Genomic DNA, 57,671 nt, shown 5'->3' with positions numbered 1-57,671 from the left:
GAACGAGCCGGTGTCCCTGGAGGCGCTGGTGGAGGATGCCCTGCGCATCAACTCGGCTGCGCTCCTGCGCCATCAGGTGAAGGAGGAGCGGCACCTCACCGCGCTGCCGCCGGTGCTCACCGACAGGCACAAGGTGCTGATGATCCTCGTCAACCTGATCAGCAACGCCAAGTACGCCATGGATGAGACGCCCGTGGAGCAGCGGCTCCTGCGGGTGACGCTGGAGCGCGTGGGCACCGACCGCGTGCGCATCGGCATCCGAGACCAGGGCCTGGGCATTGCCCCGGAGATGCGCACGCGCATCTTCCAGTACGGCTTCACCACCCGCGAGGGTGGGCACGGCTTCGGCCTGCACTCCAGTGCACTGGCGGCCCAGGAGCTGGACGGCTCTCTGACGGCCCACAGTGACGGGCCTGGACAGGGGGCCACGTTCACCCTGGAGTTGCCCTTCCACCCGGCCGTGGCGAAGGAGTAAGGGGTTGGCTCCCCGGAGCCCGAAACCATGAAACAGCACGCCCCGTCCGCCGAGCGCAACCGCGAGCCCCTCCTCCCTGTCCTCCGTGAGCTGCTGCCCTCGCGGGGCACCGTGCTCGAGGTGGCCAGCGGCACCGGCCAGCACGCCGTCTTCTTCGCTCGCGCCTTTCCGGGGTGCGTGTGGCAGCCCACCGACGCAGACCCCACCGCGCGGGCGAGCATCGAGGCCTGGTGTCAGGAAGAGGGCCTGCCCAATGTGCGTCCTCCGCTCGCGCTGGATGCCAGTGCTTCCACCTGGCCGGTGGAGTCCGCGGACGCCGTCGTGTGCATCAACATGGTCCACATCTCCCCCTGGGAGGCGTGTCAGGGATTGATGCGCGGCGCCGCGCGGGTGCTGCCCCCGGGAGGGCCGCTCATCCTCTATGGGGCGTACTTCATCGAGGGCCGGCCCACCGCGCCGAGCAACCTCGCCTTTGATGCCTCGCTGCGCGAGCGGAACCCGGCCTGGGGTGTGCGCGAGCTGGGCGCCGTCACCGCGGAAGCGCGGACCCATGGGCTGGAGCTCGACCGGGTCATCGACATGCCCAGCAACAACTTCACCGTGGTGTTCCGCCAGCGCGGCGGGTGAGGCTCACGGTCGCGCCCACCATGAGCCTGCAGAACAACTCATGCTCCTCGCCCACCAACCAGGTCAAACGATTCGTATGGCCTGCTTCGCCACGATTCTGAAGACGAAGCGATCGAGTGCCGTTTCTGGGACGGCGCGGCTTGGCGTCCCGCTTCCTCCGAACCCAGCTGATCGTGCGCACTGAAGGTGCTGGGCGCCTGAAGAGCCTTCGCCCAGGCCCTCCGCTCAGGTGAAGGGCTGGCAAGGTGTCCGAGCTGGGGATGCCTTCGAGCTACACTCCAGGCCCATGCCCTCAAGCTACTCCCGTGTCCTCATGAGCATCAGCGCGGCCGTGCTCGCCGCCGTCGGACTGGCCGGCTCGTTCCTTCCGCGAGAGTCCCTGCGGTGGCTCGGCTCGCCACCATCCGTGCCGCTCGAGCTCATGCTCCAGGTGCTCGGGGCCCTCTCGCTCGGCTTCGCCATGCTCGACTGGATGGCGCGCCACACGGTCATCGGCGGCATCTACGGCCGCCCCGTGGTCGTGGGCAACCTGCTGCACTTCGCCAGCGGAGCCCTCGCTCTCGCCAAGGGCCTCCTGCGCGTCCCCGAGGCCCGCCTGCTCTGGCCCCTGGCGCTGGTCTACGCCGCACTCGCGCTGGGCTTCGCGGTCGCCATGTTCCGCCACCCGGCCCGCCGGACGGCTCCCCCGAGCGGGGGCGGAGCCGAAGCCGCGAGAGGCGAGCCCGCCGCCTGAGGCTGCCGCGAGGGTCGCGCCTCCTCGTTGGGAGTAGGCTCGGCTCAGAGCGGCGGGTAACTTCTAGTGGAAGCGGCGGGAATCGAAGCCGCGCCAGGCGGTGCGAAACTCCCAGCAGAATCGCGCCCTTACCTCGTAACCGCCCGGAATGCTTGGGAGTCGATATCCCGCCGCGTCCCCTCCTGTCCCGCCTCGTTCCGGTCCATTCCGCACGCTCCTGCGACATACGTGCAACATGGCGGGGGCTGCCCACCTCCCGCCGTTAGGCCCTCCAGGGCAGTGTGGCTCACCGTTGCTGGGGCCGTCCTTGAACGTGCAGCTCGCTCCCGCTGGCGGAGTCCTGTGCCGGGGCTGCTGCGGCAAGGGGCATCGGCTCTATCGGCTACGAGGGCTCAACCGGAACGAGTCTAGGAGCTTGTCGGAGAATCGGCCAGGAGTGCGGAGGCGCGTAGCAGGCGCCATATGGCGCGCCAGCAAAGAGGGCAGACCGAGTGGGTGCCTGTCTGCGTTGGCGTGCGGGGTGCGGAGTCCCGCCGCCCGTCAGGCGGGCTGCGCTACCAGGGCAGGCAGTTCCAAGCCCTGACGCCACAGCTTCTTGAGGTTGTGCACTGCACACGCCAGGGAGAATTCTCCGCGTACCTTGGGCAGGCCCCGCAGCGAGAAGCGCGGCAGCGTCCCGTTCTTCACCTGGCCAATCACGGGCTCGGCCGTCACCTTGCGTCTGGCATAGGCCGCTCGGCCTCGCTTCGTCAGCAGCTTACGCTTCATCCGCTCCTTGAAGCTCAGGCCCTTTGGCGGGCGCCCGCGCGGCGCCCTCGTGGCCTCCTCTCCGTGCTTGGAGCGACCCGTGGCGATAAAGCACTCCACGCCCTTGGCCTCCACCTTCTCAATGTCCTCCTGGCACAGGTAGCCCGCGTCCGCGCTCATCTGCTCGGGCAGCAGTCCCGTGTTGGCCTGCACCTGCTCCACCATCGGCTCGAGCTGACGTGCATCACTGGCGCTCTGCCCCACCTCCTGCGCCACTATCAGTTGCGTGTCCGCATCCACTGCCACCTGCGCGTTGTAGGACTGCTGGAAGCCGCCATCGCGCGCCTAGGACCACCCAGGTCCTATCTCGAATTGAGGACCTCATGCGTTTCCGAGCCTGCCTTGTACTTCTGCTGTTGGCCTCAGCCTGCGCGAGCGCGCCCGCCCCGCAGTCGATGCCACGGCCCCATGCCTTCGCGTCGGCTCCCACCTCGGGCCCGCGCATCCGGTTCGTTTCCGCGCCGATGGAGCCGACACCGGAACGGTCGTGGATTGGAAAGCCGGACCTGGACAAGGCCAGGGCACTGCTATCTCGGGCACGCCAAGACATCGAGCCGCGTCAGTGGAAACAGTTGGACCGCAAGCTCACCGCAGCGGAACGGGCCTTTGAGCGCTTCTCGCGCGCCGCGAAAGCGAGCGGGCACGCCGCCAAGGTGGTGAGGGGGGCGGAGGGCGTCGCGCAGGCGGGCCGCGCCAGGACGTTGGCTGAATTCCTCCCCCGGGTGGGCCCGTTGCTCGTGGGCCTCGTCCTGCTCTACCCCTCCAGCACCGCCGGGTCGGACATCGACCGTCGCCCGGAGTGGGTCGACGCTCAGCGGGAGTACGAGGCGCGACTGCTGGACGTAGCGGAGGAGTCACGGCGGCTCATGGAGGAGTTTGAGCGTCAGGAAGCAGAGGAGGTCGTGCCGGACTTTGATTCGGATCCGGTTGCGGCGGTCAAGGTTCCCACCTCTTGGCGGACTGAGACCAATCCGGCGACGGGCAAGCCCTACACCAGTGTGGAGGAGTATGACCGGATTCCGCGTTACCCGAACCAGACCTGCAAGAACAGCCTGCTCGACAAGCTTGAAGCGGAGAAGGATCAGCTCACCAACGAAATCCCTCGCTACAATCCGAAGGTGCCCAACACGAAGAACAAAAAGAAGCTGGACAAGGTGCCGTGCTCCAGGATCCGGCTGCGTCTTGACGCCGTGAAGAAAGTTTTGGAGAAGCGGTGGGAGATTCAGAAAAAATGCTTTGGAGGCAAGCCCGATCCGGGCCACAACACAGCGATGACCCAACTCGAAGATGGCCTTGCGGATATCAAGGCTCTTGAAGCGAAGAATTGCGCCCCGGGTCATCCAATGTCGGAATTGTAAGTCATGTCGAAAGAACTCTTCACAGCGATCGAGCAGCACGATACGTCCCGGGTCAAGGCGCTGCTGGCTGCGGGGGCCGATCCGAACGAGCCGCAGCCGGAGCCGCCGGGGTTGCGTCCGCTGCAAGTGGCCATTTACGAACTCTCCGATGGGGGCGAACTCGACGTGCTCCTGGCGCTCCTTGAGCACGGCGCGGACGTCAACGCGTGGGATGCCGAGCGGGACAGGACCCCCTTGTTGGTAGCGGCCTGTGAAGACGAATTGGCGGCAGTCGAAGCGCTCGTGAAGGAGGGGGCCGATCCCAACGTGTGCAGCCGCGACGGCATCACGCCGCTGCGGACGTCTGCGGAGGTTGGCAATCTGGACATGGCCTCGCTCCTCCTGGGCGCGGGGGCGACTCGGACGATCAACGACTGGGGAGGGCTGACCGGATACACCGCGCTCGGGCACGCGGCACGCCGGCTGGACCTTCCGATGATCAAGCTGCTTCTCGACGCGGGCGCCGATCCGAAGGCCCCGGACGAGGACGGTCGACCCGCCCACTACCGTCTGCCGCCACGCGCTGAATCCGATTCCCAGACGTGGGACGCCGCGTTCGAGTTGCTCGGAGGAGCGAAGGACCGCATGCCGTTGTAGAACGGAGGTCGTGCGCCTCGGGCTCACGGGCACGCCGCTCGACCTGGACAACCCGGCCTGAGCCTGCCCCGATTTTGTGAACACACCTCATAAGTCGGCTACACGGGAGGTAGTGTTCATGGAGAGAAGCAAGAGGCGGAGTTTCACCCCGGAGTTCAGGGCCGAGGCGGTCCGGCTGGTGCGCGAGGGCAGCAAGAGCCTGCCCCAGGTGGCCAAGGACTTGGACTTGACCGAGTCGGCCCTGCGCAACTGGGTGCGCGAGGCTGACGGAGGCAAGGGCAAGGAGTCGGCAGACGCGCTCACCACGGTCGAGCGGGAGGAGTTGGTACGGCTGCGCAAGGAGGTACGCCATCTGGAGATGGAGCGCGACTTCCTAAAAAAAGCGGCGGCCTTCTTCGCGAAGGAGACCTCGAGGTGAGGTTTGAGTGCTGCGGTGCGCAGAGGGCCTGTTTCCCCATCGACTTCATGTGCCAGCAGTTGGGCGTGTCTCGCTCGGGCTACTACGCCTGGAAGCAGCGCCCGGAGTCCGAGCGGGACAAGGCGGACCGGGCCCTGGCCGAAGAGGTGGTGACAGTGCACCAGGAGAGCCGCGGCAGGTACGGCAGCCCGCGTGTGCATGCCGAGCTGTGCGCCCGGGGCCGCCGGGTGAGTCGCAAGCGCGTGGCCCGCCTCATGGGCCAACAGGGCCTGGCTGCTCGCAAGAAGCGCCGCTTCGTGCAGACGACGGATTCACGCCACGCTCAGCCCGTGGCTCCCAACCTCCTCGAGCGCGACTTCTCCCCCGGTCAGCCCAACAGCTCCTGGGCCACGGACATTACCTACGTCTGGACGAGGCAGGGCTGGTTGTACCTGGCCGTCGTCATGGACCTCTTCTCGCGCATGATTGTCGGCTGGGCGATGAGCGAGCACATCGACCGGCACCTGGTGCTCAACGCGCTCGACATGGCCCTCAAGGGCCGACAGCCAGCGCGGGGACTGTTGCACCACTCGGACCGGGGCAGTCAGTACGCCAGCGAGGACTACCAGAAGGCACTGGCCGCTCGGGGCATCCAATGCAGCATGTCGCGCAAGGGCAACTGCTGGGACAACGCCGTGGCCGAGAGCTTCTTCAGCAGCCTGAAGATGGAGCTCGTCCACGACGCCGACTTCGCCACGCACGAGCAGGCTTGCACGGCGCTCTTCGAGTACATCGAGGTCTTCTACAACCGCCAGCGGCGGCACTCGTCGCTGGGCTACGTCAGTCCGGTGGATTTTGAGCTTGCGGCCTTACCGCAGAAGTTGGCAGCATAACCCTACTGTCCACGTAACCGGGGCAAGCCCAGTAACGCTCTCACCCGCCGCGCACGCCTCCGAGCCCCTCCCGGACGAAATCGATCCCGGCGAGGACGCCTCCCGCGAGCAGCACCAACCCCATGCTCCGCACCACCCAGGTCAACACGTGACGTGGGAAGCGGCTCTCGTAGCGCCGGAGCAGTCCCACGAACACCATCTGCCAGCAGGCCACGCCCGCGCCAGCGGCGGCACTGAACGGCAGCGCGAGCAGCCCGGAGAAGGCCACGAGCTGCCGCGAGTAGAGGAACGCCACCGCTGTCGTCCAGGTCGCCAGCAGGGTGGGATTGAGCGCGGTGAGGGTGAAGCCGAGCAGCAGGCCCCTGCCGTGCCGCTCCCGGCCGGGCTGCTCCGACTCCCTGGGCCTCCACCGGGCGAAGTGCACCCCGAGCACCGTCAACACCAGCGCGCTCAAGGCGTGCGACACGGGGAGGATGACGGGGTGCTTCGCCAGGAAGGTCGAGAACCCCCAGAAGGCCACCGCCGCGTAGAGCGCCACCGCGAGCGCGGCCCCCAGGCCGATGCGAAGGGCCTCACCGTGGTGCTTGCGCACACTCGTGGAGAACACCAGCAACGCGATCGGGCCCGCCAGCGGCATGGAGCCGATGAACCCGAACACGAACGCCACGAGAGCGGTGAGGAGTATGTCCATCCCGCCGCTTCAGTATCATGCGGAGCCTCGGGAACCCGAATGACCTCGCCGCTGCTTCCCGCCATCCACCACGTCGCGCTGAGCTGCTCGGGCGTGTCTCGCCCGCGAATACCCTCACTGCGTAGAGGGTGGCCCGTTCCGCCCGTATAGCGGGGCGTCGTCCTCGGCCCGGGCGTGCTCCAGCGGGAGGCTGAAGGAGAACGTCGAGCCCTGGGGCGGGTGACTCTCCAGCCAGATGTGGCCGCCGTGCGCCTCGACGATCTGCCGGCTCAGGTGCAGCCCCAGCTCCACCACCCCCGTGTAACCCGGCGCGCCCGGAGGCAACGGCTCGTAGAAGGGCTCGAAGACGTGGAGCTGGCGCTCTGGCGGAATCCCCGGCCCCAGGTCATGCACCGAGACCACGGCCTCGCCATCCCTGAGCCACACCCGCAGCTCCACGGGCGCGCCCGGGGGTGAGTAGCGCAGGGCGTTCTCCACCAGGTGGGCCACCACCTCGCCCACGAGCGGGCGCTCGGCGTAGATGAAGAGTGGGCCGGACCCCTCGAAGCGCAGCGGGTTCTCCGTGGTGCGCGCGAGCTTCTCCACCTGCTCGCTCACCAGGGTGTGGAGATCGAAGCGCTGGCGCTCCAGCTTCACGGGGCCGGGGACCATCCGCACGGACGCGAACAGGTGCTCCACCAGCCGGGCGATCCTCCGCGTGTTGCGGGCGATGGTGCTGAGCCCCTTGTGCTGGCGCGGCGTGGGCTTCTCCAGGGTGAGCAGCAGCTCGGCCCAGGTCTGGATGGTGGTCACCGGCGTCTTCAGCTCGTGGGCCGCCGCGGACATGAACTCCTCGCGCAGCCGCAGCGCCGTGCGCACCTGCTGGAAGAGGCGGGCCTTCTCGATGGCCACCGCGAACAGCCGGCCCACCATGGCGTGGAACTCCAGCTCTCGCGAGGAGACGGGACGGGGCGCGCGCGTGAAGTAGGCCATCACCCCCACCAGGCGCTCGCGTGAGTGCAGGGGCACCGCCACCTGGCCGCGGAACTCTCCTTCCCACAGGAGCGGCTCGGTGCCCGGGGCCACCTTGGCCTTCCGCACGTCCTCGATGACCTGGATGCGCTCCTCCCGGGCGGCGCGCGCGGAGAGCACGGGCGTGTCGAACGCGAGGTGGCGCAGGCCCTCCTCCTCCTCCTCCGTCAGCCCGTGGGAGGCGAGCAGGGTGAGCTTCTCGTACTCCGGCTCCGCCAGCCAGAGCGCGATGCTGTCGGCGCCCACGGTCTTCAGGCCCTGCTCGATGACCACGCGGGCGATGTGCTCCAGCTCCATCTCGGTGACGAGCGCCTGGCCGATGCGCGCCAGCGCCAGCTCCCGTTGGAGCAGCCGCGCCAGCTCCTCCTCCTCCCGCCGCCGCCGGGTGATGTCGCGGACCACCACCTCTCCGAGGATGATCCGCCCGGACGCATTCCGCACCGGAGTGCCGTGGACGCTGAAGAGGCGCTCCTGGCCATTGCGGCCGCGCAGCCGCAGCTCCACGTCGGTGAAGGTCTCTCCGGCCAGGGCGCGGCGCATGGGCTGCTCCTCGGGCGCCATCGGGCGTCCATCCGCGTGCCGCAGATCGTAGCGGTGGAGGTGCTCGAACACCGGCCCGCCCAGCTCCGAGCGGTCCTTGAAGCCGAGCAGCCGCAGCCCCGCGGGGTTGGCATCGGCGAGCCGGCCATCCGGGCTGGCCAGGAGGATGGCATCCGGCACGCTGGCGATGATGGCCGCGAGGTGTTGCGCCTGGTGCTCGGCCTGGGCGCGCAGGGCATCCACCTCGGCCTGGCGCTGGGAGATCTGCGCCGCCATCTCGTTGAAGGCGTCGCCGAGCTCCTCCAACTCATCCCCGGTGGCGATGTGGACGCGCCGCTCCATCTCTCCGCGCCCCAGCGCCTGGGCGGCGGACTGGAGCTGGCGCACCGGGCGGGCGTAATAGCGGGCCAGCAGGATGGCCAGCAGGGTGTTGAGCAGCAGGATGCCCGCGACGGCCGCGAACCGGGCGCGCATCCGCTCGTAGAGCGGCGCCATGGCGATCTGCCGCGGCACCGTCACGCCCACCGCCCAGGAGTAGTGGGGGACGGGGACGAAGGCGCCCAGGCGCTCGTCGCCCAGGAGCGGGTGGGTGAAATGGGCGAGCCGCGAGGGCGTCCCGGTCAGCGCCGCCCGGAGGGGCTCGAAGTGCGCGAAGGCGTTGCTCTGCTCGAACGAGAGCTCGGGATTGCCGGTGTGGAAGGCCAGCCGTCCGTTGCGGTCGGCCATCAGCAGGGCCTGTCCCGGCTGTAGCCGCGAGCCGACGTAACGTTGCTCCAGCAGGTCCGTCCGCATGACCACGTTGAAGACCCCGATGAGCCGGCCATCGCGGCCGTGCACGGGCATGCTGACGAGCAGTCCGGTGCGGATGGGCCGGCGCAGCTCGAGGACATCGGAGATGACGGGGGCGTCGGTGGCCAGCACCTGCTGGAAGTAGGGCCGGTCGCCAATGAAGACGCGGGGCTCGTCCGGGGTGGTGGGGTTGCTCCAGCCACGGTTGAGGCCGGTGGTGTCGAAGACGGCCACCGAGTCGTACAGGGGGCTGCGCTCGACCAACGACTTGAGGTGGGAATCCAATACCTGGGGATCCAGGGTCTGTAACAGCGGATCCCTGGACACGGCCCAGGCGAAGCCGAGGGCGGTATCGAACGTCTCGGATACCTGCATGGCGACGGCCTGGGCCGTGAGGAATTGGGTGTCGAGGATGTTCTCGCGTGTCCTGCGCAGCTCCGACAGGAAGTCCACGCAGAGCATGCCCAGCACCGGCAGCAGGACGACGATGAAGGCAAGCAGCAGCTTGGCGTGGAGGTGCAGGCGAGGCATGTGCGCTCAAGTGCGCCGGCTCATGCGAGGGGCTCGTGAAGTCCCCTCGAGGTGTGTCTCCACGCGCCCTCTGTCGATTCCCAAGAAGATGGGGTGTGTCGCCCCGGAGAGCAAGGGGCACCTCTGCCCGCGGGGCGGTGTACCGGGCCGGTGTAAGAGACACAGCCGGCCCGGAATGGCTCAATCCCCGGAGACGGTGGTTGTCTCGGTCGGGGTGCCAGCGAGCTCCTGTGGCGAGAAGAGGATGGGCCGCCACTGCTTCTGGGAGAAGAGCTGGAGCTGGTCGTTGAAGTGGGACGAGGTGGGGTCCTCGGACTCGCCGTAGGTGAGCAGGGCCCGGGCCTCCACGCCGCTGTCGGTGTAGCGCATGGCCATGAGGAAGCTCGTCCCGTAGTTGACGACGTAGCCGTCGGGAGTGAGGCCCGTCTGGGAATCGAGGATGGGGCCGCGCGGCGTCGACTCGTCCAGCGTGGACTTCAGGATGCGGTAGCTGACGACGTTCATCGTGCCATCCACGGCGAGGCCCCCGTGGAGGGGCGTGCGCGTGCCACCTCGCGGAGAGAACTGCGTCTGGCCCAGCGGCGCATCCACCGCGATGTTGGCATCTCCCAGGCGCAGCACGGCCTCGGCCAGATTGTTCAGGAGCGGGTCCGCCCCCGACGCGGGAGCCGGCACGAGCGTGTTCGGCGTCTCCTTGGGCTGCGAGGGCGAGAAGGCCGTGGCGAAGAGGGTGCCCGCGTTCTGAAGGGCCGGGGCGCCATAGACGCCCATCAGCTCGCGCCAGAGGGGAGCGCCCACGCTGCCCGCGTCATAGCGGCCATCCCACGCCGCCAGCACGGCACAGGCCTGGGTGAGGTCCACGGCGCGGCTCCGGGCGCTGCCCGTGGGGTTGGCCTGGCAGCGCTGCACCACCTGCGCGCGCAGCAGCTCGGCCATGACGCTCCGGTTGCTGAACACGGTGTCCTGCAGCTCCTCGAGGGTGAAGCGGCCGTCGGGGCCGGAGGCGCCGCCCTCGCGCACCTCGGTGAGCGCGACGAGGTTCATGCGGGTGCGGGGCGTCTGGGGCACGCGCTCGAAGCCGTGCAGGGGCGAGAAACCTTCCAGGGGCTCGGCGGGGTTGGCCAGCCAATAGCTGTCATTGGAATTGAAGACGAAGTCGCGGCGCGAGCGCTGCGGCATCTTCGCGAAGGGAACGAGCCCCGGGCTGCGCGCTCCGGGCTCCTCCCCCCACTCGTCGACGGCGCTGCTCCCGTCGAGCAGCACGAAGCCCAGGGCCCGCAGCGCGGCCTGCGGCGTGCCGGGCGTGGAGGCCGCCTGCTGCCACTTCGAGAGTGCCTCGGCACTGAGGTTGGGCGTGGACGAGGCATCGGCGTACCAGACATTCCCGTCGCGATCCGTGGCCATGGTGTTCACCCACGGAATGCCTTGCACGTTGGCGAAGACTTCCTGGAACTGCTGGAGGCTGGTGGCCCGTCCCATGCCCAGGAATTGGGTGAGGAAGGCGGTGTTGTCGAGGTTGGCGTCCCGATAGCTGACGGCGATGGAGTTGGTCCACCCCAGGCCGGGCAGGGCCAGCAGGGGGCCATGGTGGGTGCTGTAGAGCGTGCGGGAGACGTCCTTGAGCGAGCCATCGGGCTGCATGACCTGGACGGTGAAGGTCCGGGCCGTCATCTGCCGCTCCTGGCCCTCGTAGAGATAGCGGGTGGGATTGCCGGGGACGAGCTTCAGCAGATAGGCGGTGAAGCGCGAGCCGGACGAGAAGGTATGCGTCCAGGCCACGTCCTTGTTGAAGCCGATGAGGACACCGGGCACGCCGAGCAGGGAGACGCCGTAGACGTCGAGCTTGCCGGGCACGGTGAGATGGCTCTCCCACAGCCGCAGCTCGCCCTCCCAGGGGAAGTGCGGGTTGGCGAGCACCATGCCGTGTCCGTTGGCCGAGCGCTCGGCGCCCAGGGCCCAGCCGTTGCTGGCGAGGCTGGCCTCACGCGGCGGCAGCGGGGGCGGCACGGATTGCACGCCCTGCGCGGGCGGCTGCGCCGCGGCGATGGCGTTGGTGAGTTGGTAGCCACTGGCCGTCAGCGTGATGTTGATGATGTAGGCCAGCAGCTCTTCCGCGGCGATGGGGCGCAGCCAGGGCTTTCCGGCGCAGGGCAGGCGCGTGGCCCCGGGGCTCTCCAGGAAGTGGTTGTAGCCGTCGGTGAAGCCCTGGAGGAACTGGCGCGAGTCCGCGGGTTGCGCCTCGAGGCCGGCCCGGCCGCGCTCGAGCAGGTCCAGGGAGTGGTAGGCGAAGTCGCTGGAGACGTTGGCGTCCCCGGCACCCGCTCCGAAGAAGCGGGCGCGCTCGCCGCGGACCTTGATGATCTGATCCGCCAGGGTGCAGGCATGGTCCTGGGCAAAGGCATGGCCCTGTCCGAAGCCGGCGCTGCCCAGGTCGGGGGCGGAGATATGGGGAATGCCGTACGCGGTGCGGCGGATGGCGGCCCGGTAGCGTGGCGCGGAGGATGGTGATTCCTGGCAGCCAGTGAGAGCCACCAGCGCCAGGGTCAGGAAGAGGGTGGGACAGAGAGGCGGACGCATGAACGAGCCGGTCCGCACGGAACGATCCGAAGCAGGGGAGATGTGCATGAGAATGGGTCGGGGAATACGGCCCGGCCTATAGCATTCCCTGGCTCGGGCGGAGCCAGAACCGTTCTACTTCGGGAAGAGCGCCAGATACGGCTGTGCTTCCTCGAACACCCGGGCGAAGGACGGGCGCCGGAGCAGGCGGTCCAGGTACGCCGCCGCGTCCTTGTGCGTGTCCCCGAAAGGCAGGACCCGGTTCGCGTAGTACAGCGCCGGAGCGGCGGCGCAGTCCGCCATGGTGAAGGACTCACCCATCGTCCAGGTCTTCGTCCTCATCTCCTGGTCGATGAGGTCGTACGCGGTCCGCAACTGCGCCTGGGCCTGTTCCACTCCAAGCGGGTCATTTCTTCCCGACGGACGTAGCGCGTCGGTGACGATCTTCTGCATGGGCGTGTGCACGTGCAGGTCATAGAAGCGGTCGCGCAGGCGCATCTGCCATGCCAGGTCCGGATCCTCGGGCACGAGCCGTGTCTTGCCCGGGTAGTGCAAGGCCAGGTACTCGATGATGATGCTCGACTCGGGGATGGTGTGATGGTTCGCGGTGTCGCGCAGTACGGGGAACTTGCCGATGGGCCAGACCTTCTTGAAGGCCGCGCTGGACGCCTCGTTGGAGAGGTCGACGAGTTGCGGTTCGAAGGGCGTTTCGTTCTCGTAGAGGGCGATGAGGACCTTCCAGCAGAAGGACGAGAGGGGATGGAAGTAGAGCTCCAGGGACATGTGCGAGGACTCGCTTTCGTTCAGCCTTCGCCGCTGGACAAGCAGGAGCGATAGCCATTGACGCGGTACGGGACCTCGAGCTCGCGGCAGACGTCCGCGATGAGGTCGGGGGTGAAGAAGTAGTTCTGGACGCGCGACACTCTGGAATCGCCGGTCTCGATGCGATTGATGGCGCGGACCGCTTCCCCGTCCGAGTGTGCATACCAGAGAAGAAGGAGCGGCTCGCCACGGAGGACCCGCCGCTCGCAGCGGGGCGGTGTGGGCAGGACGCCCTGTATGAAGCGCGCTTCCATGCCGCCGCGCGTATCGGCTTGGGCCATCCTCTCGCTTCCGTACATCATGCCGTGGAACACGTTGCTCCGGGCCGCGTCGTGGACGTACTCCGTGGTGATCCCGACGACCTCAATGGACGCGTTGTCGAGGAGCAATGCGGTGAGGCGCTCGAGGTCGCGAGCGTTGAAGGCATCGCGGAACGCATCGAGCACCCCCGCCGCTGGCGTGCGCCGCTCGGTCTGCTCGGGCTCGGGTTCGAGCATCCTGGCGCGTCCGCGGTGGAGCGCGGCCTTGATTGCTCCCACGCTGGTCGAAAGCGCTTCGGCGACTTCCTCGAGCGTCAATTCGAAGACGTCCTTCAGCACGACCGCCGCGCGCTCCTGGGGCGACAACCGGACGAGTAGCGTGCCCGCGGCCTCGCGAGCGGCGCGAGGCTCCTGGGCCGAGGCGGTCTCCGGCACGGCGCCTGGCTCCTCACGCAGCCGCCGCGTCCGGTCGAGCCAGGAGTTCGACGCGACGCGCAACAGCCATGCTCGGGGGTTGGGCGGAGCGCTCCCCGTGCGGCCGAGCGTGACGAAGGCCCGTGCCAGGGTGTCCTGGACGAGTTCCTCCGCGTCCCAGGGGCTGCGGGTCAGGTAGCGGCAATAGCGGTAGAGCTCGGGACGCAGGGGCTCGTAGGTGTCGAGGAAGTGACTCCACGATGTCCGGACGGTCTGCGCGAGCTCGGTCGAGGGAGGGCGGTTCTGGGTGCTCATAATGGAGAAACGACGGCGGGCCGCCGAAGGATACGGGCCCGTTCATTTTTTTTGCGGCCCGGCTCGCGGTGGCAGTCCGGGAGCGAGCGCGGAAGGTGGGGCCTCCAAGGTAGGGGGCATGAGCACGCTCAGGACTGGTTCGCGCTCTGGTGCGCGGCCCTGGGCTCCGAGGTTCCCTGACGGAGATGTTCCCGACAACGAAGACAACAACGTCTGTCTTTGTGATGGGAGCGGCGGGACTTCCGCACCGCCGCCCCCGGGACCTACGGCCCTACGCGCGGTTGAGGATGGACTCGACCGCGGCCTGGGCGATGGGGTGGTAGCGCTCGGCGTAGCGGTTGAAGAGGCTTCGCGCGAGCACCTTGCCCTCCGGCGTCGCCGCCAGCGCCCCGTAGAGCGGCTTGAGGTACTTCATGCGCCCCACCTCGCCCAGGAAGGCCTCGGTGCGGCCCAGCGCCGGCTCCCAGCCCGCCCGCAGCGCCGCCGACAGCCACGACACCAACACCTCCGAGTTGTGGCTCTTGGTCAGGTGGAAGCTCTCGTCCAGCATCCGGAACGTGTCGCGCGACGTCCCCTGCTTCAGCCCCTCGATGTAGAGCTGCCACTCGGCCGGGGTCCAATCCTTCACGTCCCCGGCCGTGGGCACCTTGCCCTTCATGCGCGCCATCTGCTCCAGCCGCGCCGAGCGCGGCACCGGCGCTCCCTGCGGAATGCCCGGCTTGCCCAGGTACGCCTCCGCGTCCACCTTCGTCAGCGCTCCCGGCAGGTGCTTGTCCACGAAGGCCGTGAACTGCTCCGTCGTCAGCGCCTGGAAGCGGTGCGACTCGATGTAGCGCTTGAGGAAGACATCGAAGGCCGAGCGGCCCACCGCGTCCTCCAGCGCGCGCAGGAAGAGGTAGCCCTTCTCGTACGGCACCTGGGAGAAGGCCTCGTCCGGATCCACTCCCGTCAGCTGCGTGCGCAGGTGGGTGAGCTGGGGATGGCTCTTGAAGTGCTGCACGGCGTCCTCGAGCGCGCGCCGCCCCAGCGCCGAGTGCAGCGTGGCCACCTCCGTGCCGTAGAGCACCTCGAGGATGCGCCGCTCGGCGAACACGGTGAAGCCCTCGTTCAGCCAGAAGTGCTCGGCCGACGCGTTCGTCACCAGGTTGCCCGTCCACGAGTGCGCCAGCTCGTGCGCCACCACGCTCACCAGGCTCTTGTCCCCGGCCAGCAGCGACGGCGTGAGGAACGTGAGCCGCGGGTTCTCCATGCCTCCGTACGGGAACGAGGGCGGCATCGTCAGCAGGTCGAACCGCTCCCAGTCATACGCGCCGAAGAGCTCCTCCGCCGCGCGCAGCATGGCGTCCACGTCCTCGAACTCCTCGGCGGCGGCCTCCAGCACCTCGGGCTCGGCCCACACGCGCGAGCGCGGCCCCAGCTCCTTGGCCGCCAGCCGCCCCACCGCGAAGGCCAGCAGGTAGGGCGGAATCGGCTGCGGCATCTCGTAGCGCTCAATCGCCTCCACGCCCTGCTCCTCGCGGCCGGTGAAGCCCGCGGCCATCACCGCCTTGAGCTCCTTGGGCACGGTGAGCTCCGCCTTGTAGCGGATGCGGATTCGCGGCGTGTCCTGGAGCGGTACCACCGATCGTGCGTGGATGGCCTGGCACTGGCTGAAGAGGTACGGGTACTGCCCACCCGCCGTCTGCGCCGGCGTCAGCCACTGGAGGGCGCTCGCCTGGGGGGACGTCCGGTAGCGGACGGTGAGCTGCTTCGTGCCCGGGCGCAGCTCCACCCGCAGGCGCGCGCCGAGGATGGGCTCGGGCGGGGACACGAGGAAGGGCAGGGGCTTGCCCTCGGCGTCCACCACCGAGCGGATTTCCAAGTCCCGCGTGTCGAGGTCCAGGGGTCCGGCGCTGGCCTCCTTGAGCGCGAGTGTCGCCTCGGCGTGCAGTCGGCGCGTGCGGAAGTCCACACGTGCCTTCCAGGTGAGGGTCTCGGTTTCGGGTTGGGTGTCGTCGTTGTACGAGTGGGGATCCAGTCGGGCCATGGGGGCACGCACCTTAGCCCTTCACCGGTGGACGGGGGCCCGCAAGAGCCGGTTGACTTTTGAATCAACCGGCGCAATGTCTGGTGCCATCCTTTTTCAGATCGGGAGCCTCTTTCGATGACGACGCGGATCCGCAAAGTGGCAGTTCTGGGCGCCGGCGTGATGGGCAGCGGTATCGCCGCGCACCTCGCCAACTCGGGCGTGCGTGCGCTCCTCCTGGACATCGTGCCGCCCAAGGCGGCGTCCGGCGAGGACACGGCCTCCAAGGCCTTCCGCAACAAGTTCGCCCTCGGGGCGCTGGCCAACATGCGCAAGCAGAAGCCCAGCCCCATCGTGTCCGAGCAGGTGTTCACCGGCATCGAGGTGGGCAACTTCGAGGACGACCTGGGCCGGCTGGCCGAGTGCGACTGGGTGATTGAAGTGGTGAAGGAGGACATGGGCGTCAAGCAGGCCCTGTTCGCCAAGGTGGAGCAGCACGCGCGCAAGGACGCCATCGTCAGCTCCAACACCTCGGGCCTGTCCATCAAGGGCATGCTGGAGGGCCGCGGCGCCGAGTTCCGCAAGCACTTCCTCGTCACGCACTTCTTCAACCCCGTGCGCTACATGAAGCTCTTGGAGCTGGTGGCCGGCCCGGAGACGGACCCCGAGGTGGTGAAGAGCGTCCACCGCTTTGGCGAGGAGGTGCTCGGCAAGGGCATCGTCTACGGCAAGGACACCACCAACTTCATCGCCAACCGCGTGGGCACCTACGGGATGATGCGCACCATCTCGGAGATGCAGAAGGCGGAGCTGTCCATCGAGGAGGTGGACAAGATCTTCGGCCCCGCCATGGGCCGCCCCAAGTCCGCCGTGTTCCGCACCGCGGACATCGTCGGCCTGGACACGTTCTCCCACGTGGCCAGGAACTGCTACGACACGCTCACCCAGGACGAGGAGCGTGAAGTCTTCGCCGCCCCCGAGTTCCTCCAGAAGATGGTGGCCAAGGGGATGCTGGGCGACAAGACCGGCGGCGGCTTCTACAAGAAGGACAAGAGCGCCGGGGGCAAGGACATCCTCGCGCTGGACTTGAAGACGCTCGAGTACCGGCCGCAGGCCAAGGTGCGCTACGAGTCGCTGGGCGCCGCCAGGGAAGTGGAGGACGTGCGCGAGCGCGTCGTCACGGTGATGAACGGCCAGGACAAGGCCGCGAAGTTCGCCGAGGGGATTACGCTCGACGTGCTCGCCTACGCCAGCCGCCGGATTCCGGAGATCGCCGACGACGTGGTGAACGTGGACCGCGCCATGCGCTGGGGCTTCGCCTGGGACCTGGGGCCCTTCGAGACCTGGGATGCCTACGGCGTGAAGAAGGGCGTGGAGCGGATGAAGGAGCTGGGCCTCAAGCCCGCCGCCTGGGTGGAGCAGATGCTCGCCGCCGGCCGCACGTCCTTCTACGGCGTGGAGAACGGCAAGGACACCTACTGGGACATCCCCAGCAAGTCCGTGAAGGTGGTGCCGGAGAACGCCCGCACCTCGCGCGTGGAGTACCTCAAGCGCGGCAACAAGAAGATCACCGGCAATGACAGCGCCACGCTCTGGGACATGGGCGATGGGGTGACGCTGCTGGAGTTCCACTCGAAGATGAACTCCATCGACGACAACATCATCGCCATGATGAACACGGCCCTGGACGAGACGGAGAAGAACTTCCGCGGCCTGGTCATCGGCAACGATGGGGCGAACTTCTCGGCGGGCGCCAACATCATGGCGCTGCTGTGGGGCGCGAAGAACGGCGAGTTCGACACCATCCGCAAGATGGCCTCGGGCTTCCAGGCGGCCAACCAGCGCATGCGCTACAGCCCGGTGCCGGTGGTGACGGCGCCCTTCAACCTCACGCTGGGCGGCGGCGCCGAGACGGCCATGGGCGGCAACGCCATCCAGGCCTCGGCCGAGCTGTACATGGGCCTGGTCGAGGTGGGCGTGGGCCTCATCCCCGGCGGCGGCGGCACCATGCAGCTGTTGCGCAACGTGTACGGCGCGTACTCGGCGGACAAGGACTTCGACGCGTTCCCCTTCATCAAGAAGGTGTTCCTGTCGATTGGCACCGCGAAGGTGGCCACCAGCGCCGAGGAGGCGCGCGAGCTGGGCTTCCTCAACGCCAACGACGGCATCAGCGCCAACCGCGACTTCCTGCTGTCGGACGCCAAGCAGCGGGTGCTGGGCATGGCCAACGCGGGCTTCCGCGCGCCGCGCCCCACGCGCTTCCGCCTGCCCGGGCCCAGCGGCTTCGCCACCATCGACATGATGCTCTACGACATGGAGCTCAACGGACAGGTGTCCGCGCACGACCGGAAGATCGCCCAGAAGCTGGCGCGCGTGCTCACCGGCGGCGACACCAGCCCCTCCGTGCTCCTCCCCGAGGAGCGGCTGCTGGAGCTGGAGCTGGAGGCGTTCCTCAGCCTGTGCGGCGAGGAGAAGACCCAGGACCGGCTCATGCACATGCTCGAGAAGGGCAAGCCCCTGCGCAACTGAGGCGGCGGCGTTACGGTTTGTTCCCAAGACATCCAGTGATTCGAGATTTTGAAGCCCGGGGTTGCTCCCCGGGCGAGGAGACAGACAGATGCCCGGTCGAGTCGTGATTGCCAGCGCGGTGCGCACCCCGTTCACCCGCGCGCACAAGGGAGAGTTCAAGGACACCCGGCCCGACACGCTCGCGGCCCTCGCCATCAAGGAGGCCGTCGCGCGCGTCCCCGGCCTGAAGCCCGACGAGGTCGAGGACGTGATTCTCGGCTGCGCCATGCCGGAGGCGGAGCAGGGGATGAACGTCGCGCGCAACGCCGCCCTGCTGGCGGGGCTGCCGGACACCGTGCCGGGGATGACCATCAACCGCTTCTGCTCGTCGGGCACGCAGTCCATCGCCCAGGCGGCGCAGGCCATCAAGGCGGGGATGATCCAGGTCGCCGTGGCCGGTGGCACCGAGTCCATGACCATGGTCCCCATGGGTGGCAACAAGGTGAGCGCCAACCCGGAGATCATGGAGAAGTTCCCCGAGGTGTACACCTCCATGGGCGCCACCGCGGAGAACATCGCCTCGCGCTACAGCGTGTCGCGCGAGGACGCGGACAAGTTCGCCTACGAGAGCCAGCGCCGCGCCGCCACCGCGCGCGAGCAGGGGAAGTTCAAGGACGAGATCTTCCCGGTGACCACCACCGTCTATGACGAGGAGGGCAAGGCGCAGCAGGTGACGGTGTCCGTGGACACCATCCTGCGTCCGGACACCACGCTGGAGGGCCTGGCCAAGCTGCGTCCGGCCTTCAACCAGAAGGGCGTGGTGACGGCGGGTAACGCCTCGCCGCTGACGGATGGCGCGGCGGCCGCGGTGGTGATGAGCGAGGAGAAGGCCCAGCAGCTGGGCGTGAAGCCGCTCGGCTACTTCCTGGACTACCAGGTGGCCGGCGTGCCTCCGGAGATCATGGGCGTGGGCCCGGTGCCGGCGGTGAAGAAGCTGCTGGCGAAGAACAACCTCAAGGTCGAGGACATCGACGTCTTCGAGCTCAACGAGGCCTTCGCGGCGCAGGCGCTGCACTGCATCCGCGAGCTGGGCATCCCGATGGACAAGGTGAACCCGAACGGCGGCGCCATCGCCCTGGGCCACCCGCTGGGCGTGTCCGGTGCGCGACTGGTGGGCACCCTCCTGCGCGAGCTGAAGCGCCGCAACGGCCGCTACGGCGTGGTGACGATGTGCATCGGCGGTGGCATGGGCGCCGCGGCGCTCATCGAGCTGGCGAAGTAGTCATCAGAGAGCCGGGGTGAGGGTACTTCCCGCCCCGGGTTCTTCACTTCACGCGGCCCCTCCTGGCACTCCGGGAGGGGCCGTTGCGTTGTCGGCCTCCGTCTCCGTGTACGAGCCCCGGCGGCGGGCCTGGCCGCCCTCGGGGATCAAGTCACAACGCGGGTTGCGGTCTTCGGCTCAACACTGCTGTAGTCGGGTGACATGAAGAAGCCCCTTCCTTCCTCCGGGAACCCCCAGGGTCTGAGCCGCCGGACCTTCCTCGGTGGCGCGGCTGCCGCCAGCACGCTCGTGGCCCTGGATGTCCAGGCCGAATCCGCTCCGGCCAACACGGCCCGCGCTTCCGCTCCCGCGCCGCACGGCAAGCCCTTCGAGCTCGAGGAGACCACCGTCGCCGAGCTTCAGGCCGCCATGACGTCGGGGAAGGCCACTGCGCACGGTCTCGCCGGGCTCTACCTCGCGCGCATCCAGGAGCTGGATCGCGCTGGCAGCACCGCGCTCAACTCGGTCATCGAGCTCAACCCGGATGCGCTCGCCATCGCCACGGCGCTCGATGAGGAGCGCAAGGCGAAGGGGCCTCGGGGCCCGCTGCACGGCATCCCCGTCCTCATCAAGGACAACATCGCCACCGCGGACAAGATGCAGACCACCGCGGGCTCGCTCGCGCTCGTTGGCTCCGTGCCCTCGCGCGATGCCTTCGTGGTGGAGCGCCTGCGCGCCGCGGGGGCCGTCATCCTCGGCAAGACGAACCTCAGCGAGTGGGCCAACTTCCGCTCGACGCACTCCTCCAGCGGCTGGAGCGGGCGGGGCGGCCAGTGCCGTAATCCCTACGCGCTCGACCGGACGCCGTCGGGCTCGAGCTCGGGCTCCGGCGCGGCCACCGCCGCCAACTTCTGCGCGGTGTCCGTCGGCACCGAGACCGATGGCTCCATCGTCTCGCCCTCGGCGGCCAACTCGCTCGTCGGGCTCAAGCCCACCGTCGGGCTCGTGAGCCGCTCGGGCATCATCCCCATCTCGGCCACGCAGGACACCGCGGGCCCCATGGCGCGCACCGTGGCGGATGCCGCCGTGCTCCTCGGCGTCCTGGCCGGCGTTGATCCGGGCGACGCCGTCACCGCCACCAGCCAGGGCCATGCCCAGGCGGACTACACGCGCTTCCTGGACCCCAACGGGCTCAAGGGCGCGCGCATCGGCGTGCCGCGCGAGCGGTTCTTCGGCTACCACCCGGCCACCGACGCGCTCATCGAGAAGGCGCTCGTGCTCATGAAGGAGCAGGGCGCCATCATCGTGGACTCCGCCCCCATCCCCACGGCCGCGAAGATGGACGAGCCGGAGACAGAGGTGCTGCTCTACGAGTTCAAGGCGGGCGTCGAAGCGTATCTCGCCGCGCTCGGGGCTCGCACGCGCCTGCGGACGCTCGCGGACCTCATCCGCTTCAACGAGGAGAACCGCGGCACCGAGCTCCCCTGGTTCGGCCAGGAGCTCTTCCTCCAGGCGCAGGAGAAGGGCCCCCTCACCGACAAGAAGTACCGCAAGGCGCTCGAGGCCTGCCGCAAGCTGTCGCGCGAGCAGGGCATCGACGCGGTGATGGCGAAGCACAAGCTCGACGCGCTCGTGGCCCCGACGCAGGCGCCTCCGGGCCTCATCGACCTGGTGAATGGCGACCACTGGCTGGGCAGCAGTTCCTCGCCCGCCGCCGTCGCGGGATACCCCAGCATCACCGTCCCCGCGGGGTATGTGGCCGGTCTGCCGGTGGGGATGTCCTTCATCGGGCGCGCGTGGAGCGAGCCGACGCTCCTCCGTCTCGCGTTCGCCTACGAGCAGGCATCCAAGCATCGCCGCGCGCCGGGCTTCGCTCCGACGGCGGATTTGCGTCCAGCCACCACGTAGTCCTGGCAGTGCCGTCATGAAACTCCTCCTCGTCAGTCCGCAACCCGGTTGTCCCGTGAGCCAGCAGCTCACGGAGTGGGGACACGAGGTGCTCCAGGCCGGGGGCGTCGAGCAGGCGGGGGGGCTGCTCCGAGGGGTGGAGGGGGTCCTGGTGGTGGGCGCCGGGCGTGAGGTGGCCCGGGACATGGCCCGGCTGAGCACCTCGGAGACGCGGCCCCGGCCCTTCCTCCTGGCGCTCGTTCCTTCTTCGGCGGAACAGGTGTCCCTGGAGGCGCTGCTGGCCGCGGCGGTGGATGACTTCCTGGTCATGCCCTGTGAGCCGGCCCAGCTCCAGCTGCGGCTCGAGTGGCTCTCCCGGCGCAGGCAGGCCGGAATGCAGGCCACGCGCGAGGCCTCCCCCTCATCCAATGCGCTCGAGCGGCTGTCGGCCATCATCCAGACGCAGAGCGACATCGCGAGCGCCGGGCTCGAGCTCGAGAAGGTGATGCAGCTGATCGCCGAGCGCGCGCTGCACCTGTGTGGCGCGTCCGGCGCGTCGATCGCCCTGGCCCAGGGGGATGAGCTCGTCTACCACACGACCCTCGGCAAAGCGGCCATCCATCAGGGCTTCCGGCTGCCGCTCTCGCAGAGCCTCACGGGGATGAGCATCCTGCGCGGCGAGGTGCTCCACACCCGGGACACCGAGAATGATCCGCGGGTGAACGTGTCGGCCACGCGCGCCACCAACGTGCGCGCGATGATCATCGTCCCGTTGCAGCGGGTCGGCGCCACGGTGGGGGCCATCAACGTCACCTACGAGGAGCCCAACGCCTACGCCGACCTGGACGTGCGGACGCTCGAGATGATGGGCCGGTTGCTCGGCGCGGCGATGAGCAACGCCGCCGAGTTCGAGTCCAAGAGCAACCTGGTCTCCGAGCTCGCCATGGCGCTCACCGCGCTCCAGGAGACGCAGCAGCGGTTCCGCTCGTTCATGAACAACGGGCCGGTGCTGGCCTTCATGAAGGAGGAGTCGGGCCGGCGGGTGTGGGTGAACGAGCCCTACGCCCGCTTCTTCCATCGCGATGTGGACTCGCTGGTGGGGATCTCGGACGCCGAGCTGTTGCCCCCCGAGGTGGCGGAGCGGGTGCGGCAGGAGGACCTGGCCGTGCTGTCCTCCGGGGTGTCCAGCCTCTCCGAGCAGATTGTGCCCTCGCCGGATGGAACGACGCATTACTGGCTCAACCACAGGTTCGTCGTGAGCGATGAGAATGGCCGGCGGTTGCTCGGCGCGGTGGTGCTCGACATCACCGCGCGCAAGCACGCCGAGGGCTCCCTGCGCCGCTCCGAGGAGAGCTTCCGCGCCCTCATCGAGGGGCTGCCGGAGGCCATCTTCGTGCACCACGAGGATTGCCTGCTCTACGTCAACCCGGCGGGGCTCGTCTTCCTGGATCAGCCCTCGGCGGAGGGGCTCGCCGGCAAATCCCTGCTCGAGCTCATCCATCCGGAGGACCACCGCGCCGCCGCCAGCGTGCTCGAGGGCTCGGCCGCGAGCGTCCGCACCGGAGTGCGCGAGGTGCGCTTCCTGCGCGCGGGCGGCCAGGTCCGCACGGCCGAGCTCAGCGCCATACCGCTGCTCTTCAACGGGGAGCAGGCCACGGTGGTGAGCGCTCGGGACATCACCGAGCGCAAGCAGATGCAGGCGCGGCTGCTACTCGCCGACCGGTTGTCGAGCGTGGGCACGCTGGCGGCCGGCGTGGCCCATGAAATCAACAACCCGCTCGCCTTCGTGCTCTCCAACCTGGGCTTCCTGGAGGAGGAGTGCCAGCTGCTGGCGAAGGACCTCCCGAGGGAGCGGCTGCACGAGGTGGAGGACGTGCTGCGCGAGACCCGCCAGGGAGCCGAGCGGGTGCGGGCCATCGTGAGGGATTTGCGGACGCTCTCGCGGGACGAGGGCGAGCACCTGTCCGAGGTGGACGTGGGCGGGGTGGTGGAGTCGAGCCTGGGACTGGTGCGCAACGAGCTGCGTCACCGGGCGCGGCTGGTGAAGGAGCTGGAGCCGGTGCCGCGGGTGCGCGCGAGCGAGGGACGGTTGGGGCAGGTGCTGCTCAACCTGCTCATCAACGCGGTCCAGGCGCTTCCCTCCGGAGCACCTGGCCGCAACGAGGTGCGCGTGCGGGTGTGCTCCATCGCCGAGCGGGTCATCATCGAGGTGCAGGACACGGGGTGCGGCATCGCCCCGGACATCCGCGATCACATCTTCGACCCGTTCTTCACCACCAAGCCGGTGGGGATGGGGACGGGGCTGGGCCTGTCCATCTGCCATGGCATCGTGACGGGCCTGGGCGGAGAGCTGACCGTGGAGAGCGAATTGGGCCAGGGCTCCACCTTCCGCATCTCGCTGCCCGCCGCCGAGGCGCAGAAGGACTGATTGCCTCGCAGCTCGCGCGCGAGGGCATCACCGCCAACGTCATCTGCCCGGCCCTGGTGGAGACCGGTGGGCGTCTCGGCTCCTGGACTCCGTGCTCGGCCTGGGATGCCCGCCGGTGTCTCGTGTCCGTGCAAGGGCTCGGAATGATGGAGCGCCTCGTTGGCCCGTGACTTGCGTTGGGTTCGGCTCCGCCGCGCGCGCCTTCGTGTGGGCTCTCTCCGAGCCACCCGCGCCGGCCAGGAGAGATGCACATGACCAGCGTAGGCCGGAGTCGCAACGACGATACCCTCGTGCTCGGGATGAACCCGCACACCCAGCTCGAGGCCGATGCCATCCAGCGAGCCAACCCGACCGCCCGGGTGACCACCATCCAGGACAGCTTCCAGAATGATCAGGTGCGGGCCCCGGGTCTGGACGGCAAGCAGCACGTCCACGACCTCCGCACGGATGCGGGCATCCGGACCTTCGTGGGCACCCTGGGGTTGCCGCTCGCTCAGGGTCAGCAGGTGGCGGTGGCCATCGCCAGTGCCGGTGATGATGCACGTGACGAGCTCGCGCAGCTGGCGCAGGTGTGGGCCCGGGCGGAGAAGGGCGGTGTCATTCCCTCGCGCCTCGTGCTCTCCGGGCACAGTGGTGGCTTCAGTTTGTGGGGCGACGAAGGACCCTTCAGGAACGGCTCGCTCACCCGTGACAGCCTTGCCCGGCTCGCAGTGGCCATGCCCAGGGCGGCGGCCCGGGTCGAGGACCTGTGCATCGCCGCCTGCAACAATGGTTTCGAGACCACCGTGGATGCGTGGCGCGCGCTCTTCCCCAACCTCGAGACGATGTGGGCCTACAAGGGCAGCGCTCCTGGCTCCGCTTCGGGCGCAACGGCCCATCTGTCCCGGTGGGAGAAGGCAACGCGCGGCGAGGTGGAGGCTCTCCGGCCAGACCTGGCCCGGGGACTGCGTAAGGGCGAGAACCTCGCGGTGTGGTCGCGTAGGGAGGGCTACCAGACGGCCACGGTGAACGAGAGCGTCTCCAACCTGCGTGCCCGTCAGGCCGCCGGTCATGCGGCGTTCGAGCGCTACTTCCGAGGAGACGAGCAGGTGCGTGATACCCAGCACGGCCCGCTGCGCGAGCACTACAACACCGTGCAGGCACTGCTGGGCCGGCCGGAGGTTCCCGCCTCCGAGCGAGCCGGGCTCGAGCAGGCGCGAGACCAGACCCTCCGATTGTTGTTCTACGAGAACGTCGCCACCCGGTTCCAGCAAGCGCACGGGAGCAGCATCCAGCGAGGCTTCGCGGCGCTGGGCCAGCGGGCTCCGGACTTCTCGCGTGTCAGTCGCTCGGAGGCGCTGGCGCTCATCCAATCGTTCGAGACCGAGCTCGCCCGCCGGCATCCCCGTCCCGTGGAGGCTCAGCGGCTGTTGCCCCTGCTCACCGAGGGACTGCGGGATCTCCAGCGCTCGCGCATCCCGGAGAACTGGCTATGAGAACGAGCCGCTATCTTGGGTGGGTCATGGGGTTGCTGCTGTGGGGAGCAGACGAGTCGGCTCGCGCCTCGTCTGACGCGGGAGTACTGCCTTCGGCCCCGGAGGCGGGCGTGTCCGTCTCCCCGGAGTTGCTTGCACGCTGTGAGGCGGACTTCGAGCGTGTGGTCCGCGAGGAGGGGTCTTCCCCTGTGGCCCGCAAGCAGACCCGGGCGCTGCTCTCCGGTCTCTCCACCGCCTGCGTGGAGGTGCTTCCCGCCACTCTTCGAGAGGGCGCGGCGGAGGCCGCGGCACTGCGGGGAGCTGAGCGCTCTCGACGTCTCATCGAGGCGGCCCGTTCATTCTTGCCGGAGGGCTGTCTGACGCCGTCCGGTACGAGTGCCAATGCCGTGGAGTCGCGCTGCCCTCCGCAGGAAGATTTCCTCACGCCTTCAGCGCAAAGAGACCTCGACACGGGGAGCTACGTGTTCGCGCTCGCAGTGAGGGGGCAACTGCGTATGCGGGGGGCGTACGGTAATCGGGCGCAGCGCTGGGTCGACGAGTTCATCCTCCGGACCATGATTGAGAACGAGGAGCGTCGAGAGCGGGGCGCTCACTGAGCGGGGTGGGGGAGCCCGGAGGGCGAGGGGGATTGCTCCGGATCCTCCACGGGCACTCCCGCCATCTTCAGCACCCGCAGCGCGTTCGTGGTGTCCACCACCCCCTGCCGCAGCCGGTAGTCGAACACCATCTTTCCGTTCTCCAGGTGGTCACGGAAGTGCATGTTCACCACCTTCCCGCCGTACTCCTCCGCCAGGCTCGCCAGTGAGAGGTCGTGCGTCGTCACCCCTCCGCACGCTCCCGTCGCCAGCAGCAGGCGCAGCACCTCGCGCGAGGCGATCTGCCGCTCCCGCGTGTTCGTCCCGAGCAGGATTTCGTCCAGCAGGAACATCGCCTGCCCCTTCGCCGCCGCCGCCGCGTCCAGCACCGCCTTGATGCGCTGCACCTCCGCGTAGAAGTACGACACGCCCCGCTCCAGCGAGTCCTTCACCCGCATGCTCGTCAGCACCTGCATGGGCGTGAGCGAGAACGACTGCGCGCACACCGGCGCTCCCGCCAGGGCCAGCACCGCGTTGAGTCCCAGCGAGCGCAGCAGCGTCGTCTTCCCCGACATGTTCGAGCCCGTGAGCAGCAGGGCGCTCCCCGGCCCGGGCAGCTCCACGTCGTTGAGCACCGGCTCGTCCAGCAGCGGGTGTCCCAGCCCTGTCGCCTTCACCCTCGGCCCGTGCTCCTCCAGCGTGGGCCAGGTGAAGCCCGGCCGGTCGTACGCCAGCCCCGCAAGGCACGTGAGCGCCTCCAGCTCCGCCAGCGCGTCGAACCAGCCACGCACCTGCGCGCCGTGCCGCTCCCTCCATCCCTCGAGCGCGAACAGCGCGTGCACGTCCCACAGCGTGAGCAGGTGCACGATGGGGTGGAACTGGTGCCGTTTGAATTCCACGAATGAATAGAGCCGACTGAAGCCCTTGAGGTGCGCCGACACCGGCGCCTCCCCCTCGCGCTGCAGGCCCGAGCACACCCGCCGCAGCTCCGGGTGCTCGAAGCGCTCCCGCTCCACCCGCTCGAAGACGGGGGCGTAGCGCACGAAGCCGCGCTCGCCCGCGCTCATCCGCTCCTCCATCGCCCTCAGCGGCCGCTTCGTCGCCACCACCACCGCCAGCTGCGCCAGCACCCCGCCGTACCACAGCGTCCCGGGCACCACCTCGAAGCTCCCCAGCACGAGCAGCGTCAGCGTCACCAGGGGCAGCCCCACCGCCAGGGGCCTCGCCCACCGGATGCTCGAGAGGGAGGGCCCGCTCTCCGCCCACTGGATGAAGAGGCCCGGGTCCGCCTTCTCCTTCGCCACCGTGCGCGCCTCCACGCACACGTCCTGGCGGAAGTCCACCCGCGGCGCCAGCTCGCGCGCCGCTCCCTGCCTCGTGCGCACCTGCTCCGCCCGCGCCAGCGAGGACAGCCACCCCGCGAGCCGCTCCTCGCCCGCCCGGGTCGCCGTTTCGTTCATCAGCTGGAAGACGCTGCCCTGCCCGAAGACGTCCAGGTCCGTCGCGTACAGGTGCGAGCCCGTCAGGAAGCGCTCCCCCCGCTCGGCGAAGTCGTGCCAGCCCCGCGTCAGCCGCGCCAGCCCCCGCTCGTTGAGCTGCACGTACAGCCGCTGCCGCTCCTCGCGCAGGAACACCTGGTGGTGCAGCACCGCCAGCACCCCGTACACGACGAGCGCCGCCCCGGCCGCCCACCACCACACCTTCGGCAGCCGGTTGAACAGAACGAGCAGGGCCGCCGCGAGGCCCGCGATGAACACCACGGCGCGCAGGTTGGCGTAATGGGCACTCACCCCATCCAACCGCTTCAGCTCCGCCTCGGCGGAGGCGCGGCGCTCGGTGTACGTGCGGTGGGGCGTGGAGGACTCGGCGGGCGGAGTATTCACGGGCGCGCGCATGCTGGGTCGCCCGGGCGGACAGGGCAAGCCTGGAGACGCACGCGGTGCCCGGAAAATGGCGAACCCCGGTGCCAGACCCGTGGGGACGGATGGCAACCGGGGCTCTCGCATGTCGTGCCCGCTAACCGGGACACGCGGGGGCGGCACTTCCTGTTGTGCTCACCTCGGCGACGCGGTGACGGGCCACCCCCACCCCCGGTCCCTCTCCCGATGGAGAGGAAGGGCGCCCGCTCGACACCCGTGTCACTTCTCCTTGGAGGCGATCTTCCGCAGCGCCTTCTGGTCGCGGATGCAGAGGATGCGGCCCACGTTGCCCAGCACGCCGTCGCGCTTCATCTCGTTGATGAGCGTGGAGACGAAGGAGCGCGAGGCGCCCACCAGGTCCGCCAGATCCTGCTGCGTAATGCCGCGCAGGTCGGTCTCACCGCCGTGCGGGCAGCGCTCGCCGTGGGCCTCGGCCAGGGTGAGCAGGGTGTCGGCCAGACGGGCCGGCACTTCCTTGAAGGTCAGGCCCAGCACGCGCTTGCGCAGGGCACGCACGCGCTCGGCGTAGGCGCGGACCACGTCCACCGCCAGGGCGGGACGGGCCTCGAGCTGGGCGCGGAAGTCGCGGCCCTCGATGCTCCACACCTCGGCCTCACCGGAGGCGATGGCCATCTCCTCCACCGGGGTGCCCTCGGGACGGAAGAGCTCACCGAAGAGGTCGCCCGGGCGGAGGATGCTCACCACCGAGCGCGAGCTGTTCTTGCCCAGCCGCATCAGGCGCACGCGGCCGCTCTTGAGCAGGTACACGCGGTCCGTGGTGTCGCCGGGGCGGTAGATGACCGAGTTGTGCGGGAAGGACTCGACCTTGAAGTAGCCCTTGAAGTCGATGGCCTCCTGGCCAGGGATCAGCTTGTTCGCCGTCACCAACATGCCGGAGGACGTGGTCTGGATGGGGGCAACGACGTTGGAGCCGATAGGACCGAGGGGGCGATTGAAACCGTGCATGGCGGGCACTCCTGCAGGCGGTTGAAAGTTGGGTTGCTGTGCTGCGGACGGAACAGTCCCTTTCCAAGCTTTGTGCCAACGCCAACGCTTTTACCGAGTCGTGAAAAACCCTGGAATGACGGCTACTTGGCGCTACAGCCCGCCTTTCTCACCTTCCAAATGTCCGAAACCTGAAACAGAACGTTCAAACAGTCTGATCAACGTGAACGTTTCGTTCAATTCGTGCGGGGAGTTGTCGGACGGGTGACAGTGTCGGGAAGGCGGCCTTTGCCGCCTAGGCCTGCGAATCCTGTCGGACGCCGTACTTCTGAAGCTTGCGCTCCAGGGTGGGGCGACTGATGCCGAGGATCTGGCACGTCTTGCCCTTGTGCCCCTTGGTGACGGTCAGCGTCAGTTCGATGAGCATCCGCTCCGCCTCCTCCAGGGTGGGGATGCGGCTGGGGTCGTCGATGGGCGCCACCATGAAGTTGGGCAGGGTGGGGCCGGTGGGGTGGCCGTTGGGGCCGGCGGGGTGGCCGTTGGCGCCGGGCTCGGGCAGGAGGGGCTCCAGGGCGGGGAGGTTCTCCGAGAGCAGCACCTCGCCCGGGGCGAGCACCACCGCGCGGGTGAGCACGTTCTCCAGCTCGCGCACGTTGCCCCGCCAGGGCAGGCGCGTGAGGTGGGCCAGCACCTCGGGGGGCACCCGGGTGACGCGCTTGTGCACCTTCTCGTTGATGCGCTCGAGCAGGTGGTGCACCAGCAGGGGGATGTCCTCGCGCCGCTCGCGCAGCGGGGGAATCTGCAGCGTAATCACCTTGAGGCGCTGGTAGAGGTCCTCGCGGAAGCGCCCCGAGGTCACCTCGTCGGACAGGTGCCGGTGGGTGGCGGCGATGACGCGGGCGCGCAGCTTTATCCGCTTGACGCCGCCCACGCGCTCGAACTCGCGCTCCTGCAGCACGCGCAGCAGCTTGGACTGGAGCATCAGCGACATGTCGCCGATCTCGTCCAGGAAGATGGTGCCGTCCTCGGCGACCTCGAACTTGCCGGGCTTGACGGCGTTGGCGCCGGTGAAGGCGCCCTTCTCGTGGCCGAACAGCTCGCTCTCCAGCAGCGTGTCGACAATGGCCGAGCAGTTGATGCCGATGAAGGGCTTGGGCTCGTCGTAGGAGTAGTTGTGGATGACGCGGGCGATGAGCTCCTTGCCCGTGCCGCTCTCGCCGTTGATGAGGACGGTGGCGCGGCTGCCGGCCACCTTGCCAATCTCCTTGACGAGCTGCTGGATGAGCGGGCTGTTGCCCACGATGTCACCCAGGCGCGCCGCGGTCGTCTCCACGTTCACCGTGGCCGCCCGGCGGGAGAGCTGCCGGTACTCCAGGGCGCGCGCCACCACGATGTCCAGGGCCGCCAGGTCCGGGAAGGGCTTGTGGATGTAGTCGAAAGCCCCGGCCTTCATGGCCCGGATGGTGGTCTCCATGTCGTGGAAGGCCGTCACGAGGATGATGCGCGCGTCCCCGCACAGGCTCTTCATCTCCTCGATGATGTCCAGGCCCGTGCGGTCCGGCAGCTTCATGTCGAGGATGACGACGCTCGGCATGGCCTCCTGGGCGAGCCGCAGCGCCTGGGCCGCGCTGGTCGCCGTCACCACCTGGTAGCGCGGAGAGCCGTCGTGCTCGATGTCCTCGAAGTGCATCCTCAAGGACTCGAGCAGCGAGAGGTCGTCGTCGACGATGAGAAGCGTCTCCATGTTCCTCAGGTGGCAAACGTGAGCGTGAACACCGCGCCCGTCCCGGGGCCGGTCTCGGCGGAGACCTCACCCCCCTGGTGCACCAGCACGCGGCGCAGGGCCGCCAACGTCAGCCCCGCCCCTCGCGCCAGCCGGCACTCGAAGGGCTCGAAGAGCGAGCCGCGCTCCTCTTCCGACAGGTCTTCCGCCGGATCCTTCCACCGCATCAGCACCCGGCCCTGGGGGCCCGTGAGGATGGACACCTCCACGTTGCCTCCCTCCCCGAGCCCCATGGCCACGTTGAGCAGCGCCTGGGCCAGCACCGGCCGCAGCCTCCCCGCGTCCACCTTCACCCGGGGCACGTCCGGCGCCTCGTCCACGCGCACCTCCACGCGGCGCTCGGCCAGCTCCGGCGCCACCATGGCCATGGCCTCCTGCAACAGCGTGCGCGGCGGGTGCTGCTCCAGGTTGGGCGTGCTGTCCCGGCCGTACTCGGACACCATCCACAGCATCCGCTCCAGGGTGCGGATTTCGCGGTTGGCGATGGTCAGCCGGCGCTGGTCCCTCTCGGACAGGCCCGTGTTCCGGGCCAGCGTCTGCACCGCCATCTTCACCGAGCTCAGCGGGTTGCGCAGCTCGTGGCTCAGCTGCGAGGCGAGCCCCGAGAGCTGCACCGGCGGCGCTCCCTCCAGGAAGGCGCGCAGCTCCACCACCGAGGCGCAGGCCTCGCCCCCCTCCAGGCCGAGCGTCAGCCGCAGCGGCACGGGGTCCGCCCCGCCCAGCGCCGCATAGAAGAAGTCCACCGCGCGGGCGTCGCGGCGGGCCAGCGCGTCCAGCTCGCGCACCTTGTCGGCGGTGGTCCCCAACACCACGTGCAGGGGCCGATCCATCACTTCCGAGGCGGGACGGTGCAGCACGGTCTCGCAATCCCCCTCGACGCGAGTCACGCGCAGGCTGGGAGACCATGAAATCTGGGCGGCTTGCAGCAGGTGGAGGTTCATGGGCAGGTGCGAAACATAACGAGTCACCATCCCTCCTGTCCCCCTACATGGCGAGGAGGTTCTCCTTTAGAATCCGATACTTGGCGCCCTGGCCACCCGTGCAGTGGCCCCGCCGGGCGCCCGAGTGTCCGCTTGCTGACGGTTGGGGTCCCACGGAAACCCGCCAGCCGTCCCGTCCGGGAAAGCCCGGATAGGTGCGATCATCCTCCCGATGACGGATGGAGGACGAGGGGGAGCCCCTGTAGGTTGCGCATCGTCGGTGGTGGCCACCCCACCTTCCGCCACCCCCCACGTCCCAGGAGCTTTCACATGACCGCCAACAAGAAGAACCTGAAGAAGCTGGCCCGCCGTCGTGGTCAGGGCATGACCGAGTACATCATCATCGTCGCCCTGATCGCCATCGCGGCCATCGGCGTCATCACCCTGTTCGGCAACAACATCCGCAAGCTCTTCGGCGCCTCCGCCGAGGCCCTGGCCGGCAACGAGGACGTGTCCAACACGGGCCAGACCGCCAGCCGCCAGCTGCAGCGCAAGTCGCTGAAGACCTTCGGCGAGAACTCGGCCGACTGAAGCAGCGCGCCGCTCACGCGGTGGTTGTTCCCGAGGGGCGGTCTCCGGAAAGGGGCCGCCCTTCGTGCTTGCGGGGCCGGAGCGCCAGGGCCAGGGCGCCGAGTGCCAGCCCCGAGACGAGCGCCCCCAGCCGGAAGCTCAGCGGGCGGTAGTCGAAGCGCACCGCGTGCGCCCCCGGAGGCACCCGCACCGCGCGCATGACGGCGTTGGCCCGCCGCACCGGGACAGGCTCCCCGTCCAGCGTGGCCTCCCAGCCGGGGTAGTACGCGTCACTCAGCACCAGGTAGCCCGGGCCGCACGCCTCCAGCGTTACTTCCACCCAGGACAGGCCCGCCCTCGTCACCCGTGCCGTCGAGCCCTCGCAGCCGGGGCCCTCCAGGGGCTCCCCCTCGGCGAGCAGGGCGGCGTGGCGCAGCGGTTGAGTGGCGTCTACGAAGGCCGCCTGGGCCTCCGCGTCGCTGGCGTCGCGCGCGGTGTGCACCACGAAGGCCCTCGGCACGGCGGTGTCCGAGCGGTAGAGCGTGGGCAGCCCCGGCAGGGCGAGCACCGGCACCAGGTCCGCGAAGGGAGGCGGGCCCCGGCGCACGTAGTAGCCCACCCCCGCCAGGTCGAAGGCCGCGCGCGCTCCGGACTCGTAGAGGGACTCGATGCGCAGGGGCTCCGGCGCGCCGTAGCCCTCGAAGACGCGCAGCCGCTCCTCGACGAAGCGGTTGGGCACCAGGGCGTCCCGGCTGAGCGCGATGTACGTGCCGCCCTCTCCCGGCAGCGGCGCGGCGGTGGCGCTGACGGTGGTGGGGACCTCGGAGAGCTCGTCCGAGGAGAGATCCACGCTGACACGGCCCGCGTACCCGGGAGGAAGGGCGGCGGCGAGCCGGGACGGACGGCGGAGCGACTCGAGCGGCGCGCTGCCCGTGCCCCCCTGCATCAGGTGGAAGGCGGCGAGCTCCACCAGGGCCACCCCCGCCAAGGCACGGCGCACCCGGAAGGCCCGGCCCGGCCCGGCGGCGGGAAGGAAGAAGGCCAGGGCGCCCGCGCCGAGCGCCAGCACCACCCAGGGCAGTCCCGCCTCCACGCCGGAGCGGAAGAGGGGAAGCCGGGCGAGGGGCGGGCCCAGCAGCAGCGCGGCGAAGAGGGCGGCCACGACTCCGGCCACGTGCTTCAGCGAGCGCCGTCCCCTCCGGGCCCGGCGGGAGAAGGCGTCGAGCCCGAAGGCCGCGAGCACCGCCACGCAGAAGGCCGCGCCGACGAAGTACTTCACCGGGTAGCGGAAGAGGTGGAAGGGCGGGAGGTGGAGGAGCAGGGCCGCCGGGGGGAAGTGTGCGCCGAGGGCGAGCAGGGTGAGTCCGAGCGCCCCCCACGCGAAGGGCCGCGTCCGCCGCGAGCGCCCGAGTCCTCCCGCGAGCGCCAGGGCGCAGACGAGCGTGCCCAGGAAGAGAACGAGGATGAAGAACTGGTCGTCACCCGCCCAGTAGCGCGAGCGCGGGTGCTCGGCGAAGGGCCACGCCACCGAGAGGAGCTGCGGCCAGGACAGGGACCACTCCAACTGGTCCACCCGCCCCGCGCCCCGGGTGGAGTTGTGGGCGAACTCGAGCGCGGGCAGGGCCACCAGCGCCCCGAGCGCGAAGCCCCAGGCGAGCCCCGCTCCAGTGGCCATGAGCGTGCGCACCTCGCGACGGGCGGCGAGCGCCACGGCGAGGGCGAGCGGGGCCTGCCACAGCCACGTCTCCGGAGAGCCCGCGAGGAAGGCGAGGCCCGCGACGAGGGCCACCTGCGCGGTGCGGCGAGGCGAGGGCCGGAGCGCGGCGCGGCGCGAGGCGAGCAGGAGCAAGCCCGTCCAGGCGGCGGCGCTGGCCACGTTCTGCTGGGCCGACAGCACGGCGAAGGGCGCCGAGAGCGCGAAGGCGGCGGAGCCCAGTACGGCCGCGGGGCGCGAGGCGCGCAGGTGGCGCAGCAGGAGGAAGGTGCCCGCCGCGGCGATGACGACGTGCAGCAGGTGCTGGAGCGTGAGGCCGAGCTCTGGCCCCGCGAGCAGCACGGTGAGGAGCCTCGGTGGGTAGAAGACCTGGGAGTACAGCGTGGCGGCGAACGGCTGGCCGAGCCTCGGGTACGGATTCCACAGGGGCAGCTCCCCGGCCCGCAGCGACTCGAGGAGGAAGGCGGAGTCGGGGATGAAGATGCGGAAGGCGTCCCGTCCGGCCATCACCCGGCCCTGGAGGACGCTCCGGTACACGAGCGCCAGGCCCGCGAGCAGCCCCAGCCAGGGCCCGAGCCGCCTGCGCACCGCCTCGCGCATCAGCTCGCGAAGCCCAGCCGGCGCAGCATCACCCGGCGGATGCTCGGAAGGCGGAAGCGGTAGATGAGCGCGTCCGAGAAGTAGTGCGCGAGCACCACGGCGAGGCTCAGCGTGGTGAGCCCGCGCAGCACCACGTGCGACTTGAGGTCCGTGGCCGCGGCGCTCACCGTGCCGTGCGCGGGCCCGGCGATGACCAGGTGCACCACGCCGAGCGCCAGCAGCGGCAGCATGGACAGCACCATCAGCGGCCACACCCAGGCGCGGCCCACGCGCGACGGCGAGTCTCCCTCGCGCGGCTCCAGCATCCGGGCCGAGAGCAGGTAGTACTCGAGGCCGTGCAGGCCGGGCAGCATCACGTTGCCCCAGGCCGGAGCCACCAGGGTGAGCCCCGTGGCCACGGCGACGGTGAGCAGGTAGAGCACCTTGGGCCCACTGGCTGACCCCGAGCGCAGCAGGGTGCGGAACAGCAGCCCGAAGTAGCCGAGCCACACCGTGAGCAGCACCGCCAGCGCGCCATGGGGCAGGGGCGTGCCCTGGTGGATGTCGAGGTACGGCGTGTCACCGGGGAGCGAGGACTCGGCGACGAAGAAGAGGCGCACCAGCACCAGCGTCAGCATCAGCGGGACGAACGCCAACTGGAGCCGGCGCTCGAGCGGGGTGGGGGCCGCGAGCCCCGCCTGGAAGCCGCGCAGGGTGTGCAGCGCCCAGAAGCCCTTGCACTGCGAGAGGATGTGGTGCAGCCCGAAGACGTTGAAGAGGACGCCCACCACGTAGCCGTAACCCGTGGCGTCCACGTAGTAGAGGGAGAAGAGCAGCGCTCCCACCGCGAGCATCCCGAGGCTCCCGAGCAGCACCTGCCTCGGCTGGCGGGGCTCGGCGGTGAGCACGTCCCGGTGCACCGCGAAGAGCAGGAAGGTGAGCACCACGTGGGTGCCATTGCCCAGCAGGTACTGGGCCGTCCAGATGGCCATCCGGTTCACGGTGCCGGACGCCGCTGGCGCCAGCAGCGCGCCCGTCGTCCACGCGAGCACCGTGAAGACCAGGGGCACCATCAGGAGGAGCGCATCCTGACTGGGTGAGAAGAGCCACAGTCCTCGGAAGGAGAGGCTGCCGGCCGGATCGGCGGACGGCGGGGTCAACGCGGCGGTGGGACTCGACGGCGTCATCGGCCGGACAGTGTAGCAGATACAGCTATGAAACTGTTTTCAAGGTATTCCGGAATAGCTTGATCTTCCGGGTCTGGGTGAGGTCAACCGCTCTGGTCTCCTTGCGGACTCCGACATGAAGAACACATTGGTGAAGCTCACCGTCCTGACGGCGATGTTGCTGGGGCTTCCCCTGCTGGGGGCCTCGCTCGTGGGACACCCCCTGTCGCGGTACTTCGAGTTCCCTCCCCGGACCCACTTCGTCCAGCACGCCGGCTTCTCCTGGACCGCCTTCTTCCTGATCTCCGCCTTCACGCTGGGGTGGGTCGTCCCCCTGCTGGTCCAGGCGGTGCGCCAGTGGCGCCGGATGCAGGTGCGCGAGCCGCTGCCGTCCGCGTTCCCCTGGTGGGGCTGGGCGGGCGTGGTGCTTGGCGCCGGAGCCTGGGTGCTGGCGTGGACCCGCCAGCCCTGGTTCGAGTCCCTCCAGGCGCACACGTTCTCGCCCCTGTGGTTCGCCTATATCGCCGTCGTCAACGCGCTCACGTATCGGCGCACCGGCCACTGCATGCTGCTGGAGCGGCCACGCTTCTTCCTGCTGCTGTTCCCGGTGAGCGCCGCCTTCTGGTGGTTCTTCGAGTACCTCAACCGGTTCTCGCAGAACTGGTACTACGTGGGCCCGCACCTCACGGCCGGGGAGTACTTCTGGGCCGCGACGCTGGCGTTCTCCACCGTGCTGCCCGCCGTGCTCGGCACCCAGGAGTGGCTGAGGAGCTTCTCGCGCCTGGAGGGCGTCTTCGCCCGGTACCGTCTCGTCCGCTTCGGACGTCCACGCCTCACCGCGGCCCTCGTGCTGTCCACCTCGGGCCTGGGCCTGGCGCTCATCGGCCTGTGGCCAGACCAGCTCTTCCCGCTGCTGTGGGTCTCTCCCGTGCTGATCCTGGTGTCGCTGCAGGAACTGCTCGGGGAGCGGCACGCGCTGTCCGAGGTCGCCGTGGGAGACTGGAGGCTCGTCGTCACCGCCGCGCTGGCCTCACTCGTGTGCGGCTTCTTCTGGGAGCTGTGGAACTTCCACAGCATGAACAAGTGGATCTACTCGGTGCCCTACGTGCACCGGTTCCTCGTCTTCGAGATGCCCCTGCTGGGTTTCGCCGGCTACCTGCCGTTCGGGCTCGAGTGCGCGGCCCTCGGGTGCTCCGTCGCACGAGTTGTGGTGGAGCGCGAGCCCCAACCCGCGTCCGTGGGCGCGACGGCCGGGTGAAGGCCCGAGGGCCCTCAGTTGTTCGAATAGAAGAGGCCCACCTTGCCGGGCAGCCGCCGGAACTCCAGCGTCGGCATGTCGTCGCTGTTCTGGAAGTCGGGGGCCTTAGCGTTCAACTCCGCGAGCCTCTTGTCTCCCAGCGCCACCAGCTTCTCGAAGCCGGCGAGCCCTTCCTTCAATCCAATCGGATCGAACAGCGCGCGTCCCTCGTCGTACTGCCGCAGGAACACCTCGCGCTGGTGCGGCTGCAAGTCCTCCACCGAGGCGATGAGCGTCAGCCCGTTCCCATACGCCGGAATCGCCTTCACGTGCGGAAACACCTCGTGGATGCCGTGGTACAGCGACGCGATGTCCGGCCCGAAGATGTGCTGCGCCAGCACTCCGCCCGGCCGCAGGCGCGCTCGCGCCAGCTCGTAGAACTCGCGGCTGAACAGGCTCGAGGAGCCCGGCAGGTACGGGTCCGAGACGTTGATGGAGATGACGTCGTAGCGCTCGGACGTGGTGGCCAGGAAGTGCCGCCCGTCCGTGACGTGCACCTGGATGCGCGGGTTGTCGAAATAGCGGTGGTTGCCCGGGCTGAACAGGTCCGCGTGCTCGACGAGCGCCGGGACGATCTCCACCGCCTCGATGGAGCGCACCTCGGCGACTCGCGAGAACGCTCCCGCGGTGATGCCGTAGCCGGAGCCGATGTTGAGCACCTTCTCCATCTTCGGTGCGTAGAGCAGCGGGAAGTACGCCTGCGACTCCTGCACGTACTGCGTGATGGGGTCCCCATACAGGTACACGAGGTCCGTGCGGTTGTTGAGCACCCGCAGCCGGCCCTCGTCCATGCGCACCACGCTGAAGATGCCGTGCGCGTCCTCGCTGCGCACCACCGCTCGCTCGGCGTCCACCACCGGAGGCACATCGGCGCTGCGCGGGAGGATGATGGTCAGGAAGCCCAGCAGCGCCACCCCGCCCAGCGCGTGGTCCGACAGACGGAAGTGCGGGCGGAACGCGTACGCCAGCCCTCCCAGCGACACCACGAGCAGCGCCGAGTTGAACGCGATGAGCCCGTTGGAGCCGATGAGGTTGATGAGCACGTAGCCGCTGGCGAGCGAGCCCACCAGGCTGGCCAGCGTGTTGAACCCATACACGAGTCCCACCCAGCTCGCCGGGTTGCCGACACCGGCGGGCCGGGCCGCGAGCGTCATCGGGAAGAGCAACCCGAGCGCCGTGGCCGGGAACACCACCATCAGCAGAATGAAGAGGACCACCAGCCCCGGGTGCGTCGCCTGCAGGGCGTGGCGCTCGAGCAGGAACGCGGCCGAAAAGGAGATGAGCGTCAGGGAGCACGAATACAGCAGGATGCGCCACAACGGATTCGGACCCCGCAGCAGGGCGCTGCTCATGCGCGCCGCCTGGCCCATGAAGAGCAGGATGAGCGCCAGCGTGATGCTCGTCACGTAGACGCGGTTGCCGAAGCACAGCGACAGGAAGCGCGTCCAGGTGATCTCACACGACAGCGCGATGAAGCCCGAGAACACCGCCAGCGCCAGCAGCAACGGGCGGCTCAGCAGCCGGCCCTCGGCGGGAATCGTGGTGCTCGGGGCCTCGGCATCGTCCCCGGCTCCCGCGCCGACGGGCGGGAAGTAGCGGCTCGTCAGCAGGGCGGCGCAGAAGATGAGCGCATTCACCGCCGCCGCCACCGCGCCAGCCCGGATGCAGCCCAGGTAGTAGATGAGGACGAAGCTGGCGACGATGCTCCCCGTGGCGCCGCCAATGGTGTTGACGCCGTAGAGGGCGGACACCTGCCGGCGATCCGTGACGAGCTGACTCACCAGCGGCAGCGTCATGCCCATGAGCGTCGTGGGCACCGCGATGAGCGCCGCGCACACCGTGAACTGCGTGGCCAGCAGTTGGAGCAGCGGCGCCGCCGGCGAGCCGGAGAGCGACAGGTAGAAGCCCTGGTGCGTGAAGACCGTCCACGTGACGAGCAGGGAGCTGAGGCCCACCAGCAACTCCACGCCGCCGTAGGCCGCGAGCGGGTGCGCCGCCAGCCACCGGCCGTGCTTCAGCAGCCTCGACATCAGGAAGCTGCCGAGCGCCAGCCCGAGCATGAACACGGTGACCACGCACGACATCGAATAGATGGTGCTTCCGAGGATGATGCCGAACCCGCGCATCCAGATGATCTGGAACACGAGCGACGTCATTCCCGTGCAGAACAGGAGCGCGCAGAGATAGCGGAACCGGGAGCGGCTGAGCGTCGTGGGGGCAGTCATGGCATCTCGGTGGTGAGCCGCGAGTAGGGGGCGAGCTCGCGCAGCCGCGCGAGGTACTTCCGGGCCTCGGCCTGGTCTCCGCGCTGGAGCGCCAGCCGCGCGAGCGCCTCGGTGGCGGCGAGGTCCGTGGGGTTGTAGCGGACGGCTTCCTCGAGCAGTGCCTGGGTCCGCCGCGGCTCCAGCGGCGGCTCCACTCGGGTGGCCAGTCCCAGCACCTGGGCCGTCCATACGGCGGCGGCCGGGTGTGCCGGGTATTTCATCAGTGCCTCGCGGAAATGGGCCGTGAGAGCCTCCGCGTTCTCCAGCACCTCGGCGGGTGGCCGGGCGCCGAACCTGTCGAGGTCCGCCACGCCCTTCAGGAAGAGCTGGTCCGCCTCGTGGACGCGTTGGACTCCGGCGCGCAGCGCTTCCAGTGCCTCCGCGTCTCCGGGGCCCGTTCGCAGGTGGTCGAAGATGAAGCCCGGGTCGTTCGCGACGAAATGCTCCACCGCCGAGGCGATTTCCGCGGGGCTCTCCTGCGGCAGGAAGTCCAGCACCGGATTCATGTCCCGGTTGATGAACGGGATGCGCGAGGCGATGTGCTCCAGCCGCTCGGGCCCGGCGCGGAAGCTGGCGAAGAAGAGGGCCGGGTCCTCCCAGCCGAAGCCCTTCAGGTCCGCTTTCGCCACCCGCTCGAATTTCTCCCGCCACGCCTCCCAGTCGATGCGCGCCTCGTCCCGGAAGCCGATGAGGAACGCCTCCTGCGTGTTGAGGCCCAGCGGCAGCCACAGGAGGCTTTGCGGAAACACCTCCTGGAACGTCTTCAGGATGACCTGGGATTTGGTGATGCCCGCGTTGAGCGGCAGCCACGCGAGCACGATGCCCCCGGGCCGCAGGTGCCGGCGCGCCTCGCGGAAGTGCTCCTCCGTGTAGAGCCGCAGGCTGCCCTCGCTCGCGAGGATCATCGAGTCCGACATGATGACGTCGTACTGGTCGCGGCTCATCTTCAGGAAGTGCCGCCCATCCATCACGTCCACGCGCACGTTGGCGCGGCGGCTGGCCTTCTCGTTGAGCGCTCCGAAGTACTCCTCGGCCATCGGAATCATGTGCTCGTCGAGCTCGGCGATGTGCAGCAGCTCGGGCTCGTAGAGCTGGATGGTGCGCGCGAGCTCGCCCACGCCGTAGCCGATTTCCAGCACCCGGCGCGGCGAGGGGTGCACGAGCATCGGCAGGTGGGCCTGCAACCGCTGCGTCTGCCGGCGCGCGGGCACCGTCTCGCCCGACTGGAAGGGGCCACCCAGGAGCACCCGCTCTCCATGCGCGTCCTCGGCCACCAGCACCGGCTGCAGGCTGCTCTCGGTCTGGGCGATGACGTGGAAGCCCGGCCGCAGGCCCGCGTGCTCGTAGAAGCGCGTGAGCCAGTCCTCGCTGAACCAGCCCCCGAGCGCCACCGCCGCGAGCCCCACCCCCACCGCCACCGGGCGCGTGTGCAGCGGACGGATCGCCACGGCCGCCACGCCCGCGGCGATGAGGAGGTTGAGCCCCGCGGTGAGCAGCAACGTGTTCGCCGTGCCCACCCAGGGAATGAGCACGAAGCCCGTGAGGCACGAGCCCAGCACCGAGCCGAGCGTGTTGGCCGAGTAGAGGTTGCCGACGGTCCTCCCGAGCAGCCGCAGCGGCCCGGCGTACAGCTTGCCGGCCAGCGGGAAGAGGCCGCCGAGCAGGACCGTCATCGCGAAGAGCAGGACGAAGCCCGTGGCGATGGAGAGCGGCCGGTGGCCCAGGCCACTGACCCACGAGAGCACCGGGAAGCTGACGAGCCCGAGCAATCCCAGGAGGAGCTCGAAGCGGACGAACAGGCCGAGGTCACTCAGGCCGCGGGGACTCCACTGGCTGAGCGCGAGGCTGCCGAGGCTGATGCCCAGCAGGTATACGGCCAGCACGCAGGCGAAGGTGGTGAGCTTCCCGAGCAGCAGGAAGTCGAGCGTGCGGAACCAGATGACCTCGTAGGCGAGCGCGCAGAAACCCGAGAGCGCGAAGGCGGGCAGGAGCACCCGCGCGGAAGTCCCAACGCTTTCCCGCGCAACCCCTCCCTCGCCCTCAGGGAGAGGGCCGGGGTGAGGGTATTGCTCCTCCGTGCTTCTGACCCGTCCCTCGCGCCGGGCCAGCACCAGGGCGGCGAGCCCGGTGACGCAGTTGAGCAGGAGCGCGACGTGGTAACTGGCCTCGTACCCGAGCCCGAAGACGAGCCCGAGCATGAGGATGGCGCCGGCGGAGGAGCCCAGGGAGTTGAGCGCATACAGCCGGCCGAGCGCGGCCTTCACGCCCTCGGCCTTCTCCACGGCGTGGCGCACGAGCGCGGGCAGGGTGCCACCGATGAGGGTGGCGGGGATGGCGATGAAGACGAAGGCGATGAGGAAGACGAGCCACTTCACGGTGGCCTGAGGCGCCCGGGTGTACAGGGCCGCGTAGAGCGACTCGATGTGCTGGAAGCCGTAGAAGGCGGCGAGCCCGCTGAGCGCCACCCCGAGCTCCAGCAACCCATAGAGGACGAGGGGCCGCCGGACGCGGCCATCCACGAGCCTGCCGAAGACGGCCGAGCCCACGCCGAGCCCGAGCATGAAGGCCGTGATGACGGCGCTCACGCTCTGCGTGGTGCCTCCGAGCAGGAAGGTGAAGATGCGGGTCCAGAGGATCTCGAAGAGGATGCCCGAGAGTCCCGAGAGGAAGAACAGGCGCAGCACCCAGGGCCGGAGGCCGGGCGCGGGCGGGTCGCCACGCGTGGGGGTGACGGGAGGATCGGGCGGACGGAGCACCGCGGCCGTGGTCTGTCTCATCGGGGCGTGGCTCCGAGGATGCCACACCCCTCGCGAAACGTCGCCCGGTTGAAAGGAGGGCAGGGGGCCTTCTTCAGGACTCCGCCCCGTCCCCCGAGGCCGCTCTCACGGAAGCGTGTCGCTGGGCGGCAGCACCTCCTGGCACACCCCCTTCACCAGCTCGAGCTGCGGCTCGGCGAGGAAGCCGCGGATGGAGCTGACGTCGCACTGCCGGTTGAAGCGCTCCTCGACGAGGACGAGCCGGGTCCTCGGAACTAGGAGGACTCGCGCCCGAAGCGCGAGGTGTTGGAGCCGCCGCCCTGGCCCTTGCCGAGCGCCTCCGACTTCTTCGCGCTCTCCTCGGCCAGCACCGGCTCGGGCGCCTGCGACTTCGTGTTCTCCACGATCATCATGCCGCCGGACTGGTGCTTCTCGCGCCCGGTGGCGATGGCCTTGTTCAGCTCCTCGGGCTTCACGAAGTAGCTGGAGCCGGTGCCCGGGTCCTTCACCATGTAGCGGCCCTTCTGATCCATGCCGTCGATGACGACCCAGTGCGCCTTGCCGGGCTCCTGCGCGCTGGCGTGGGTGGAGATCTGGTTGGAGTCCACCATGGCCAGCGCCTTCTTGCCGGTGTGCAGGGCCTCGTCCAGCGTGTCCTTCTCCAGGTCGGCGGTGCCGTGCTTCACCTCGATGCCCTCGTGCGCCAGCATCTTGGAGAGCTGCTCCGGCGTGGTGCCTTCCTTGGAGGCGAACTGCGTCTCCAGCTCGTCGATCAGATCCGAGTCCGACTTGTCCGCCTTGCCGTCCTTGGCGCGCACCAGCATGGCCGCCGCCGCCGCGCCGCAGTTGGCGTCCTCGGTCTGCTGCAGGACGGGGGTGGACTTCGCCCACTCGTTCTTCTGCTCGTTGGCCACCGCGTTGCGCTGCTCGTTGACCGAGTTGGCCACGTCCTTGAGCGCCTTGAGCTCCGTGGGGGCCAGCTTCTGGAGCTCCGGGGCCATGGTGGCCACGGCCTCGGCGAACTTCGCCGCCCACTTCGCCCCGGTGGTGTGCTGCGGCTCGAAGCTGTCGGTGCACCCCGGGATGGCCGCCTTGGCGGCAGGGGGGGCGGTGGGCGCGGGCGTCTGCGAGCCCTTGGCCTGCACCAGGGGCTCCAGCAGACTGGGAAGGGCTCCACCCATTTTCGAAGGGATTTTCAGGCTCATCTCGAAGGTGCTCCCCAGGCGGGTAAATCGTGAGTCCGAAGGAGTTATCGACGCAGACCGTCAAAAGTTTCTTCGGCGTCAGAAGTCTCCTCGGTTTTACTCGGGGTCACGCTTTTGCAAAGCAACCGCGTGAATGGAATCCTGGAAATCCATGAGAGAAGCCAAGAGCCGCGGTAAGGGGAAGGAGACGCGAGGGTCCGCGCCGGACACCGGCCGTTCCAACCGGAGCGGTGGGGTGGCCCCGGAGGACGTGCCGCCCGTGTCCCAGGTGGGGCGCTACCTCCTGCTCAAGCGGCTGGGCGAGGGCGGCATGGGGGTGGTGTACGCGGCATACGACCCCGACCTGGACCGGAAGGTGGCCCTCAAGCTGCTGCACTCGGACGGGAACTCGGACGCGGAGGCGGCGCGGGCGCGGCTGCTGCGCGAGGCGCAGGCCATGGCCCGGGTGTCCCACCCCAACGTCATCCCCGTCTTCGACGTGGGCCTGTGGGGGGCTCAGGTGTTCCTCGCCATGGAGCTGGCGGACGGGGGGACGCTGAGCGACTGGCTGGAGGGAGAGCGCTCCTGGCGCGAGGTGCTGGAGCGCTTCCTGGAGGCGGGGCGGGGGCTGCTGGCGGCGCACGAGGCCGGGCTGGTGCACCGCGACTTCAAGCCCGCCAACGTGCTGGTGAGCCGCGCCGGCCGCGTCTACGTCACCGACTTCGGCCTGGCGCGCCAGGTGGGGGAGCCCGTCCAGGAGGACGCGCTGTCCGAGGAGGCCCGGCAGCTGTTGCCGCCGGAGCGCCGGATGCTGGACGCCTCCATCACCCAGGACGGCGTGGTGATGGGCACGCCCAACTACATGTCCCCGGAGCAGTACCGGGGGGATGAGCTGGACGCGCGCTCGGACCAGTTCAGCTTCTGCGCGGCGCTGTACCGGGGCCTCTACCGGCAGAAGGCCTTCGAGACGGCGCGCATGCGGGCCTACGCGGCCTCGCGGAAGAGCACGCCCGGGGACCGCACCGAGCCCCTGGAGCCGGAGCGCGGCGAGTACCCCGCGGACCTCATCCGTGAGCCGCCGAAGGACAAGAAGGTGCCCACGTGGGTGCGGCAGGCGCTGATGCGCGGGCTGGCGCTGGAGGCCGGGGCGCGCTTCCCCTCGATGAAGGAGCTGCTGCAGGCGCTGTCGCAGGAGCAGCGGCGGGTGAAGCGGCGGCGGTGGATGGTGGCGGCGGGCACGGCGGCGGTGGGGCTCGCGGTGGTGGCGGGCGGGGTGTACCAGCAGTCGCAGGTGTGCGCGGGCGCGGGCGAGCTGATGGCCGAGGTGTGGGGCCCGGCGGCGCGCGGGAAGCTGGAGGCGGCCTTCCTCGCCACGAAGCGGCCCTTCGCCCAGGAGACGGCCACGCGCGTCTCCCAGGTGCTGGAGGACTACACGGCGGCGTGGACGCGGCAGCGCACCGAGGCGTGCGAGGCCACGCGCGTGCAGGGCGTGCAGCCCGAGGAATTGCTGTCCCGGCGCGTGGTGTGCCTGGAGCGGCGGCGCAAGGACGTGGGCGCGCTGGTGGGGCTGCTGGCCGAGGCGGACGCGAAGGTGGTGGAGAAGGCGCTCGACGCGGCGCACGCGCTCCCAGCCCTGCAGGAGTGCGCGGACGTGGAGTCGCTCTCCGAGCAGCAGCGGTTGCCGTCGGATCCGGAGAAGCGCGCGGACATCGAGCGGCTCGAGGGCCGGCTCGCCGAGGTGAAGGCCCTGGTGGACGCGGGCCGCTACCCGGGGGCGATGGAGAAGGCGCGCGCGCTCGAGGCCCCGGTGCTGGCCACCGGCCACCTGCCGCTCATGGCCGAACTGCGCTTCCACCTGGGCTGGCTCCAGGAGCAGCTGGGCGAGTCCCCCGAGGCGGCGAAGCTGCTGTCGAGCGCCGTCTACGACGCGGAGGCGGGGAGGGCGGACTGGCTGAAGGTCTCCATCCTCAACAAGCTGCTCTTCGTGGAGGACGGGCTGAAGCACTCCGCGCAGGCCGAGGGCTGGGGTGGACTGGCCGAGGCCACGTTGAAGCGGCTCGGCGGCGACGCGGTGCTGGAGAGCGACGTGCTGGTGAACCGGGCCAACCTGGCGGTGACGCAGGGGCACTTCCCCGACGCGCGCTCGCTGCTGGAGAAGGCGCGGGAGCTCCAGGCGAAGGTGCTGCCCGTGGGCCACCCCAAGCGCGCGCGCACCACCTTCCTGCTCGGGCGCGTGATGCTGGAGTCCGGCGAGCCCACGCGGGCGCTGGAGCTGCTCGAGGAGTCGCTGAAGCAGACGGAGGCGTCGGTGGGCGCGCTGCACCCGGACATGGCGCGGCGCCACGCGATGCTCTCGTGGACGCTGCGCGAGCTGGGGCAGTACGAGCGGGCGCTGGAGCATGCGCGCGCCATGACGCACATCCGCGAGGCCACCTTCGGCAAGGGCAGCACGCAGGCCGCCGAGGGCCTCGACGAGGAGGGCATGAGCCTGCTCGCGCTCAAGCGCTACGACGAGGCGCTGAAGGTGTATGAGGAGGCGCTCGCCGCCAAGAAGCAGGCGCTGCCCGAGGGGGACGAGCAGCTCCAGTTCTCCTATGACGGCGTGGGCCAGGCCCTGCTGGGACTGGGACGGGCGCGCGAGGCGCTCGAGCCGCTGCGGCTGGCGGTCTCCTTCGCCTCGGTGCCGCCACCGGCGCTGGGGGAGTCGGGCTTCGCGCTGGCGCGTGCACTCTGGGAGTCCGGCCAGCAGCCCGAGGCCCGCGCCGTGGCGGCCAAGGCCCGCGAGCATTTCTCCCAGGCCGAGCTGGCGCCGCGCGTGTCCGACGTGGACTCCTGGCTCGCCTCCCTCCCGAAGGAGCCCGTGCCCAAGCCCGCGCGTCCCTCCCGCCGCCCCGCTCGCCGGTGAGAGGGAAGGGCGGAAATCCTGGGGTGCCCCGGCGCCTCGCGCGTGGTAGCGTCTGACGCGTGGCGTCGCGCGATGATGATGAGAATTCGGATGCGACAGCGACCCTGGCCCGGGCTGGTTCCGGCCGGGTGCGGCTGAAGCTGCTGGTGCTGTCCGGCGCGGAAGCGGGGCGGAGTCATGCGCTCGAGCGCGGTGAGTACGTCGTGGGCAAGGCCCCCACGTGCGACATCGTGCTGAGTGACAAGACCATCTCGCGGCAGCACCTGAAGCTGGAGGTCCGAGAGGCTCACGTGCTGGCCATCGACCTGGAGTCGCGCAACGGCTCCTTCTGCGAGGGCCTGCGCTTCAACCAGCTGGAGCTGCGCCCCGGCATCGTCATCACCCTGGGCACCACCGAGCTCAAGCTGGTGCCGGAGGACACGCGGGAGCGCTCGCTGCCGCTCTCGTCGCGAGATCACTTCGGCGCCCTCGTGGGCTCCAGCCGCAAGATGCGCGAAGTGTTCACCCTGCTGGAGCGCATGGCTCCGGGGGGCTCGGACGTGCTCATCCAGGGCGAGACGGGCACGGGCAAGGAGCTGTGCGCCGAGGCGCTCCACCAGGAGAGCAAGCGCGGCAAGGGGCCCTTCGTCATCGTGGACCTGGCGGGCATCGCCCCCTCGCTCATCGAGTCGGAGCTCTTCGGCCATGTGAAGGGGGCCTTCACGGGCGCCCAGAGCGACCGCGCCGGGGCCTTCGAGCGCGCCCATGGCGGCACCGTCTTCCTCGACGAGGTGGGCGAGCTGCCGCTGGAGCTCCAGCCGAGGCTCTTGCGCGTGCTGGAGCGCCGTCAGGTGAAGCGGGTGGGCGCCAACGACTACCGCACGGTGGACATGCGGGTGGTGGCGGCCACGCACGTGGACCTCGAGGGCGCGGTGAAGGCGGGGAAGTTCCGCCGGGACTTGTTCCACCGGCTCGCGGTGCTGCGCGTCACGCTGCCGCCCCTGCGCGAGCGGCCCGAGGACATCCCCCTGCTCATCGACACGGTGCTCGAGCGCATGGGCCGTCCTCCCAGCGCGCTGTCGGACCAGACGCGGGCGCTGCTCGCCCACTACCCCTGGCCCGGCAACGTGCGCGAGCTGCGCAACGTGGCGGAGCAGGTGGTGAACCTGGGCGAGGAGGCGCTCCCGGAGCTGCCCGAGCTCCCCGGCGAGCCGCGCCCCGGCTCCGGCGGCTCGGCCGAGCTGGAGCTTCCCTTCAAGGAAGCCAAGGAGCGGCTCATCGAGGGCTTCGAGCGCGACTACCTCAAGAGCCTCATCGAGCGCTGCGAGGGCAACATCTCGCGGGCCTCGCGCGAGGCCGGCATCGACCGCGTCTACCTGCGCAAGCTGCTGCGCAAGCACGGGCTGGACGGCGGCGGCGAGTAGCTCCCGCCCCCCAGGGTGGTGCCTGGTGACAGCTGTCATCAGGCGGTGACTGCCGTCACCAGGGGGCGTGAGGGCGGGAGTCACCGCTCCCCCGGCGCCCGGCGGGCCTTCCCCGTGAAATCGAGGGTTTCCGCTCGCGGACGGCGTGACGCGGTGCGTGGCACGCAACCTGCTCATGTCCGGCGCGGATACTCTCTTTCGGGTGGACGCTTCCCACCTGAGCACAGAAGGCCCCCACGCCATGAAGATCAACAACCGCTCCCAGAATCCGTCCGCTGCTCCCACGTCCTCCTCCACCGCCACGGAGCGCCCGGCCTCCTCGCCGAAGAACGAGGCCCGTCCCGCCTCGGGTCTCGACTTGAAGTCGACCTTCACGCCGGCGGCCACCACCGCGCGCCCCTCGGTGGCGCTCACGACGCAGCAGGCCGCTACCGCTCCCCGCACCACCGGCCCCCTGGCCCTGAACAGCGTGGAGGCCCGGAACGCCATCCAGAGGTCGGTCAACTTCCTCCAGCAGCAGTCCGGTGCCACCTCCCGAGGCGTGGTGCCCGGCGCGGGTGCCGCCGCGTCCGTCTCGCCGCGCTCCGTGCAGAAGGACGAGCTGGGCATGACGCACGTGCGCCTGGACCGCACGCACGAGGGCGTGAAGGTCTTCGGTGAGCAGCTCATCAGCCACCTGGACGCTCAGGGCAAGGTGCAGAGCATGACGGGCGAGCTGTCGAAGATTCCCGCCGGGCTGGGCTCGCAGCCGGTGAAGCTGTCGGCGAAGGCCGCGCTGGCCATTGCCCAGAGGCAGTTCAACGGCAAGACGGACGCGGACCGTCCGCCCACCTCCGAGCGCGTCATCGTCCAGGGCAAGGACGGCCAGTACCACGCCGCCTACCACGTGCAGCTCACCAACACCGCGGACCTCGAGAAGGACGCGCGTCCGCGCCGGATGAACTACTTCGTCGACGCCAACTCGGGCGAGATGCTCAAGAGCTTCGACCAGATGGGCGGCATCGAGCTGCCCAAGGCGGGCAAGCCCGGCACCGGCACCCCCACGCCGAGCACTCCCAGCACGCCGGGCACTCCGCCGACGACGCCCACGCCTCCCACCACGGGCACGGCGAACGACACCACGCTCTACAGCGGCAAGGTGGATCTCTCCACGACGAAGGGCGCGAACGGCACGTACACGCTGGAGGACAAGAGCCGCGGCGGTGGCGTGGTGACGTACGACGCGAAGAACAAGGCACAGGCCAGCGGCCAGACGGCCTTCACGGACAAGAACGACGCGTGGGGCGAGGCCTCCGACGACACGCGCTCCAAGGCCGCGGTGGACGCGCACTACGGCGCCGAGATGACCTACGACATGTACAAGGAGGTGCTCGGCCGCGACTCGCTGGACGACAAGGGCGAGAAGCTCATCTCCTACGTGCACGTCGACAAGAACTTCGTGAACGCCTACTGGGACGGCACGAAGATGAACTACGGCGATGGAGACGGGAAGAACGCCGGCCCGCTCACCACGCTGGACATCGCCGGGCATGAAATCTCCCACGGCCTCACCGAGCGCACCGCGGGCCTCGTCTACGAGGGCGAGTCCGGTGGCCTCAACGAGGCGATGAGCGACATCTTCGGCACGGGCGTGGAGTGGCACGCCTCGCAGAAGAACCAGTCCGTCAAGTTCGACTGGAAGATGGGCGAGGACGCGTGGACGCCGGCCAACGGCACTGGCGACGCCCTGCGCTACATGGACGACCCGACGAAGGACGGCTACTCCATCGACAACTACAAGAACTACCCGAAGCAGAAGGAGGTGCACGGCTCGAGCGGCATCGCCAACAACGCCTTCTACCTGCTCGTCAACGGCGGCACCAACCGCACCTCGGGCCAGAAGGTGGACGAGGGCATCGGCATGGAGAAGGGCCTCAAGGTCTACTACCGCGCCCTGAACCACTACATGACGCCCACCACCACCTTCGCCCAGGCCCGCCAGGCCACCATCAACGCCGCCACGGACCTGTACGGCGCCAACTCGGCCGAGGTGAAGAAGGTCAAGGACAGCTGGAGCGCCGTGGGCGTGAACTGATTCGCGGACCCCGGACCTGGGAGCGCCTCTCGCGGGGCGCTCCTCCCGTCATTTCTGGACGCTCGGGCGGCGGGACTCGAAGCCGCTCAGGGCCCCGCCCCGGGGACTGTCTCCCGCTACGCCGCGGACGAGTGCGACGCGCCGGCCGAGCCCATGCCACGCGTGGCCGCGTCCACCCGATCCAGGTAGCGCGTCAGCCTCGGCCTCGCGATGATCTGGTCCCGCTGCCACGGGGTGATCTCATTGCGCAGGCTGTAGAGCTGGCTGAACAGGGCGATGTCCGCCGTGGAGAAGGCGCCCAGCCAGAAGCCCTCCTCGGGGGTGTTGGCCTCGAGCGAGTCGAGCAGCGCCTGGAAACGCCGCCAGCAGGCCTCGGGGCCCGCACGCCAGACATCGCGCGCCACGAGCACGCGTACCATGCGCTTGCGGACGACTTCCATGATGACGCCCCGCATGAGCGTGGGCAGGCCCGAGAAGGCGTTGTTGCGGAACCGGGTCCAGTTACGGTCATCGGCCCAGCGGGAGGCGATGAGGAAGCCCGCCAGCGAGGTGTCCGCGAGTTCCTCCCACAGGAGGGCCTCGGCGGCGAGCTTCGGGTCGTTCGTGCCGTGGAAGGTGCGACCCGTGAGCGTCTGGAGGCGCGCGAGGATATCGGTGGAGTCACCCACGGCCTCGGAGTCGCCGATGAGCAGCACGGGCACCTGCCCGGTGGAGTAGTACTTCTTGAAGGTGCCCGGCAGGCCGTGGCGGCGCTCGTAGGGGAGGCCCAGGTACTTCAGGGCGCGGTGCGCCTTCATGCAGAAGGGAGAGTAGCTCTCCAGACCAGGGATGGTGGTTGCGTCGAACTCGCACAAGACGAGCTTCGGCAGGTTGGGGGAGGTCATGGGCCGCACTTCCGCACGGTCCACCCCCCAGGCGTCAAGGGCCGCACCAGCGCCGCGGCCCGGCACGGCTCGCCTTCTCCCGGGGCGCCGTCGAGCGCTCCCGGAGTCACGCTCGCGCTGCGTTACACCGCGGCCTGCCGCGAGCCCTTCGCCCGGGCGATCAGCACCCCGAGCATCGTCAACCCCGGATAGAAGTTGTCCGCCGCGCACGGGCAGCTCATGACGGCCTTCGCCTCGTTGTTGATGAAGAGTTGCAGGGTGCCCTGCTGGATGGAGATGTGCAGGCCCGCGTCGTAGGGGGCCCGCCGCTCCTCGCCCTTGCCGAACAGCTTCGGGGCCCGGACCATCAGCCCGTTGCGCGTGAAGCGCGCCGAGGGGCCCCACTGAATCTCCTCGCCCCGCTCCAACCGCTGGAGGAGCTGGGCGGCGACGATGTCGGCCACCTGCTCGCGCAGCGCGTCCAGATCCGAGTCATTGCCGCGGCTCGTCTGGTTGTGGCTGATGGGCTTCGTGCCGGGGCCGCCGGTGAAGCTCATGTTCAGCGCCGTCCCGGTGTACGCCCCGTTGTGGTAGTGCCGGGTCGCGCCGAACTGGAAGCTCGTGATCTCCGAGTAGCGCAGCGTGCGCTCCCCGAAGATGGAGCGCCGGACGACGCCCAACTCGTGCACGCGGAAGCTGTACTGGGCGATGGCGGCGAACGCGAGGGCCGCCCCCCACCCGACGAACAGGGAGCCGGCGAGCCAGCCCCAGTTGTGGGCCATGGCGGTGGTGATGATTCCCGCTGAACCGGCGATGAAGCAGAGGCCCGCGCCGATCCAGCAGGCGACCTGGCTCGCGCGGGTCACCTTCTTCTGGAACAGGACGCGCCCCAGGGCACCAGCCCGCTGCGGGCGCTCGTCCTCGGTGCGCTGACGCCGCGCCAGCACGCCGAGCAGTCTCGCGTTGGGGCTCTCCTCCTCCACGGTGAGGAACGGCAGCTCCTCGCCCGAGCGCCAGAACGAGACCTTGTTCTCGAACATGGCGACACCGGCCAGCTTGCTCAGCTGCACCGGCGCCTGCTCGCCCACGTGCAGCCCGCGCGAATCGAGCCTCCAGCCCTTGCCCTCGAGCGGCGCGCCCTTCTGGAGTCTCGCCTCGGCCGCATCGGCGAGCTTTCCGAGCATCTCCACCAGCATGGGCGCGAAGAAGTCCTCGGCGTCGGCGGACGCGAACTGGGCGGCCCGGCGGTTTCCACCGGACCAGGTGAAGTCCAGCGTGCGCAGGAGCCCCGCGTGGTTTCCGTTGAAGAGCTTCGCCTCCTCCTTCAGGGAGAAGTCCCGCATGTGGAGGTACGGGATGATCTCGTCGGAGCCTATGCGTGAGAGGACAACTCCCTGTTCGTGCACGGTGAGCCCGCAGCGGCTCGCGGACCGGCGGACGAGGATGCCCAATCCCACGCCCGCGGGCGGTAGCCCGAGCAGGAACAACAAGGGATGGGCGACCAGGAGGCCCGCGAACGCCAACGCCACCCCGAGCACGAGCAGGGCGATGGAGCCCACATAGAAACGCAGCGGCGCGGGCTCGAACTCCACGCGCTTGAACACGACCGCTCCCAGCCTGCCCTGAGCGGCACTTCCCACGGCTTGCAATGACATGAACTCCCCCTCAGCGGACGGGACTCTATCCCAAGGTGCCGCTGCTGAAGCGGCTGCGCCAGGGCGCGAAGCTCTGACGCCTACTCCACGTGTCGGGTTGGGTGGATGACGGCGGACGTAATACCCGCTTCCCTGAGCAGGTCCTCTGAGGTAGTACGCGGGACCTGACCGGAGAAGACATGTCCACCACCGTCACCATTACCATGCAGGAGCGAAGGTTCTTCGAGCGCATCTACCAGGTCGTCGAGCAGGTGCCGCGAGGGCAGGTGTCGACGTACGGCGACATCGCGCTCATCGTGGGCGGCGGGTGCGATGCGCGCATCGTGGGGCTCGCGATGGGCGACCTGGGGCCGCGCGCGGCGAAGGTGCCCTGGCAGCGCATCATCAACCGCTCGGGAGGCATCAGCACGCAGGGCTACAACCAGCGCGAGCTGCTGGTGGCCGAGGGCGTCGAATTCGACGAGAAGGGCAAGGCGTACCTGGACCGCTTCCGCTGGGCCGGGCCGGGCCAGGAGTGGGCCACGAAGCACGGCTTCACCCCGCTGCCCGCGCGCTCCTCGGGTAAGGAAGAGGACAAGTCGCAGATGCGCCTGTTCTGAGGCGCCGGGGCGCGGGTCGCATATACTCGCGCACCCTATGGAAGGCCGCCTGGTCCTCAAGAACTGCTCCATCTTCCGCACCGACGGCCGCGGCCGCGCTGGCATGGCCATCGTCGTCGAGGAAGGTCTCATCCGCCGCGTCGCTCCCGACGCCGAGGTGCCCGTGCTCCCCGGCGATTGGGAGGTGTCCTGCCGCGGCCGGCTGGTGCTCCCGGGCCTCGTGGACTGCCATGCCCACCTGGTGGGGGATCAGCTCGTGCCCTCCGTCGGAGAGTTCCTCCTGCACTCGCCCCTGGTCCGGCTGGAGCAGGAGCTTCGGCTGGCTTCGCTGCTCACCGCGCAGGACGTGGAGGTCCTCTCCCGCCACGCCATGGCCAACGCGCTGCGCTCGGGCGTCACGCTGGCGGTGGAGCACCTGTCGTGTCCGCGAGACGTGGCCGGTGCGCTCGATGCCCAGGCGCGCGCGGCGGAACAGCTCGGCCTGCGGCTGGTGGCCAGCCATGCCACCACCAGTCTCGGGGGCCAGGACAAGGCCGACGCCCAGGCCGAGGCCAATGCCGACTTCGTGAAGCGCCGGGGTGCTCATCCTCTGGTGCGCGGCGCGCTCGGCTTCCACTCCTCGTGGACGACCACCAATGCGCTGCTGGAGAAGCTCGGCCGCCTGCGCGAGGCCTCGGGCGCGCCCGTGGTCTTCCACCTCGCCGAGGGCGACCACGACCTGGCCAACACCTGGACGCAGACGTTCCAGCGCATCGTCCCCCGGCTGGAGTCCTTCGGGCTGCTCGGGCCGCTGTCGGTGGCCGCGTACGCGCGCTCCGTGGACGATGCCGAGTCCATGCGTCTGGCGGCCAGCGGCACCTGCGTGGCGCTCGGCCCCGGGGCGGCGCTGCTCGTCGAGCCCAGTGGCCGGGCCCTGGAGACGCTGCACGGGCGCCAGAATCTGATCGGCCTGGGCAGTGCCGGCCATGGCGGTCTCTGGGATGCGCTGGGCGCCGCGCTCATCACGGCGGTGGGCGCCGCGCGGGGCTCGCGCCTGGTGGATCCAGACGGCGTGCTGGTGCAGCTCTTCTCGGAGGGCCCGGCCGAGCTGTGCTCGCGCCTCTTCGGCGTGCCCTCGGGCTCGGTGGAGGAGGGGCGGCTGGCGGACCTCGTGGTGTTCGACTGCGTGCCGGCGCTGGACAAGGACAGTGGACAGGCGCCGTACCTGCTCTCCCAGCTGGGGCGCTCGCGCGTGGCGTGGAACATCGTGAACGGCCGCGTCACCGTGCGCGAGGGACAGTTGCTCGGCGCGGACGAGGTGGCCCTGGCGCGCGATGCGGCCCGCGTCCTGTCGGAGGTCTGGGCGCGAGCCCGCCTCCCGGAGGCCGGGTCCCTCGAGGGTGTGGCGCGCGCGCGATGAGCTCCCGTACCGCCTCCCTGGCCGGGGTGCTCCGCCAGGCCCGCGAGCGGCGAACCCCACTGCGGGATGATCCACGCACCACCGCGTACCGGCTCGTCAACGGCGAGTCCGATGGCGTCCCCGACGTGACGGTGGACGTCTTCGAGTACCTCCACGTGGTGAGCCTCTACCGCGAGCTCACGCCGGCCGAGGAGCAGGAGCTGCTCGACGCGATGGAGTCCGCCTGGGCGCCGCGCAGCGTGTACCTCAAGCGGCGGCCGAGGGAGGCGCGCCACCTGGCCAACGTGGCGAAGGAGCAGCTCGCCCCCGAGCAGGCCGCGCGCGGCGAGGCGGTGGAGTCGCTGGTGGCGCTGGAGAACGGGCTGCGCTTCCTCATCCGTCCGGGGCAGGGCCTGTCGGTGGGGCTCTACCTGGACATGCGCGACACGCGGACGTGGCTGGCCGGAGAGGTGCGGGGCCTCACCGTGCTCAACCTCTTCTCGTACACGTGTGGCTTCGGCGTGGCGGCCACGGCGGGTGGGGCCAGGCGCGTGCTCAACCTCGACGCCAGCCGCCGCGTGCTGGAGTGGGGCGAGGAGAATGCCCGCCTCAATGAGCAGCCGGTGGACCGCTACGACTACGTGGCGGGGGATGTCTTCGAGTGGCTCGGCCGGCTGGCGCGCAAGGGCGAGACGTTCGACGTGGTGGTGGCGGATCCGCCCTCGTTCGCCACCACGCGCACCAGCCGCTTCTCCGCGGCGCGGGACTACGCGGACCTGGCCGAGGCCGCCGCGCGGGTGGTGGCCCCCGGTGGCCGGCTGGTGGCCTGCTGCAACCTCGCCACGCTGGCGCCCCGCCGCTTCGAGGCCATGGTGACGGAGGGCGTGTCCCGGGCTGGCCGGAGGGGCAGGGGGGTGCTCGACCTGGGCCCGTCGCCGGTGGACTTCCCGGCCTCGCCCGCGCATCCGGCCGCCCTCAAGGTGCGGGTGCTCGAGCTGCCCTGAGGCGCTCGCGCCCGGGGCTCACGAGGTGCCGGGGGGCCTGCTGGCCAGCATCGTCTGCACCAGCTGGCGCAACTCCCGCGAGGAGAAGGGCTTGTCCACGCGGCGGATGCCGGCCTGCTCCAGGAAGGCGCGGGCGTTGGGCGTGAAGGCGCCTCCGGTGAGGAACACCATCCGCTCGGCCAGCGCGGGGGCGTGGCGCGAGAGCTCCTGGTGCAGCTCCATCCCGCTCATCTCCGGCATCATCACGTCGCACAGGATGACGTCGAAGTGCTCGCCGCCCACCAGCCGCGCATGGGCCTCGCGCGCGCTCGTCAGCGTCACCACGTCGTGCTCGCGTTGCAGCGTGCGGCGCACGGCCACGCCCATCATGGGCTCGTCGTCCACCACGAGAATCCGTCCCCGTTGCGGCACCAGGGCGGCCACGGCGGGCCGCTGCCGCTGCTCGGTGGGGCTCGGGGCCCAGGCCGCGCGCAGGATGATGCGGAAGGTGCTGCCCTTGCCGAGCTGACTCTCCACCTCCATCCGTCCGCCGAAGCCGGTCACGATGCCGTGGCAGATGGAGAGCCCGAGTCCCGTTCCCAGGCCCACGGGCTTGGTCGTGAAGAAGGGCTCGAACACCCGCTCCAGGTGGTCCGCGGCAATCCCCGAGCCCGTGTCCCGCACCTCGATGGCCACGCCCTCGGGATGGGGCCGTGTGCGCACGAGGATCTCCTGGTGCTCCACGTCCCCCTCGGGGATGGCCTGGGCCGCGTTGACGAGCAGGTTGAGGAAGACCTGTCCGAGCCGGCCCTCGTTCGCCTCGGCCACGAGCGGCTCCGGCGCGTAGTCACACACCAGGCGGGCGCGGTGTCTGATTTCATTGCCCGCCATGCTGATGGCCGTCTCCAGCGCGTGGTGCACGTCCACGGGCTCGGCGCGCACGTCCTCTTCCGCGCGGGAGAACATCTTGAGCTGCCGGACGATGTCCCTCACGCGCCCGGCCCCGGTGCGGGCGTCGGCGAGCAGCTTGCGGGCTTCCTCGTCCGCCGGGCCCAACCGAGGGAGGAGCTCCGTCTCCAGGTGCTCCAGGTTGGAGAGCGTGAAGGCGAGCGGGTTGTTGATCTCGTGGGCAATCCCCGCGGCCAACGTCCCGAGCGAGGCCATCCGGTCCGCGAGCAGCAGCCGGCCCTGCATCTGCTTGCGCTCGGTGAGATCTCTCAGGATGTGGACGCGGCTCGGCTGGCCGTCGAACATCACCAGGCTCTGGGTCAGCTCCGCCGTGACGAGGCCCCCGCCCTTGCGCAGCAGGCGGACCTCGCTGGGCGGCAGCGGTCTGCCGGAGTGCAGCGCCTCCTTGAACCGCTGTTTGCCCGACGAGAGATCCTCCGGATGGAAGAAGGCCTTGGCGAGCGCGGTGACCGGCTGCTCCACGAGCTCGGCCGCGGAGCCGCACCCCACCATCGCGACGAGCGCGGGGTTGGCGTAGACGAGCCGCTCGCCCTGCTGCACGGCGATGCCATCGGGCAGCCGCTCGATGAGCTCGCGGAAGCTGCGCTGGGAGCGGTCCAGCGCCTCCAGTGTGCGCGCGTGTTGGAGCGCGTAGCGGATGGAGCGCTCCAGGAGCGTTGGCGTGAGCTGGGACTTCTCGAGGAAGTCCGCGGCCCCGGCCTCCATGGCCTGCCGGTCGAGCGAGTCGTCCTCCTGCGCCGTCAGCAGGATGGCGGGACCACGCCAGCCCCCGCGCCGCGCCTGCGCCAGCACCTCCAGCCCCGTGACCGAACCGAGGCGGTAGTCGAGCAGGCACACGTCATGGTGGCCGGATTCCAGCTCCACGAGCGCCTGCTCGGAGCTGGCCACCCACTGGAGCACCATCCACCGCGGCCCGATGGAGCGCAGCGCATCCCGCGTCAGGATGAAATCGTCCTCGTCATCCTCGACGAGCAGGACGCGGATGGGGGGTGGGGCTGCCTCCTGCGTCATGGGGTGGGGAGGGGGCGCGGCAGCTCGACGATCTGGAACCAGTGCTTGTCCAGCACCTTCACCACCTCGACGAGTCCCTCGAAGGTCACCGGCTTGGTGACGAAGCAGTTGGCCCCCAGGTCGTAGCTGCGCAGGATGTCCTCCTCGGCCTTGGAGGTGGTGAGGACGACGATGGGGATCTGCCTCAGCGAGGGGTCGCTCTTGATTTCCCGCAGCGCCTCGCGGCCGTCCTTGCGGGGCATGTTCAGGTCCAGGAGGATCAACCCGGGCCGCGGCGAGTCCTTCGGATTGGCGTAGCGGCCGCGGCGGTACAGGTAGTCGAGCAGCTCCTCGCCGTCCTCGACGAAGCGCAGCTCGTTGGCCAGCCGGCCCTCCTCCATGGCGGTGCGGGCGAAGTCCCGGTCATCCGCGTCATCATCCGCCATCAGAATCGTCACGGGTCTCTTCAGCTCCATGGTCATCATTTGCTCGCGTATTGCTTGAGGGGCAGCGAGGCGATGAAGGCCGCACCGTTTCCAGGGGAGCTGTGCGCGCGGATACTGCCGCCGTGCCGCTCGACAATCTTCCGGCAGATCGCCAGGCCGATGCCCGTCCCCTCGTACTTGCCGCCGCGTCCGTGCAGGCGATGGAAGACTTGGAAGATGCGCTCGGCGTGCTTCTCCTCGAAGCCGATGCCGTTGTCCTCCACCCGCAGCTCGCACTGCTGGGTCTGCTCGTTCACCGTGGCCTGGAGGGAGATG

General features: G+C 69.6%; 40 protein-coding genes and 1 pseudogene (1 of these 41 running past the window's edge). 20 read left to right on the top strand and 21 right to left on the bottom strand.

Annotated elements, in window-relative coordinates:
* The 3 genes from ACJ8AN_RS26000 to ACJ8AN_RS25990 form a co-directional block, all read left to right on the top strand.
* Positions 1-475, top strand: the end of a protein-coding gene (locus tag ACJ8AN_RS26000; protein WP_407758248.1) for an ATP-binding protein. It extends 1,718 nt beyond the left edge of the window; the window shows 475 of its 2,193 coding nt (coding positions 1,719-2,193); the start codon falls outside the window, past its left edge; it ends in the stop codon at positions 473-475.
* 27 nt (positions 476-502) lie between these two features.
* Positions 503-1,102: a DUF938 domain-containing protein gene (locus tag ACJ8AN_RS25995; protein ID WP_407758162.1), complete on the top strand. Its 600-nt coding sequence runs from the start codon at positions 503-505 to the stop codon at positions 1,100-1,102.
* A gap of 286 nt (positions 1,103-1,388) precedes the next feature.
* On the top strand, positions 1,389-1,835 hold the full coding sequence (locus ACJ8AN_RS25990; protein ID WP_407758161.1) for a hypothetical protein: 447 nt from the start codon (positions 1,389-1,391) through the stop codon (positions 1,833-1,835).
* Between the two features lie 540 nt (positions 1,836-2,375).
* Here the strand turns inward: ACJ8AN_RS25990 and ACJ8AN_RS25985 are convergent.
* Positions 2,376-2,900: pseudogene (locus ACJ8AN_RS25985) on the bottom strand (transposase); the annotation flags it as partial.
* Positions 2,901-2,965: 65 nt separating this feature from the next.
* Here ACJ8AN_RS25985 and ACJ8AN_RS25980 point away from each other — a divergent pair.
* The 3 genes from ACJ8AN_RS25980 (at position 2,966) to ACJ8AN_RS25970 (ending at position 5,926) form a co-directional block, all read left to right on the top strand.
* A complete protein-coding gene (locus tag ACJ8AN_RS25980; RefSeq protein WP_407758160.1) occupies positions 2,966-4,000 on the top strand; it encodes a hypothetical protein in 1,035 nt (344 codons plus the stop codon).
* 3 nt (positions 4,001-4,003) lie between these two features.
* Positions 4,004-4,636 carry an ankyrin repeat domain-containing protein gene (locus ACJ8AN_RS25975; protein WP_407758159.1) on the top strand — a complete coding sequence of 211 codons (633 nt, stop codon included), beginning with the start codon at positions 4,004-4,006 and terminating at the stop codon, positions 4,634-4,636.
* Positions 4,637-4,754: 118 nt separating this feature from the next.
* Positions 4,755-5,926, top strand: a protein-coding gene (locus ACJ8AN_RS25970; RefSeq protein ID WP_407758158.1) for an IS3 family transposase whose coding sequence is annotated in 2 segments (ribosomal slippage) — positions 4,755-5,010 and positions 5,010-5,926 — 1,173 coding nt in all. Because the reading frame shifts where the segments join, the coding sequence is not laid out codon by codon here.
* A gap of 40 nt (positions 5,927-5,966) precedes the next feature.
* On the opposite strand, the gene ACJ8AN_RS25965 is transcribed toward ACJ8AN_RS25970, so the two are convergent.
* The 6 genes from ACJ8AN_RS25965 to ACJ8AN_RS25940 all read right to left on the bottom strand — a co-directional run bounded on the left by ACJ8AN_RS25965 (position 5,967) and on the right by ACJ8AN_RS25940 (position 15,881).
* Positions 5,967-6,617 (bottom strand): LysE family transporter, encoded by a 651-nt coding sequence (locus tag ACJ8AN_RS25965; RefSeq protein ID WP_407758157.1) that lies wholly within the window; start codon positions 6,615-6,617, stop codon positions 5,967-5,969.
* Positions 6,618-6,731: 114 nt separating this feature from the next.
* Positions 6,732-9,488: an ATP-binding protein gene (locus tag ACJ8AN_RS25960; protein WP_407758156.1), complete on the bottom strand. Its 2,757-nt coding sequence runs from the start codon at positions 9,486-9,488 to the stop codon at positions 6,732-6,734.
* Positions 9,489-9,668: 180 nt separating this feature from the next.
* A complete protein-coding gene (locus tag ACJ8AN_RS25955; RefSeq protein ID WP_407758155.1) occupies positions 9,669-12,065 on the bottom strand; it encodes an acylase in 2,397 nt (798 codons plus the stop codon).
* A gap of 114 nt (positions 12,066-12,179) precedes the next feature.
* Positions 12,180-12,827 carry a glutathione S-transferase family protein gene (locus ACJ8AN_RS25950; protein WP_407758154.1) on the bottom strand — a complete coding sequence of 216 codons (648 nt, stop codon included), beginning with the start codon at positions 12,825-12,827 and terminating at the stop codon, positions 12,180-12,182.
* 20 nt (positions 12,828-12,847) lie between these two features.
* Complete coding sequence (locus ACJ8AN_RS25945) at positions 12,848-13,855, bottom strand: RNA polymerase sigma factor (RefSeq protein WP_407758153.1); 1,008 nt, start codon at positions 13,853-13,855, stop codon at positions 12,848-12,850.
* A 271-nt stretch (positions 13,856-14,126) separates the two neighbouring features.
* A complete protein-coding gene (locus ACJ8AN_RS25940; protein ID WP_407758152.1) occupies positions 14,127-15,881 on the bottom strand; it encodes a M1 family metallopeptidase in 1,755 nt (584 codons plus the stop codon).
* A 117-nt stretch (positions 15,882-15,998) separates the two neighbouring features.
* Here ACJ8AN_RS25940 and ACJ8AN_RS25935 point away from each other — a divergent pair, with 117 nt between their 5' ends.
* The 6 genes from ACJ8AN_RS25935 (at position 15,999) to ACJ8AN_RS25910 (ending at position 26,015) form a co-directional block, all read left to right on the top strand.
* Positions 15,999-18,389: a 3-hydroxyacyl-CoA dehydrogenase NAD-binding domain-containing protein gene (locus ACJ8AN_RS25935; RefSeq protein WP_407758151.1), complete on the top strand. Its 2,391-nt coding sequence runs from the start codon at positions 15,999-16,001 to the stop codon at positions 18,387-18,389.
* Between the two features lie 88 nt (positions 18,390-18,477).
* Entirely contained in the window at positions 18,478-19,650 is a 1,173-nt protein-coding gene (locus tag ACJ8AN_RS25930; protein ID WP_407758150.1) for a thiolase family protein, read from the top strand.
* A 201-nt stretch (positions 19,651-19,851) separates the two neighbouring features.
* Positions 19,852-21,537, top strand: coding sequence for an amidase (locus tag ACJ8AN_RS25925; RefSeq protein ID WP_407758149.1), 1,686 nt, complete (start codon positions 19,852-19,854; stop codon positions 21,535-21,537).
* A gap of 16 nt (positions 21,538-21,553) precedes the next feature.
* A complete protein-coding gene (locus tag ACJ8AN_RS25920) occupies positions 21,554-23,944 on the top strand; it encodes an ATP-binding protein (RefSeq protein ID WP_407758148.1) in 2,391 nt (796 codons plus the stop codon).
* A gap of 251 nt (positions 23,945-24,195) precedes the next feature.
* Positions 24,196-25,419, top strand: coding sequence for a hypothetical protein (locus tag ACJ8AN_RS25915; RefSeq protein ID WP_407758147.1), 1,224 nt, complete (start codon positions 24,196-24,198; stop codon positions 25,417-25,419).
* Between the two features lie 110 nt (positions 25,420-25,529).
* Positions 25,530-26,015, top strand: coding sequence for a hypothetical protein (locus ACJ8AN_RS25910; protein ID WP_407758146.1), 486 nt, complete (start codon positions 25,530-25,532; stop codon positions 26,013-26,015).
* Here ACJ8AN_RS25910 and ACJ8AN_RS25905 read toward each other — a convergent pair.
* The 4 genes from ACJ8AN_RS25905 to ACJ8AN_RS25890 all read right to left on the bottom strand — a co-directional run bounded on the left by ACJ8AN_RS25905 (position 26,009) and on the right by ACJ8AN_RS25890 (position 31,612).
* Positions 26,009-27,889, bottom strand: coding sequence for a MutS-related protein (locus ACJ8AN_RS25905; RefSeq protein ID WP_407758145.1), 1,881 nt, complete (start codon positions 27,887-27,889; stop codon positions 26,009-26,011). The genes ACJ8AN_RS25910 and ACJ8AN_RS25905 overlap by 7 nt on opposite strands.
* 243 nt (positions 27,890-28,132) lie before the next feature.
* Positions 28,133-28,879, bottom strand: coding sequence for a Crp/Fnr family transcriptional regulator MrpC (mrpC, locus tag ACJ8AN_RS25900; protein ID WP_309894764.1), 747 nt, complete (start codon positions 28,877-28,879; stop codon positions 28,133-28,135).
* Between the two features lie 274 nt (positions 28,880-29,153).
* Positions 29,154-30,602 carry a sigma-54-dependent transcriptional regulator gene (locus ACJ8AN_RS25895; protein ID WP_407758144.1) on the bottom strand — a complete coding sequence of 483 codons (1,449 nt, stop codon included), beginning with the start codon at positions 30,600-30,602 and terminating at the stop codon, positions 29,154-29,156.
* Between the two features lie 5 nt (positions 30,603-30,607).
* Positions 30,608-31,612 carry a sensor histidine kinase gene (locus ACJ8AN_RS25890; protein ID WP_407758143.1) on the bottom strand — a complete coding sequence of 335 codons (1,005 nt, stop codon included), beginning with the start codon at positions 31,610-31,612 and terminating at the stop codon, positions 30,608-30,610.
* Positions 31,613-31,891: 279 nt separating this feature from the next.
* Here ACJ8AN_RS25890 and ACJ8AN_RS25885 point away from each other — a divergent pair, with 279 nt between their 5' ends.
* The gene (locus ACJ8AN_RS25885) at positions 31,892-32,152 is read left to right on the top strand and encodes a hypothetical protein (RefSeq protein ID WP_407758142.1); all 261 of its coding nucleotides are present in this window, start codon (positions 31,892-31,894) and stop codon (positions 32,150-32,152) included.
* Between the two features lie 13 nt (positions 32,153-32,165).
* On the opposite strand, the gene ACJ8AN_RS25880 is transcribed toward ACJ8AN_RS25885, so the two are convergent.
* Both ACJ8AN_RS25880 and ACJ8AN_RS25875 read right to left on the bottom strand, forming a co-directional pair.
* A complete protein-coding gene (locus ACJ8AN_RS25880; RefSeq protein WP_407758141.1) occupies positions 32,166-34,445 on the bottom strand; it encodes a YfhO family protein in 2,280 nt (759 codons plus the stop codon).
* On the bottom strand, positions 34,445-35,497 hold the full coding sequence (locus tag ACJ8AN_RS25875; protein WP_407758140.1) for a hypothetical protein: 1,053 nt from the start codon (positions 35,495-35,497) through the stop codon (positions 34,445-34,447). The genes ACJ8AN_RS25880 and ACJ8AN_RS25875 overlap by 1 nt, the downstream gene beginning before the upstream one ends.
* A gap of 229 nt (positions 35,498-35,726) precedes the next feature.
* Here ACJ8AN_RS25875 and ACJ8AN_RS25870 point away from each other — a divergent pair, with 229 nt between their 5' ends.
* Positions 35,727-36,848 (top strand): hypothetical protein, encoded by a 1,122-nt coding sequence (locus ACJ8AN_RS25870; protein ID WP_407758139.1) that lies wholly within the window; start codon positions 35,727-35,729, stop codon positions 36,846-36,848.
* Between the two features lie 14 nt (positions 36,849-36,862).
* On the opposite strand, the gene ACJ8AN_RS25865 is transcribed toward ACJ8AN_RS25870, so the two are convergent.
* From ACJ8AN_RS25865 to ACJ8AN_RS25855, 3 genes are all read right to left on the bottom strand, one after another.
* Positions 36,863-39,112, bottom strand: a complete 2,250-nt coding sequence (locus ACJ8AN_RS25865; RefSeq protein ID WP_407758138.1) for a spermidine synthase — start codon at positions 39,110-39,112, stop codon at positions 36,863-36,865.
* Complete coding sequence (locus ACJ8AN_RS25860; protein WP_407758137.1) at positions 39,109-41,928, bottom strand: fused MFS/spermidine synthase; 2,820 nt, start codon at positions 41,926-41,928, stop codon at positions 39,109-39,111. The genes ACJ8AN_RS25865 and ACJ8AN_RS25860 overlap by 4 nt, the downstream gene beginning before the upstream one ends.
* Positions 41,929-42,182: 254 nt before the next feature.
* Positions 42,183-43,112 carry a cysteine peptidase family C39 domain-containing protein gene (locus tag ACJ8AN_RS25855; protein ID WP_407758136.1) on the bottom strand — a complete coding sequence of 310 codons (930 nt, stop codon included), beginning with the start codon at positions 43,110-43,112 and terminating at the stop codon, positions 42,183-42,185.
* 151 nt (positions 43,113-43,263) lie between these two features.
* Between ACJ8AN_RS25855 and ACJ8AN_RS25850 the strand changes: the two genes are divergently transcribed.
* The 3 genes from ACJ8AN_RS25850 to ACJ8AN_RS25840 all read left to right on the top strand — a co-directional run bounded on the left by ACJ8AN_RS25850 (position 43,264) and on the right by ACJ8AN_RS25840 (position 49,473).
* Complete coding sequence (locus ACJ8AN_RS25850) at positions 43,264-45,996, top strand: protein kinase domain-containing protein (protein WP_407758135.1); 2,733 nt, start codon at positions 43,264-43,266, stop codon at positions 45,994-45,996.
* Positions 45,997-46,055: 59 nt separating this feature from the next.
* Positions 46,056-47,399: a sigma 54-interacting transcriptional regulator gene (locus ACJ8AN_RS25845; protein WP_407758134.1), complete on the top strand. Its 1,344-nt coding sequence runs from the start codon at positions 46,056-46,058 to the stop codon at positions 47,397-47,399.
* A 241-nt stretch (positions 47,400-47,640) separates the two neighbouring features.
* Entirely contained in the window at positions 47,641-49,473 is a 1,833-nt protein-coding gene (locus tag ACJ8AN_RS25840; protein WP_407758133.1) for a M4 family metallopeptidase, read from the top strand.
* 116 nt (positions 49,474-49,589) lie between these two features.
* Here the strand turns inward: ACJ8AN_RS25840 and ACJ8AN_RS25835 are convergent, their stop codons facing one another.
* Entirely contained in the window at positions 49,590-50,357 is a 768-nt protein-coding gene (locus ACJ8AN_RS25835; RefSeq protein WP_407758132.1) for a glutathione S-transferase family protein, read from the bottom strand.
* 122 nt (positions 50,358-50,479) lie between these two features.
* Positions 50,480-51,940, bottom strand: a complete 1,461-nt coding sequence (locus tag ACJ8AN_RS25830) for a hypothetical protein (protein ID WP_407758131.1) — start codon at positions 51,938-51,940, stop codon at positions 50,480-50,482.
* Positions 51,941-52,170: 230 nt separating this feature from the next.
* On the opposite strand from ACJ8AN_RS25830, the gene ACJ8AN_RS25825 reads away from it, so the two are divergent.
* From ACJ8AN_RS25825 to ACJ8AN_RS25815, 3 genes are read left to right on the top strand one after another with little or no spacing between them, the layout of a single operon-like run.
* Positions 52,171-52,590 carry an MGMT family protein gene (locus tag ACJ8AN_RS25825; protein ID WP_407758130.1) on the top strand — a complete coding sequence of 140 codons (420 nt, stop codon included), beginning with the start codon at positions 52,171-52,173 and terminating at the stop codon, positions 52,588-52,590.
* A gap of 37 nt (positions 52,591-52,627) precedes the next feature.
* A complete protein-coding gene (locus tag ACJ8AN_RS25820; protein WP_407758129.1) occupies positions 52,628-53,989 on the top strand; it encodes an amidohydrolase family protein in 1,362 nt (453 codons plus the stop codon).
* Positions 53,986-54,972, top strand: coding sequence for a class I SAM-dependent rRNA methyltransferase (locus ACJ8AN_RS25815; RefSeq protein WP_407758128.1), 987 nt, complete (start codon positions 53,986-53,988; stop codon positions 54,970-54,972). The genes ACJ8AN_RS25820 and ACJ8AN_RS25815 overlap by 4 nt, the downstream gene beginning before the upstream one ends.
* An 18-nt stretch (positions 54,973-54,990) precedes the next feature.
* On the opposite strand, the gene ACJ8AN_RS25810 is transcribed toward ACJ8AN_RS25815, so the two are convergent.
* The 3 genes from ACJ8AN_RS25810 to ACJ8AN_RS25800 form a co-directional block, all read right to left on the bottom strand.
* Positions 54,991-56,931 carry a response regulator gene (locus tag ACJ8AN_RS25810; protein ID WP_407758127.1) on the bottom strand — a complete coding sequence of 647 codons (1,941 nt, stop codon included), beginning with the start codon at positions 56,929-56,931 and terminating at the stop codon, positions 54,991-54,993.
* Positions 56,928-57,386, bottom strand: coding sequence for a response regulator (locus tag ACJ8AN_RS25805; protein WP_407758126.1), 459 nt, complete (start codon positions 57,384-57,386; stop codon positions 56,928-56,930). The genes ACJ8AN_RS25810 and ACJ8AN_RS25805 overlap by 4 nt, the downstream gene beginning before the upstream one ends.
* Before the next feature lie 5 nt (positions 57,387-57,391).
* On the bottom strand, positions 57,392-57,671 hold a 280-nt coding region (locus ACJ8AN_RS25800; protein WP_407758125.1), incomplete at its 5' end, for a sensor histidine kinase.

Source organism: Archangium sp., from assembly GCF_045802675.1.
Taxonomy (GTDB): domain Bacteria; phylum Myxococcota; class Myxococcia; order Myxococcales; family Myxococcaceae; genus Archangium.
The sequence above is the reverse complement of the archived record's forward strand: the minus strand, read 5'-3'. Positions and strand labels throughout refer to the sequence as shown.

Excerpts from the sequence above, each read along its gene's own strand:
- ACJ8AN_RS25995 (WP_407758162.1), top strand. The coding sequence starts at position 503 with ATGAAACAGCACGCCCCGTCCGCCGAGCGCAACCGCGAGCCCCTCCTC.
- ACJ8AN_RS25990 (WP_407758161.1), top strand. The coding sequence starts at position 1,389 with ATGCCCTCAAGCTACTCCCGTGTCCTCATGAGCATCAGCGCGGCCGTG.
- ACJ8AN_RS25980 (WP_407758160.1), top strand. The coding sequence starts at position 2,966 with ATGCGTTTCCGAGCCTGCCTTGTACTTCTGCTGTTGGCCTCAGCCTGC.
- ACJ8AN_RS25975 (WP_407758159.1), top strand. The coding sequence starts at position 4,004 with ATGTCGAAAGAACTCTTCACAGCGATCGAGCAGCACGATACGTCCCGG.
- ACJ8AN_RS25965 (WP_407758157.1), bottom strand. The coding sequence starts at position 6,617 with ATGGACATACTCCTCACCGCTCTCGTGGCGTTCGTGTTCGGGTTCATC.
- ACJ8AN_RS25960 (WP_407758156.1), bottom strand. The coding sequence starts at position 9,488 with ATGCCTCGCCTGCACCTCCACGCCAAGCTGCTGCTTGCCTTCATCGTC.
- ACJ8AN_RS25955 (WP_407758155.1), bottom strand. The coding sequence starts at position 12,065 with ATGCGTCCGCCTCTCTGTCCCACCCTCTTCCTGACCCTGGCGCTGGTG.
- ACJ8AN_RS25950 (WP_407758154.1), bottom strand. The coding sequence starts at position 12,827 with ATGTCCCTGGAGCTCTACTTCCATCCCCTCTCGTCCTTCTGCTGGAAG.
- ACJ8AN_RS25945 (WP_407758153.1), bottom strand. The coding sequence starts at position 13,855 with ATGAGCACCCAGAACCGCCCTCCCTCGACCGAGCTCGCGCAGACCGTC.
- ACJ8AN_RS25940 (WP_407758152.1), bottom strand. The coding sequence starts at position 15,881 with ATGGCCCGACTGGATCCCCACTCGTACAACGACGACACCCAACCCGAA.
- ACJ8AN_RS25935 (WP_407758151.1), top strand. The coding sequence starts at position 15,999 with ATGACGACGCGGATCCGCAAAGTGGCAGTTCTGGGCGCCGGCGTGATG.
- ACJ8AN_RS25930 (WP_407758150.1), top strand. The coding sequence starts at position 18,478 with ATGCCCGGTCGAGTCGTGATTGCCAGCGCGGTGCGCACCCCGTTCACC.
- ACJ8AN_RS25925 (WP_407758149.1), top strand. The coding sequence starts at position 19,852 with ATGAAGAAGCCCCTTCCTTCCTCCGGGAACCCCCAGGGTCTGAGCCGC.
- ACJ8AN_RS25920 (WP_407758148.1), top strand. The coding sequence starts at position 21,554 with ATGAAACTCCTCCTCGTCAGTCCGCAACCCGGTTGTCCCGTGAGCCAG.
- ACJ8AN_RS25915 (WP_407758147.1), top strand. The coding sequence starts at position 24,196 with ATGACCAGCGTAGGCCGGAGTCGCAACGACGATACCCTCGTGCTCGGG.
- ACJ8AN_RS25905 (WP_407758145.1), bottom strand. The coding sequence starts at position 27,889 with ATGCGCGCGCCCGTGAATACTCCGCCCGCCGAGTCCTCCACGCCCCAC.
- mrpC (WP_309894764.1), bottom strand. The coding sequence starts at position 28,879 with ATGCACGGTTTCAATCGCCCCCTCGGTCCTATCGGCTCCAACGTCGTT.
- ACJ8AN_RS25895 (WP_407758144.1), bottom strand. The coding sequence starts at position 30,602 with ATGGAGACGCTTCTCATCGTCGACGACGACCTCTCGCTGCTCGAGTCC.
- ACJ8AN_RS25890 (WP_407758143.1), bottom strand. The coding sequence starts at position 31,612 with ATGGTGACTCGTTATGTTTCGCACCTGCCCATGAACCTCCACCTGCTG.
- ACJ8AN_RS25885 (WP_407758142.1), top strand. The coding sequence starts at position 31,892 with ATGACCGCCAACAAGAAGAACCTGAAGAAGCTGGCCCGCCGTCGTGGT.
- ACJ8AN_RS25880 (WP_407758141.1), bottom strand. The coding sequence starts at position 34,445 with ATGCGCGAGGCGGTGCGCAGGCGGCTCGGGCCCTGGCTGGGGCTGCTC.
- ACJ8AN_RS25875 (WP_407758140.1), bottom strand. The coding sequence starts at position 35,497 with ATGGTGCCCCTGGTCTTCACGGTGCTCGCGTGGACGACGGGCGCGCTG.
- ACJ8AN_RS25870 (WP_407758139.1), top strand. The coding sequence starts at position 35,727 with ATGAAGAACACATTGGTGAAGCTCACCGTCCTGACGGCGATGTTGCTG.
- ACJ8AN_RS25865 (WP_407758138.1), bottom strand. The coding sequence starts at position 39,112 with ATGACTGCCCCCACGACGCTCAGCCGCTCCCGGTTCCGCTATCTCTGC.
- ACJ8AN_RS25860 (WP_407758137.1), bottom strand. The coding sequence starts at position 41,928 with ATGAGACAGACCACGGCCGCGGTGCTCCGTCCGCCCGATCCTCCCGTC.
- ACJ8AN_RS25855 (WP_407758136.1), bottom strand. The coding sequence starts at position 43,112 with ATGAGCCTGAAAATCCCTTCGAAAATGGGTGGAGCCCTTCCCAGTCTG.
- ACJ8AN_RS25850 (WP_407758135.1), top strand. The coding sequence starts at position 43,264 with ATGAGAGAAGCCAAGAGCCGCGGTAAGGGGAAGGAGACGCGAGGGTCC.
- ACJ8AN_RS25840 (WP_407758133.1), top strand. The coding sequence starts at position 47,641 with ATGAAGATCAACAACCGCTCCCAGAATCCGTCCGCTGCTCCCACGTCC.
- ACJ8AN_RS25835 (WP_407758132.1), bottom strand. The coding sequence starts at position 50,357 with ATGACCTCCCCCAACCTGCCGAAGCTCGTCTTGTGCGAGTTCGACGCA.
- ACJ8AN_RS25825 (WP_407758130.1), top strand. The coding sequence starts at position 52,171 with ATGTCCACCACCGTCACCATTACCATGCAGGAGCGAAGGTTCTTCGAG.
- ACJ8AN_RS25820 (WP_407758129.1), top strand. The coding sequence starts at position 52,628 with ATGGAAGGCCGCCTGGTCCTCAAGAACTGCTCCATCTTCCGCACCGAC.
- ACJ8AN_RS25815 (WP_407758128.1), top strand. The coding sequence starts at position 53,986 with ATGAGCTCCCGTACCGCCTCCCTGGCCGGGGTGCTCCGCCAGGCCCGC.
- ACJ8AN_RS25810 (WP_407758127.1), bottom strand. The coding sequence starts at position 56,931 with ATGACGCAGGAGGCAGCCCCACCCCCCATCCGCGTCCTGCTCGTCGAG.
- ACJ8AN_RS25805 (WP_407758126.1), bottom strand. The coding sequence starts at position 57,386 with ATGGAGCTGAAGAGACCCGTGACGATTCTGATGGCGGATGATGACGCG.